Below are 57,671 nucleotides of genomic sequence, written 5' to 3' on the forward strand. Positions count from 1 at the left end.
TCGGGTTGAACGGGTCTTTGGGATCAAACAGTTGCGAGGAGGCAAAGCCCACCACACGCGCCACTTGCGGGTCCGGATAGCTACCGGCCACCAACGCACGGCGGGCGGCGTTGGCGCGGTTGGCCGAGAGTTCCCAGTTGCCGAAATCACCCTGCCCAGCGTAGGGCTTGGCGTCGGTGTGGCCACTGACGCTGATCTTGTTCGGCACCGCCTTGATGGTGTCGGCCATGGCCAAAAGAATGTCTTCAAAGTATGGCTTCAAGCGCGCACTGCCGGAGTCGAACATCGGCCGGTTGGCAGCGTCCGTGATCTGGATGCGCAGCCCCTCCGGGGTGATTTCGAAAGAAATCTGATCCTTGAATTTCAGCAGTTGCGGGTTTTCCTCAACCTTGGTCTGCAACTCCTGCAGCAACAGTTCCAGGCGTTCCTGCTCGACCTGCTCGGCCATGGTTTCAACCGTATCGCGCTCGATCGGGATTTTTTCCTGGGGCGATTCAGTCTGCACTTCCGGGTTGATGGTGCGCTCAGGCGCCAACTGCGGTGAGCCGCCCAGGTCGATGACAAACGGCGTGCCGCTTTCCGAAAAGCCAATCGGGTCTTTGAAGTAACCGGCGATGGCGATCTTCTGTTCTGGCGTGGCGGTGGACATCAGCCACAGCACCAGGAAGAACGCCATCATCGCCGTGGCAAAGTCGGCGAAGGCGATTTTCCAGGCACCACCATGGTGCCCCGCAGCGAAGCGCTTGACGCGCTTGATGATGATCGGCTGGTTGTTTTCCATGGCTTAGCGACCGCGAACCGCTTGTTCCAGCTCGGAGAAACTTGGGCGATGTTTCGGGTACAGCACCTTGCGTCCGAACTCCACGGCCAGCGACGGCGGCATGCCCGACGCGGACGCCACCAGGCACGCCTTGATCGCTTCGTAGAGGTTGACCTCTTCCTTGGCATCGTGGGCCAGGGAGGTGGCGAGAGGGCCGAAGAAACCGTAGGCGGCGAGAATACCGAAGAAGGTACCCACCAACGCCGCACCGACGTGCATGCCAATGGCAGCTTGATCGCCCTCGCCAAGGGAGGCCATGGTCACCACGATACCGAGTACTGCCGCGACAATACCAAAGCCTGGCATACCGTCGGCGATCCCGGTCACGGCGTGCGAAGGATGCTCCAGTTCTTCCTTAAGGCTGAACAACTCCATATCGAACAGGCCTTCCAGCTCATGGGGAGCCATGTTGCCCGAGGACATGATGCGCAGGTAATCACAGATATACGCGGTCATGCGCTCGTCTTTGAGCACAGCCGGGTACTTGGCGAAAATCGGGCTGGCCGCGGCGTCTTCGATATCGCCTTCGATCGCCATCATGCCTTCGCGGCGGCTCTTGTTGAGGATCTCGTAGATCAGCCCCAGCACTTCCAGATAGAAGGTGTGGGAGAAGCGCGAACTGAACATGCCCAGCGACTTCTTGATCACGTGCATGGTCATGTAGCCGGGGTTGGCCTGCAAGAATGCGCCAAACGCGGCACCGCCAATAATCAGCACTTCGAAAGGCTGGATCAACGCGGCGATTTTACCGTGGGACAAGACGTACCCGCCGAGCACACTTGCGATGACGACAATGATGCCGATAATTTTAGCCATAGGAGATGGGTACTTGCGCCGTCGGGTTCATGGACATATTGGGTACTGCGGAAAACTCTTGTTCTACTTATCGGCAAAACTGCGCCAGACTATAGCCCGTTAAGGCGAAAAGCCAATTCGGCCCGTTCCGGGCGTGTAGACCGCAAGTGATGATCGCGCCCCAATCATGGCAATTGAAACGACAGCCCCAACGACCAGACCCACCACCCTCGCCGCTTGGATCAAGTGCCTGGACGACGTGCTGCTGCCCGTGCCACAGGCCAGCCATGAGCGCGTGTGCAAAGCCATCCGCGATAGCCGCAGTTCATTGCGAGACATTGCCGAGCTGATGCAAAACAGCCCGGCCCTGGTGCTGAGCGTGATGCGCGAAGCCAACAGTCAAGCCCACGGCAGCCTGGCGGAACCGGCGGAAAACCTCGAAGTGGCGCTGAACCGCCTTGGCCTCAAGCGTGCCGAGGAACTGCTGGCGCGCCTGCCTTCGGTGCCAGCCCATGAGATCCCGGTGGCGTTGCGCCAGCTGCTGTTGATCAGCCAGCACGCGTCCCAGCAAGCCAACGGTTTGTTCGGCAGTCGCCTGGCGCGGTTGTGGCAGGACATCCACTGGGGCAGCCTGCTGTTTCTGTCGCCACTGTGGCCGATGGCTGCCGCGTTCCCCAAGCTCTTGGAGGAATGGGAGCTGCGGGTAATCCACAAAGGCCAGTCAGCGCGCCAGGTCGAGCAAGAGTTGTTCGGCGTGCGCTTGGTGGACCTATGCCTGGGCCTGACCGACGCCTGGCACCTGCCAATCTGGGTCTCACAGGGCTACAAGCTGCTGCAGGCAGAGCAGCGCTTGCTGGTCAAGGCGCTGCACATTGCTCGCGAAGACGACGCCCTGCGCCACCAGCAATTGCTCGACGCCGAACCCAACCTGCGCCGTTGGCTGAACCAGCCGGCCAACACCGTGCTGCTGGCCAATGGCCTGGCGATGTCGGCCCAGGAGTCCTGGACCTGCCCGCATACCGAGCGCTGGCAGTACCTCACCGCGCTGTACCTGCAGGTGCCGTTGAGCGACGTGCAGCAGCAGGTGCACCAGCAAGCGGTGACAAGCGCCCGCACCACCTTGATGCCCGACCTCTGGCACCCGGCGCTGTCGCTGATCTGGCCTTGGCATGTGCAGAAGGTCCATCGCGGCTTGTTGCCGGCACCTCCTCCCACCGCAGAAGCCCTGGCCGTATGGCGCAAGCACTGCACCGAGTTGCTGGTGGAACCGAGCCGCTTCGCCAATGCCATGCACATGACTACCTGTGCCAAGGAAGCCTTGGTTGCCAGTGGTATGCAGCGGGTGTTGCTGTTCATGGCGGACCGCGCCTTGAGCACCTTGCGCGTGCATCAAGCTGACGGCCTGCCCAAGGACGCCGCGCACTTGAGCCTGGATGTGGTCAACAGCACATTGCTGCAACGCCTGCTGGAAAAGTCCGCACAGGTGCGGCTCGGTCCCGACAACCATGCGCAGTTCTCCGCACTGCTGCCCCCCATCCTGCGTCGCTTGTTTATCGGCGAGCACCTGCTGTTGCGCTCACTGAGCTGCAACGGCCGCGTGGTGATGCTGATCGTCGCGGACCAGGGCGGCGGGCCGTTCTCGGAAACCACCGTGCAGGCGTTCGGCAAAACCGCTCAATGCATCGAAAAGGCCCTGCACAGCTTTACCAACCGCAGCGCCTGATGCTTGCGCTACAATCGCCCTCCTTTATCGCCAACATTTGTGCCCAGGAGACCTCACATGCCTGACTTCTCTGGCTTGCCGCTGGTGATCGAATCCAGCGACCTGATCGGTCGTCTGGATGCCGAACACCTGATTCTGGTTGACCTCACCAGTGCCGCCCGCTACGCCGAAGGGCATATCCCCGGCGCGCATTTCGTTGATCCCAAGCGCACCCAACTGGGGCAGCCCCCGGCACCCGGCTTGCTGCCACACAAAGCCGACCTGGAAAAACTGTTCGGCGAACTGGGCCACACCCCGGACGCGACCTACGTAGTCTATGACGACGAAGGTGGCGGCTGGGCCGGGCGTTTTATCTGGATGCTCGACGTGATCGGCCACCAGAAATATCACTACCTCGACGGCGGCCTGCTGGCATGGCTGGAGGAAAAGCTTGCGCTCTCCACCGAAGTACCCGCCCCCGCCGGCGGCCCGGTCAGCCTCACGCTGCACGACGGCCCAACCGCCACCCGCGAATACCTGCAAAGCCGTCTCGGTGCTGCCGACCTGGGCATCTGGGACGCCCGCGGCCCGCTGGAATATTCCGGTGAGAAAGTGCTTGCAGCCAAGGGTGGCCACATCCCCGGCGCAGTGAATTTCGAATGGACCGCTGGCATGGACAAGGCGCGCAACCTGCGTATCCGCCGTGACATGCCGCAGATCCTCGAAGGCCTCGGGCTGACCCGCGATAAAGAAATCATTACCCACTGCCAGACTCACCACCGTTCTGGCTTCACCTACCTGGTGGCCAAGGCGCTCGGTTATCCGCGAGTCAAAGGTTATGCCGGTTCCTGGGGCGAATGGGGCAACCACCCCGACACCCCCGTTGAGATTTAAGGTTTAAGGACAGTTATGAAAAAGCAGTTGTTTATCCTCAGCCAATACTTGCTGCCGCACCACTTGCTCTCGCGCTTGGCCGGCTGCATTGCCGAGTGCCGCGTGCGCTGGTTCAAAAACGCTTTCACCGCCTGGTTCGCCAAGCGCTACCAAGTGGACATGTCCCAGGCCCTGGTTGAAGACCTGAGCGCCTACGAGCACTTCAATGCCTTCTTTACCCGCGCCCTGAAAGACGGCGCCCGCCCGCTGGATCCAACTCCAGGCGCGGTACTGAGCCCGGCCGATGGCGCGGTCAGCCAGCTTGGCCCGATCGAACATGGCCGTGTGTTCCAGGCCAAGGGTCACAGTTTCAGCGTGCTTGAATTGCTCGGTGGCGACGCAGCACTGGCTGCGCCGTTCATGGGCGGCGACTTCGCGACTATTTACCTGTCGCCGAAGGACTACCACCGCGTACATATGCCGCTGGCCGGTACCTTGCGCGAGATGGTGTATGTGCCAGGGCGGATTTTCTCGGTCAACCAGACCACCGCTGAAAACGTGCCAGAGCTGTTCGCCCGTAACGAGCGCGTTGTCTGCCTGTTCGACACCGAACGCGGCCCGATGGCTGTGGTATTGGTGGGTGCGATGATCGTGGCGTCGATTGAAACCGTTTGGGCAGGCTTGGTGACGCCGCCGAAGCGCGAGCTGAAAACCTTCCGTTACGACGAAGCTGCGCGCGCGCCGATTCATCTGGAAAAAGGTGCTGAACTGGGTCGCTTCAAGCTGGGCTCGACCGCCATCGTGCTGTTTGGGCCGGATCAGGTGAAGTGGGCTGAAGAACTGGTAGCTGGTTCGCCGGTGCAGATGGGCCAGGGTATCGCACTGCCTAAAGCCTGATCTGAAAACTGCAAAGATCAAATGTGGGAGGGGGCTTGCCCCCTCCCACATTTTCAGAGCTGACCGTCGCGGTCACGCAAGCCCAACAGATACAACACACCATCGAGCCCCAACGTCGAAATCGCCTGCTTGGCCGATTGCTTGACCAACGGCTTGGCGCGGAACGCCACCCCCAACCCGGCAATCGCCAGCATCGGCAAGTCATTGGCGCCGTCGCCGACCGCAATGGTCTGCTCCAGGCGCAAGCCTTCCTTGTGGGCCAATTCCTTCAGCAGATCCGCCTTGCGCTGCGCATCGACAATCGGCTCGACCGCCACGCCGGTCACCTTGCCATCTACCACTTCCAGCTCGTTGGCGAACACGTAGTCGATACCCAGCTTGGCCTGCAACTGCTTGGCGAAGTAGGTGAAGCCGCCCGACAGGATCGCGGTCTTGTAACCCAGGCGCTTGAGTTCGGCGAACAGGGTTTCGGCACCTTCAGTCAGGCGCAGCGAAGCGCCGATGGAATCCAGCACGCTTACGTCCAGGCCCTTGAGCAGCGCCAGGCGCTCCTTGAAGCTGGCACGGAAATCCAGCTCACCGGCCATCGCCCGCTCGGTAATCTCGCTGACTTGCTCGCCCACACCGGCCGCCTTGGCCAGCTCGTCGATGACCTCGGCTTCGATCAGGGTGGAGTCCATGTCGAACACCGCCAGGCGACGGTTGCGGCGGAACAGCGAGTCTTCCTGGAAGGCGATATCGACATTCAGCTCCTGGGCCACACTCAGGAAATCGGCGCGTAGCGCTTGCGCGTCAGCCGGTTCACCGCGCACGGAGAATTCGATGCAACCCTTGCCTTTGTCGGCGGGCGTGTCCAATGGCATACGACCCGACAGACGGTCGATATGGTCGATATTCAATCCATATTGCGCAGTGATGGAGCTGACGCGCTGCAACTGCTCGGCCGTTACCTTGCGAGTCAACAGGGTCACGATGTGGCGTTTTTTGCCCTGGCCTTCCACCCAATGCTGGTAATCCGCTTCGGACACCGGGGTGAAACGCACCTGTTGATCGAGCTTATACGCCGTAAACAGGATGTCCTTGAGTACCGACGAAGCCTGCTCGGTGCTGGGGATTTCCACCAGGATGCCGAACGACAGGGTGTCGTGGATCACCGCTTGGCCGATGTCGAGAATGTTCACACCACCCTGGGCGAGGACACCGGTAATGGCTGCGGTGAGACCCGGTCGGTCAAGACCTGTGATGTTGATCAGGACAATTTCGCGCAAAGCGCACCCCCAGGCTGGAAAAAAACCGCATTCTACCCACTTTCAGTGACCATCGGGCACAGCCAGCGCTTTGCCGGTCATGGGCCTGTCGCTATACTGCGCGTCAACTTCACGGACCAAGAGCCGAGCGCAAGTGAACCGGCCCACGCCAGTAAAAACCGATAACTTCTTCCTGCTGATCTTCCGGGCACTGCGCCACCGCCGTGTACCGATCGCATTACGCATCGCCAGCCATAACGTGATCCTGGTCGCTTTGGCCTTGGTGATCTACGCCTGCGTGATGGGATTGCAGTTCAAACAGGCCATGCATGAGCAAGCCGACGCGCTGGGCGAGAGCCTGACGACCCAGACCGCCACTTCGGCGACTGAGTTGCTGGTGTCCAACGACATCCTCAGCCTCAACGTGCTGCTCAACAACCTGACCAAGAACCCGCTGGTGGCCCACGCTGCCATCTATAGCGTGGACAACCGGATCATGGCCGAAGCCGGGCAGCGCCCGAAGAACGGCCTGCTGGGTGAAGCCGAGGGTTTGTACCAGAGCAATATCACTTTCCAGGATGTGAAGGCCGGCCAGTTGCGTATCAGCCTCGATATGCAACAGTTCCAGCAGCCGATGACCATCAGCCTGCAGAGCATGGGCATCCTGAGTGCAATCCTGCTGGCGCTGGCCCTGGCCTTGAGCCTGCGCCTGGGGCGGCATATCTCCACGCCCCTGATGCAACTGCGCATCTGGCTGCGGGATATCGACGAGCATACCCCGGCGACTGATCGCCAGGACGAAATCGGCGACCTGGCGCGCCAGCTCCACGCCAGTTTCGCCCCGGAGCCGAAAGCCCCGGAGGTCGAACCTGAACCCGAGTACGACGACACCGACGACTACAGCGACGAACCTGAGTTTGAAGTGCGCAACCTGCGCGACCCAGGTTTTGACGAAAGCACGCCGGTGGCCGGCCTGAAGCCTGCACCGCGCCATGTGGTCAAGGCCGAGGAAGACGAGCTGGACGACGAAGACCCGTTCGCCGACCTGCGCGATACCTCCGCCGTGGCCCCGGCCACTGCACCGAAACCGGTTCCGGTCGCAAAGAACTCCGAACCGCAACACAGCGCCGTCCTCGCCGTGCAATTGGGTGCCCAGGAGCAACTGCGCCGCCTGCCCCGCGCGCGCCTGACCGAACTGCTCGAACGCTACCGCGACTGCCTCGACCAGGCCGCCTCGCTGTACCAAAGCGAATTGCACACCCTGAACGATGGCAGCACGCTGATGCTGTTCCACAGTGAAGACAGCGGCGAAGATTACCTGACCAACGCTATTTGCTGTGGCGAGTTGCTGCGCGCCCTGGGCCACGCCTTGCAGATCGAAGTAGCCGACAGCGGCATCACCCTGCAACTGCAGCTTGGTTTGACGGTGGGCGATGACCTGTTTGGCATGAGCCAGATCGACCTGTTGCTCACTGAGATCGCCCAGGATGCCTTGGCCTTGTCCCAACACAGCCGTAACCTGCTGCTGGTGGAACGCAAGATCAGTGAAGACACACTGATCCGCCAACGTGCACGTATCCGCCCGATTGCCAGCCCCGAAGGGGCCAGCTGTGTGGAGCGCTTGATGGAGCCGTATCCGTCGATGCTGGAGCGGCAGTTGGCGCGGATGCATGAGACCCGCAACAAGAATTAAAGAACACCGCTAAACCCACTGTGGAGTGAGTTTGTGTGGGAGTGGGCTTGCTCGCGAAGGCGGTGGATCAGCCAATGAATCTGTTGACTGACACACCGTCTTCGCGAGCAAGCCCGCTCCCACAGTTGATCTTCAACATGACTCAAATCCCGAACAAAAAAAGGCCCGCTTTATTCTGCGGGCCTTTTGTTTGTGCGCGATTCAGTTCAGAACCTGAACACTTCCAGATCCGTACGAATCGGCGTCGCCATCGGCATCTTCGGCTTCTCCGGTGCAGCTGGCTTGGGCTGTGCCGGTGCCTGCTTGCGTGGTGCCTCGGCAATCGGCGGCTGGTTGGCCAATGGCTTGAGCGCCACCGACAACTGCTGCGCCAAATGCTGTAACAGCACGCCCTGGGCCTGGACCTGGGAAGCGGTGGTGCCGGTATGCTCTTCCTGCAGGTGCACGATGCGGTTGTCCCGCACTTGCCCGCGACGGTCGATCAAGCGCCACTGCGCATCGAGGATAGCCGGCTGCGAGGTGCCCGAGTCAAGCCGGGTGATCGTCAACAATACCTGCACATCCGGGGTAAACCCGCTCGGCGCTGGCGCCAGGACCACACGCTGGCTGTCCAACTGGCCGGCCACTTGGCGCAGCATCAGTTGGTTGATATCGGACGACAGGCTGCCCGCCCAACGCCCATCAGTGGAACCTTGCAGGCTGCCGTCGTTCTGACGTTGCAACAGGGTTTCGCGTTGCAGGTAATCAGCAACGACTACCGGCCCCAGCAATACTGCCATACCAGCTGTCTGTGCTGGCTGAGCCGGACTTCCGCTGTCCAGCTGGTACAGCGACACCGGTTGGTGCGTGCTGCAACCCGCCAGCCCCAAAAGGCCAGCGAGCATAAAAAATAGAGGAAGGCGTGGAGCAGTCATCATCCCATCCAGGTGGCTGCCACACGGCGAACCACAATGTAATACTAAAAATAACCTAAACACGCTCGGCTACGCCGGCGCTGGAAAGGCCATATCATCCGTGAATATGCGCCATGACTCCAGCGCGAAAGCGTCGATCTACGCGTTAAATCGTAGATCGAGCCCTCTAGTCGGCCTTAAACCGGCGTTTCCACCAGCAAGGCATCTACTCGCTGGAAGCCGCGAGGCAATTTATTACCACGCCGGCCTCGCTCGCCCTTGTAGTGCTCAAGGTCGTCAGGGCGCAATGACAACGTGCGCTTGCCGGCCTGGAGCACCAGGGTGGAGCCTTCCGGGATCACGGCGATGTCGGTCACATACTCTTCGCGACTGGCTACCCGGTCTCCTGGAATCCCGATAATCTTGTTGCCCTTGCCTTTGCCCAACTGCGGTAAATCGCTGATCTTGAACACCAGCAAACGCCCTTCGGTGGTCACCGAAGCCAACCAGTTGCTCTCACGATCACCCACTGGCCTTGGCAAGATCACCTTAGCGTTGTTCGGCAGGCTCAACAGCGCCTTGCCCGCCTTGTTCTTGGCCTGCAGGTCTTCACCCTTGACCACGAAACCGTAACCGGCGTCGGAAGCAATGACGTACAGCGAATCATCGTCCGGCAGCAGCACGCACTCGAAGTTCGCCCCCGGTGGCGGCGTGAGGCGCCCGGTCAATGGCTCGCCCTGCCCCCGTGCAGACGGCAGGGTATGGGCCGGCACCGAATAACTGCGCCCCGTCGAGTCGATAAACACTGCGAACTGGTTGGAACGCCCGGCCGCAGCGGTCTTGAAGCCATCACCGGCTTTGTACGAAAGGCCGGTGGCGTCAATATCATGCCCTTTGGCGGAACGAACCCAACCCTTTTCCGACAGAACGACGGTAATTTTCTCGTTAGGCAACAGCTCGGTTTCTGTCAGAGCCTTCGCCTCTGCACGCTCGACGATCGGCGAACGACGGTCATCGCCGTAGGTTTCGGCGTCTTTGATCAGCTCGCTGCGCACCAGCTTCTTGAGCTTGGCTTCGCTGCCCAGCAGTGCTTGCAGCTTGGCTTGCTCCTTGAGCAGCGCGTCTTGCTCGTCGCGCAGCTTCATTTCTTCCAGGCGTGCCAACTGGCGCAAGCGGGTATCGAGGATGTAGTCAGCCTGGATTTCGCTCAGCTCGAAACGCGCGATCAGTTCGGCTTTCGGGTGCTCGGCGGTACGGATGATATGAATCACTTCATCCAGGTTGAGGTAGGCAATCAACAAGCCGTCCAACAGGTGCAGGCGACGCTCGACCTTGTCGAGGCGGAATTGCAGGCGGCGGCGCACGGTCTGCACGCGGAACTCCAGCCACTCCACCAGCAGATTGCGCAGGTTCTTCAACTGCGGCTTGCCGTCCAGGCCAATGATATTGACGTTGACCCGGTAGCTGGACTCCAGGTCGGTGCTGGCAAACAAATGCTGCATCAGCACTTCATGATCCACCCGGCTATTGGTCGGGATGATCACGATGCGGCAAGGGTTCTCGTGGTCGGACTCGTCACGCAGGTCGGCCACTTGGGGCAGTTTCGATGGCTTGGCCTGCATCAATGCGGCGATCTGCTCCAGTACCTTGGCGCCCGACACCTGGTGCGGCAACGCGGTGACAATAATGTCGCCATCTTCAACGTGGTACACGGCGCGCATGCGCACCGAACCCTTGCCGGTTTCGTACATTTTCAGCAGGTCGGCGCGGGGCGTGATGATTTCCGCTTCGGTCGGATAATCCGGGCCCTGGATATGCTCGCAGAGCTGCTCGACCGTAGCCTTGGGCTCATCCAGCAAACGCACGCAGGCGGTGGCGACTTCGCGCAGGTTGTGCGGCGGCACGTCGGTGGCCATGCCGACCGCGATACCGGTGGTGCCATTGAGCAGGATATTCGGCAAACGTGCCGGCAATACCAGGGGCTCATCGAGGGTACCGTCAAAGTTCGGCCCCCAGTTCGCGGTGCCCTGGCCCAATTCGCTCAGCAGTACTTCCGAGTAACGCGACAACCGCGCCTCGGTGTAACGCATGGCGGCGAAGGACTTGGGATCGTCCGGCGCACCCCAGTTACCCTGGCCGTCCACCAGGGTGTAGCGGTAGCTGAACGGCTGCGCCATCAGCACCATGGCTTCATAGCACGCCGAATCGCCGTGGGGGTGGAACTTACCGAGCACGTCACCGACGGTACGCGCCGACTTCTTGTGCTTGGAGTCGGCGTCCAGGCCCAACTCACTCATGGCGTAGATGATGCGCCGCTGTACAGGCTTCAGGCCGTCGCCGATATGCGGCAAGGCACGGTCCATGATCACGTACATGGAGTAGTTGAGGTAGGCATTTTCGGTGAAGTCAGCCAGCGACCGGCGTTCTACGCCATCTAAGCTGTCTGCGAGGATGTCACTCATGCGGGCCTCATCATTGTTGGGTAACGCGTAGCGGAACTGCCGCTGCGCCGGGTCAATTCAAAAAAAGGATGGCTCATGGCTGGGCGCTCCAGCCACCGGCGGGGGCGGCGAAACGATAGACCATAGGGCGTTTTTCACCATCGGCGCGGGGGCCGAAATTATTGTCGATACCGACCCAAGCACCGTCAGCGTCCACCAACAGGGCTTCGGCCAGGCCATAGGGCTGTGGGTAACGCCGCTGCGGCGTAAGGGTCTCCTCGGCAAACGACCAACACAGCTCGACCTTGGCGGTGGCCGTATCGCGCCGGCAAATCTGGAACGCATTGCGCTCCAGGGTAAACAGCTTGCCGTTGAACAGCGCCAGGTCGGCAAAATCCTTGGACACCGCCTTGGCGTTGGTGAACTGCGCCGGTTGCACTTCCTGGCCGGCCTCGCTCAACAGCACACAGGGGCCATCGCAATCCCACACGCTCTGCCCGCGCTTGATCGAGATCAGGCCGCGTCGCTCACGTTCGGCGGCCAGCCAGATCTGATTGCCTTCGGGGCTCACCGCCAGGCCCTCGAACAACGCATTAAAGTGCAGCAACATGCCACTGGCGCGGGCTTCACGCACCATGCCCGGGGCGATTTTCAACCACTCGGGCGCCCCAGTCGCAGGCACCTGTAACACCGCGGCATGAGCTTCGCTGACAATGTAGCGGTTACCCGCGGCATCACAGGTGATGCCTTCAAAATCCAGGTCACCGCCACGAATGAACGAGGCGGCCTTGGTGCGCGAACGCAACCCCCAAGGCAAACCGGATTCAGGCACCGGCGGCACCTCGATCTTCAGCACCTCGGCGTTCCAGGTCGGCGCACCGGTATCCAGACGGTAGATCTGATCGTCATCACGATCGGACACCGTCCACAGCTCCTGGCCACACAGCGCCAGGCCCGAAAGGTTACCGCCGCGCATGCCGTCCACCGGGTGTTCGGACACCAGCTTGAGCTCTGCCACGGGCGCGGCAAGCACCTGGGTGGCCGCCAGCCCGCTCAACATCAGGATCGCCAGGGCGAAGCCTGTGCGCATCAGCCCAGAACCTCGGCCAGGTTGCCTTTGGATTCCAGCCAGGCTTTGCGATCCGGTGCACGCTTCTTGGCCAGCAGCATGTCCATCATTTCCGACGTGCCGGCGAAGTCTTCCAGGGTCAACTGCACCAGGCGCCGGGTGTTCGGGTCCATGGTGGTTTCACGCAGCTGCGGCGGGTTCATTTCGCCCAGGCCCTTGAATCGCGTGACCTGTGGCTTGCCGCGCTTCTTCTCGGCCACCAGGCGGTCGAGGATGCCATCGCGCTCGGCTTCGTCCAGAGCGTAGAAAATTTCCTTGCCCAGGTCGATGCGGTACAGCGGCGGCATCGCGACATAGACGTGACCGGCATCCACCAACGGGCGGAAGTGCTGCACGAACAACGCGCACAGCAGGGTTGCGATGTGCAGGCCGTCGGAGTCGGCGTCGGCGAGGATGCAGATCTTGCCGTAGCGCAACTGGCTCATGTCCGCAGCGCCCGGGTCAACCCCGATAGCCACGGCGATGTTGTGTACTTCCTGGCTGGCGAGCACTTCGCTGCCGTCGACTTCCCAGGTATTGAGGATCTTGCCGCGCAGCGGCAGGATCGCCTGGAATTCCTTGTCCCGCGCTTGCTTGGCAGAACCGCCGGCGGAGTCACCTTCGACCAGGAACAGCTCGGAACGCATCGGGTCCTGCCCGGCGCAATCGGCCAGCTTGCCGGGCAGCGCCGGGCCTTGGGTGATGCGCTTACGCTCGACCTTTTTACTGGCCTTCAGGCGACGGCCGGCGTTGTTGATCGCCAATTCCGCCAGGGCCAGGCCCAATTCCGGGTGCTCGTTGAGCCACAGGCTGAAGGCATCCTTGACCACACCGGAGACAAATGCCGCCGCTTCACGGGACGACAGGCGCTCCTTGGTCTGGCCGGAGAATTGCGGCTCCTGCATCTTCATCGACAGCACGAACGCGATGCGCTCCCACACGTCTTCCGGCGCCAGCTTGACGCCACGCGGTAACAGACTGCGGTATTCGCAGAATTCGCGCATGGCATCCAGCAAGCCTTGGCGCAAACCGTTGACGTGGGTGCCGCCCTGGGCGGTGGGGATCAGGTTGACGTAGCTTTCCTGCACACTGTCGCCACCTTCGGGCAACCACAGCAGCGCCCAGTCGACGGCTTCTTTATTACCGGCCAGGCTGCCGCAGAACGGCTCGTTGGGCAGGCGTTCGAAGTCGCTGACGGAGTCTTCCAGGTAGGAGCGCAGGCCGTCTTCGTAGTGCCACTCGACCTTCTCGCCGGTGCCTTTGTCTTCAAAGCTGACCAGCAAGCCCGGGCACAGCACGGCCTTGGCCTTGAGCACGTGCTTGAGGCGGCTGATGGAGAATTTCGGTGAATCGAAGTATTTAGGGTCTGGCGCAAAGTACACGCTGGTACCGGTGTTGCGCTTGCCAACGCTGCCGACCACTTCCAGGTCGGTGGCTTTATAGCCATCGGCGAAGGTCATCTGGTACTCGTTGCCGTCGCGCTTGACCTTGACCCTGACCTGCGTCGACAGGGCGTTGACCACGGAAATCCCCACACCGTGCAAGCCACCGGAGAACTGGTAGTTCTTGTTGGAGAACTTGCCGCCGGCGTGCAGCTTGGTCAGGATCAGCTCGACGCCCGACACCCCCTCTTCCGGGTGAATGTCCACCGGCATGCCGCGACCATCGTCGGACACTTCCAGGGAGTGGTCGGCATGTAGGATGACTTGTACCGACTTGGCGTGCCCGGCCAAGGCTTCGTCGACGCTGTTGTCGATGACTTCCTGGGCAAGGTGATTCGGCCGACTGGTGTCGGTGTACATACCGGGACGTTTGCGCACCGGGTCGAGGCCCGAGAGGACTTCGATGGCGTCGGCGTTATAAGAGCTAGCGCTGGGAGTGGCCATGGGGTCTCGTCGTGAGTCGTTCGATTAAAAAGTGACCTGCGATTTTCTACAGTGACGAAAAATCGAAGGATTGATACTGATCTGCGCCAATGCCGGCAAAGCTCAACAATGCCGGCAATTGCTGGGCGAACCCTTGGTAACCATGGTCGCCACCGGCCTGGATGCGCAAGGCACAAGCCCGGTAGTACTGTTGGGCGAGGCGATAATCCAAGGTTTCATCCCCGGTCTGCAACCACACCTGATAACGCGCTGCGTCCTGGGGTGCGGGTACTTCCAGCTCGGCCAGCGCCGCAACGTGGTCGTGGGTCAACTCCCAGGTCTCATCGGTGTAGAGGTTCTTCTGGGTCCCCAGGTAACCGTCGAACATCCGATGGGGGCTGACCGCAGGGTTGACCAGCAGCGCCTTGAGGCCATGGCGTTCGGCAAGATGGGTTGCATAGTAGCCGCCGAGCGAGCTGCCGACCAGCAGGGGCCGCCCCAGTTGGTCAATGGCCTGCTCCAATTGAGGAATAGCCTGACGCGGGTGGTGATGCAGCGCCGGCACACGCAGCTGGTCGGCCAGGCCGAGGGTGCCCATCACGGTGATCAACTGACTCGCCTTGTTGGAGGCCGGTGCACTGTTGAAACCGTGGATATACAGGATCGAAGCGGACATGCCGGGCTCTCCGTGCGTGGGCCAAAGAGCCGCAGTTTACAGGGATCGAGGCCAGGTGTGAGCACCCGATCTTCCAGACACCGCAGAACCCATGTGGGAGGGGGCTTGCCCTCGATGGCGGTGGATCAGTCACAGCTATTGGTGCTGACACACCGCTATCGGGGGCAAGCCCCCTCCCACATTCAGTAGCCGTTGCTGCCGTAGTCCACGGTAAAAGCGAAGCCTTCGACCCGCTCCACTCCGGTCTCCAACCGTCCGTCGGCATGCAAGCGCAGCCAGCGATAACCTGGCGCTTGCTCGCTGACCTGGAAATCCTCGCTGTCCGGCGCGAACTGGATACAGGTGGACGGCGAAGCCAGCAACCGCACTCCGTTACGCTCGCTGTCGATCTCCTGGTGCACGTGCCCCCAGAGCAGCGCCCGAACCTGGGGGAAGCGGTCGAGCACGGCGAACAGCGCCTCGGGGTTGCGCAGGCCGATAGGTTCCATCCACGCACAACCGATGGACACCGGATGATGGTGGAAGCACACCAGATGATGGCGGCTCGGCGCTTCACTCAGGGCCTGGGCGAGCAGCTGCAATTGTTGGTCCTGCAAATAACCAGGCACCGAGCCGGGCACAGCGGAGTCCAGCAGGGTAATGCGCCAGTTGCCGATGTCGACCACCGGCTCAAGCAAATCACTGTTCACGGCGGCCCGGGCCATGACTTGCGGCTCGTCATGATTACCCGGGATCCAGCGCGCCGGCGCGCCAATCCGCCGGGTCATGTCACGAAACTGCTGGTAGGACTCGAGCGTGCCGTCCTGGGACAGGTCACCGGTGGCCAGCACCAGATCGACCTGCGGCTGTTGCTCGCGCACCAACTCGATCACCCGCTGCAGGCTCTCGCGGGTATTCATGCCCAGCAGCGTAGTGTCCGCCTCGGCAAACAGATGGCTGTCGGACAAATGCACCAACAACGCGCTGGCATCGGGTTTCACGTTGGATACGCTCGGCAAGGCGCTCTCCCAAGGCAATCACTGGAATGGATAGGTGGTGCGATTATGCTAGGGCAGGACACAAAGAGGAAAGCAGAGGAAGCAGACGCCGTTCACATCTACCGCACGACTTCGAACTCATGGCCCAAGGCCAGGCAGTGGCTCAGCCATTCACCGAGGAACACATTGAGCTGTGCTTTCTCATCGGGTTGGTGCATGAACACATTCGGGTAAGGATAGATGCTGCGAAAGCGTCGTGCATGTTCGGCGCTGACCACTTCGGCCATACGCGCGTCGTGGTACACCTGCACTTCCAATTGCGGTACCGGCAGCCACGGCAGGCTGTGCTCCTGGCGAACACGCAGTGTGGTCGTATACGGGCAAGTGAGGATGACTTCCAGGGTCAGCACACCGAGCATCTGGTCCCCATGGGTCACGGCGATACGCCGCGCCTCGGGGGTGTGGCGCATGTCGGGGAGCAGGCGCATCAGCCGCGCATAGTTGGCCTCGCAGGCGGCTTGCAGCCCGACAAGATCAACTCGATAACGTTCACGTGCCTTTACTGCCATAACCCCCTCACTTCCGCGCGGTTAAGCGCAAGCCATTGCAGGGCGATGATGCTGGCTGCATTGGAAATTTTGCCGTCACGGACCGCTTGCAAGGCATCTTCGAAGGCCCAGGCGGTGACGCGGATATCTTCTGCCTCTTCTTCCAATCCATGGACGCCACCCGCGCCCGAGCTGTCGCAACGGCCCAGGTACAGGTGGACAAATTCGGTACTGCCGCCGGGCGATGGGAAGTACTTGGTGATCGGCCACAGCGCGGAGAATGTCAGCCCAGCTTCCTCCTCGGCCTCGCGGTGTGCAACCTCCTCCGGTTGCTCGTCCTTGTCAATCAGGCCGGCGACCATTTCCACCAGCCACGGGTTATCGGCGCGGCCCATGGCGCCGACGCGGAACTGTTCGATCAGCACCACCTCATCGCGCTGCGGGTCATAGGGCAACACGCACACGGCGTCATGACGAACGAAGACTTCGCGGTTGATCACCCGGCTCATGCCGCCGTCGAACTTCTCGTGGCGCAGTTGCACGCAGTCCAACTTGTAGAAGCCCTGATAGGCATTATCGCGCTGAACAATCTCGATCTTGTTCGGCGTGGACTTCGCGATGTCCGTCATGTTCTTCCTCGTTATGCTGATGCAATTGGCGCCATCCTAACGCGCCATTGCCCGTTGATGCAGCCCCTTTCCGGTTGCCGGGACATGCGGCGGGCGTCAAACTCACCCTCATCAGTCTAGTGGCGAACTGACTGCCTTGTTGGCAGTCCAAGCGCTACTCTTTTTCGCTTTCCACCGATTTACGAAGGACACACATGTCGCTTTTAAGAATCGCCTCCGTGGCCTGTATTGCCTTGACCCTGGGTGCTTGCCAGAGCCTGTTCCAACCCGGCCACCTCAAGCCGCTGGACACCACCACCGACAAAACGGAACAGATCAAGCCAGGCTGCGATAGCCCTGACTGCCCGCTGGTGAACATCGACACCCTGCACTTCCCTACCGAGCCGCAACTCGACACCCTGGTAGAGCAACGCCTGCTGCAAATGACCCGCACTACGCCGGGCGCTGCCGTGCCGGCCACCCTGAATGCCTATCGGGACAAGTTTTTGCGTGAATCTGCGAACCGCCACAGCATGTACTTGCAGGCCAAGGTACGTGAGCAACATGACGCACTGGTGATCATCGAAGTGTCCAGCTACCTGGACACCGGCGTCGCCCACGGCGAGCCGGGGCGTGGCTTCATCAATTATTCACGCCTGCTTCATAAAGAGCTGAGCCTGGCCGATATGCTGCTGCCTGGCCAGGAACAGGCGTTTTGGAATACCGCGAAGGTCGCCCACAACACCTGGCTGATCAACTCGCAGATGGACCGCGACCCGGAATTCGTGAAGAACTGGCCGTTCCAGAAAACCCCGAACGTCGCCCTGACCAGCAGCGGCGTAGTGCTCAAGTACAACGTCGCCACCATCGCCCCTTACGCCATGGGGCTGATCGAAATGACCATCCCTTATGCGCGCCTCAGCGGTGTGATCAAGCCTGAACTGGTGCCCGCACGCCGCTGAAGGCCCGGCCCAGGATCAGTTGCAACAGCCCTGCCAGCACCAGTGCCGGCAGGGTCGCGCCGACGTCCGGATACAGGTTGGCCAACAGATGATAAGTGGCGATGCCGCCCAGCCAGGCCAGCAATGCCGTCCAGCGCAATAGCGTGACGGCGCCCGGGGCACGGCGACGCAAGATGAAGTGATCCACCAGCACCACGCCGAATAACGGTGCAAACACTGAGCCGATCAGCAACAGGAAGTTCTGGTACTGCGCCAACGGCGCCAGGCAGGCGATCAAGGTGCAGATCACGCCAATCGCCAACGCCAGGTGCTCGACCTTCAAGCGCAACAGCATCCCGCTGGACACCGCCGCCGAGTGAATATCGGCAAAGGCGTTTTCTGATTCATCCAACAGGATCAGTAACAGTGGAATCCCCAGGCCCGCGCCAGCCAGGGCCAACAGCAACGCGTTGACTTCACCGCTCGGCGCAAACGCCAGGGTGTAGGCCACGCCCAGGCTCATCAGCCAGAAATTACCGATAAAGAACCCCAGTGCCGTGCCGCCGAACACGCTTTTCGCACGTTTGCCGAAACGTGAGTAATCGGCAATCAGCGGCAGCCAGGACAACGGCATGGCAATGGCAATATCGAACCCCACCGCAAACGGCATCGAGCCGTCACCGGCTTGAGCCCAGAGGGCGGCGAGGTCGGCTTTGGCAAACAGGTTCCAGGTCAGCCACAGGCAAGCGGCGAGCAGCAGCCAGATGCCCCATTTGCGCAGGATTTGCCGCACAAACGTCAGCGGCCCGCTGACCGCCAGCAAGGTCGCCAGGCCACCGAAAAACAGCGTCCACAGCAAGGGGGACGCCAGCAGGCTACCTTCGCTGAACGCCCGCGTACCGAGCAAGCTGGCGGCGTCGCGCATCACGATGATCTCGAAAGAGCCCCAGCCGATCAATTGCAGCAGGTTCAACAGCGCCGGCAGGCTGGCGCCCCGGGCACCGAGGCTGAGCTTGAGCGCAGCCATGGCTGACAGACCGGTGTCACTGCCGATCACGCCGACCGCAGCCAGCAACAGCACACCGACCGACGTGCCGAGAAAAATCGCCAGCAACGCGCCAGACAAGCCCAGACCCGGCGCGAGCAGGGCACCGGTTTGCAGGACCATCAGGCCAATGCCGAGGGAGAACCACAGGGAGAACAGGTCGCGGGTGCCAAATACTCTTTCGTCGGCAGGCACTGCGATGTCGGGGGAGTAGGTGCTGGGTTGAAGGCTCAAGGGTGGTATCTCTGAGGGGCACTTGTTGTTTGGAAGATCGCTTTCGCGAGCAAGCCCGCTCCCACAATTTGAATGTATTCACAGATCAAAATGTGGGAGCGGGCTTGCTCGCGAAGAGGCCAGTGCAGGCGCCTGCGATCCCGGTTCAGACCTTCTTGTAGAGCTGGCTACCTTCCTGCTTGAACCGCTCCGCCTGTTCCGCCAAACCCTTGGCCACGTCCACATCCACCGCCTCAATGCGCTGGTTGGCCGCGTACTCACGCACTTCCTGGGTGATTTTCATCGAGCAGAACTTCGGCCCGCACATGGAGCAGAAATGCGCGACCTTGGCCGAATCCTTCGGCAAGGTTTCATCGTGGTAGGAACGTGCGGTGTCCGGGTCCAGGCCAAGGTTGAACTGGTCTTCCCAGCGGAACTCGAAGCGCGCCTTGCTCAAGGCGTTATCGCGGATCTGCGCGCCCGGATGGCCTTTGGCGAGATCGGCTGCGTGTGCGGCGATCTTGTAGGTGATGATCCCGGTCTTCACGTCATCCTTGTTCGGCAAGCCCAAGTGTTCCTTGGGCGTGACGTAGCAGAGCATGGCGCAACCGAACCAGCCGATCATCGCCGCACCGATACCCGACGTGATGTGGTCGTAACCTGGTGCAATGTCAGTGGTCAATGGGCCGAGGGTGTAGAACGGTGCCTCGTCACAGCACTCCAGCTGCTTGTCCATGTTCTCTTTGATCAACTGCATCGGCACATGGCCTGGGCCTTCGATCATCGTTTGCACGTCATGCTTCCAGGCGATCTTGGTCAGTTCGCCAAGGGTTTCCAGCTCACCAAATTGCGCGGCGTCGTTGGCATCGGCAATCGAGCCTGGGCGCAGGCCATCGCCGAGGGAGAAGCTGACGTCATAGGCCTTCATGATTTCGCAGATTTCGTCGAAATGCGTGTAGGTGAAGTTCTCTTTGTGATGCGCCAGGCACCACTTGGCCATGATCGAGCCGCCACGCGAGACGATGCCGGTGACGCGTTTGGCGGTCAGTGGCACGTAGCGCAGCAACACGCCGGCGTGGATGGTGAAGTAGTCCACGCCCTGCTCGGCCTGTTCGATCAAGGTGTCGCGGAACAGCTCCCAGGTCAGGTCTTCGGCGGCGCCGCCGACTTTTTCCAGGGCCTGGTAGATCGGCACGGTACCGATCGGCACTGGCGAATTGCGGATGATCCACTCGCGGGTTTCATGGATGTGCTTGCCGGTGGACAGGTCCATGACGGTGTCCGAGCCCCAGCGAATGCCCCAGGTCAGTTTCGCCACTTCTTCTTCAATGGACGAGCCCAACGCACTGTTGCCGATATTGCCGTTGATCTTCACCAGGAAGTTACGGCCGATGATCATCGGTTCCAGTTCGGTGTGGTTGATGTTGGCCGGAATGATCGCTCGGCCACGGGCGATTTCTTCGCGCACGAACTCTGGGGTGATGATTTTCGGCACGCTGGCGCCGAAGCTGTGGCCGGCGTGCTGCTGGTCCAGCAGGCCGCTGGCGCGGGCCTCCTCCAGCTTCATGTTTTCGCGGATGGCGACGTACTCCATCTCGGCGGTAATGATGCCTTTGCGCGCGTAGTGCATCTGCGTGACGTTAGCACCGGCCTTGGCGCGACGCGGGTTCTTCACATGGGCAAAGCGCAAGGCGGTCAATTCGGCATCGCTCAGGCGCTGTTGGCCGAAGTGCGAGCTCAGGCCAGACAGGCGCTCGGTGTCGCCCCGGGATTCGATCCAGGGCGAGCGTACATCGCCTAAACCTTTGCGCACGTCGATGATGACATTGGGGTCGGTATACGGGCCGGAGGTGTCGTAGACGACCACGGGCGCGTTGATTTCACCGCCAAAATCGGTGGGAGTCACATCCAGGCTGATTTCGCGCATCGGCACACGAATGTCCGGGCGAGTACCTGGTACGTAGATTTTCTGCGAGCGGGTAAACGGCTGCACGGAACCAGAGTCGACCTTGGCCGATTCACTCAGGTGCACGGTATTTTTTAGTTTTGTACTTTTCAGTTCAGTGCTCATCACGGGCTCTCCAACTTATCCAGGCGGTGGATTTTTGTCGGAGCGAACCTGTGACGGATGGACGCACTGAAACCAGTGCTGTGCTCGGTACTGGAGGATTGTTCGATGGTCGAACAACATCCCGGACGAAGCACAAGAGGACTCGCCGGGTGACGAGAAATCTTGTTCCCTACGCAGGCGCTAACCTGATCAGGTTCAACGGGATCCGGTATTTACCGATCTCAGCCTTCCAACAAGGCACCCCGACAAGAACGCGGCCAGTCTAGACCATGGCGCAGGCAAATTGCCAATAGCGGTGCATTCAGCGTGATGAATGGCGTGATTACGGGATTGTTGCGCCGGGTCAGCAACACTACACTCGGTTGCCGCCACAATGCTTGACGCCAGGATTGGCCAGCCTTAGCCTTGGGCGCTAAATTATTGCCGTAATATTCACACTAGGGATCGCCTCATGCTGCGCAAACTTTCACTGGCTCTTGCCGTGTCTTGTGCGACCAACGGAATGGTCTGGGCAGCTGAAGCGCCCTTGTCCGCCCGCACCGACCTGGTCAGCGTCTATCAGGAAGCGGCGAACAACAACGCCGACCTGGCCGCCGCCCGCGCCCAATACGGCGCGCAAAAAGAAGTGGTGCCCCAGGCCCGCGCCGGGCTGCTGCCAAACCTGTCGGCCGGTGCCGACAGCAATAACGTGCGCACCCAGATCGACCAGCCGGCCGCCACGGCCAACCGGGACGCCCACTCATGGCGCGCCACCCTGAGCCAGCCGCTGTTTCGCGCCGATCGCTGGTTCCAACTGCAAGCCGCCGAAGCCGTCAACGAGCAAGCCTCGCTGCAACTGTCGGCCACCGAACAGAACCTGATTTTGCAAAGTGCCGAGAGCTACTTCGCCGTGCTGCGCGCCCAGGACAACCTGGCCTCGACCAAGGCCGAAGAAAATGCCTTCAAGCGCCAGCTCGACCAGTCCAACGAACGCTTTGACGTGGGCCTGTCGGACAAGACCGACGTGCTGCAATCCCAGGCCAGCTACGACACGGCCCGGGCCAACCGCATCGTTGCCCAGCGCCAGGTAGACGACGCCTTTGAAGCGCTGATTACCCTGACCAACCGTCAATACAACTCGATCCAGGGCATCGTCCATACCCTGCCGGTACTGCCGCCGGCGCCAAACGACGCCAAGGCCTGGGTCGAAACCGCCGGTCGCCAGAACCTCAACCTGCTGGCCAGCAACTATGCGGTGACCGCCGCCGAAGAAACCCTGCGGCAACGCAAGGCCGGGCACTTACCGACGCTCGACGCCGTCGCGCAATACGAAAAAGGTGACAACGACGCCCTGGGTTTCAGCAACCCCAACCAGTTGCCCATCCCGTACGGCGGTGATGTGTCACAACGCACCATCGGCCTGCGATTGAACATCCCGATCTACAGCGGTGGCCTCACCAGCTCGCAAGTGCGCGAATCCTATTCACGCCTGGACCAGACCGAACAGCAACGTGAGGGTCTGCGCCGCCAGGTGGTAGAAAACACTCGAAACCTGCACCGTGCGGTGAATACCGATGTGGAACAGGTACAGGCACGCCGCCAGTCGATCATCTCCAACCAGAGCGCAGTGGAAGCCACGGAAATCGGCTATCAGGTGGGCACGCGCAACATCGTCGACGTGCTGGACTCACAGCGCCAGCTGTACTCGTCGGTGCGTAACTACAACAACAGCCGCTACGACTACATCCTCGACAACCTGCGCTTGAAACAGGCAGCGGGCACGCTGAACCCAGGGGACCTGCAAGACCTGGCGCGCTACCTCAAGGCGGACTACAACCCGGACAAGGACTTCCTGCCACCGGACCTGGTCAAGGCCGCCGCCGAACAGCTCAAGGCCCGCCCCGGTTATTAAGCTCACCGCATAACCAATGTGGGAGGGGGCTTGCTCCCGATAGCGCTGTGTCAGTCGCCCAATAGGTTGGCTGACCCACTGCCATCGGGAGCAAGCCCCCTCCCACATTTGATGGGCGCTGGGTCAGTGAGCGATCAATCTTTCCAAACCGTCCAAAAGGCGTTTTAACGCACCCTGGTTGGCCTGCATCACTTTCAACCCCGCCTGCGCCATCCTGTGTGCATCCTGCGGCAGCTCGAAAAGCTGCCGCACCGCTTCGGCCAAACCGTCTGCATCATCCACCTCTCGCAACGCCCCGGCGTCGCGCATCATCGCGGTGATTTCGAGAAAGTTGAACAGGTGCGGCCCCATGATCACCGGCTTACCCAGCGCCGCCGGCTCCAGCGGATTGTGCCCACCGGTCGGCACCAGGCTGCCGCCGACAAAAGCGCTGTCGGCCAAGGCGTAGAGAAACAACAACTCGCCCATGGTGTCGCCAAGCAACACTGAGGTTTGCGCGGTAACTGGCTCGCCACTGGAGCGACGTACCGTGGCAAAGCCCTGCTGCACGCAACGCTCAAACGTCGGGCCGAAGCGTTCCTGGTGGCGTGGCACCAAAATCAGCAAGGCGTTGGGGTAGCTGGCGAGCAATTGGCGATGGGCCGCAAGCACCACTTCATCTTCGCCTTCGTGGGTACTGGCCGCGATCCACACTGGCCGCTCGCTGGCGCCCCATTGTTCGCGCAAGGCGGCGGCGCGCTCCGGCAGTTGCGGATCGATGGTCAGGTCGAACTTGATCGAGCCGGTAACCTCCACGGTTTCAGGGCGCGCGCCCAGGCTGCGAAAACGCTCGGCCTCGGTTTCAGTCTGCACAGCGAACAGACTCATTTGCGAGAGCATGGGCGCCGTCAACTTGGCGAAACGTGCATAACCCTTGGCCGAACGCGCCGACAACCGTGCATTGGCCAGCGCCACCGGGATGCCGCGCCGGGCGCAGGCATGGATATGGTTGGGCCACAGCTCGGTTTCCATGATCACTGCCAGCTTGGGCTGCACACGGTCGAGAAAACGCTTGGCGGCGCAGGGCAAATCGTACGGCAGGTAGCAGTGCTGGATGCGCGGTTCGTTGGCGAACAGCGCCTGGATACGCTCCGAACCGGTGGGCGTCATGCAGGTGACGGTGATCGGCAGCTGTGGATAACGTTCCAGCAAACCGCGAATCATCGGCGCGGCAGCAATGCTTTCGCCCACCGACACGGCATGCACCCAAATGCCGCCGGGGCGCATCTGCGGCAGGCCATAGGAAAACCGCTCGCCAACACGCGTTGCATAGGCCGGCGCCTTGCGCGCACGCAACCACAGACGTAAGGCCACCAACGGCAGCGCCAGGTAAAACAGACAGCTGTAGAGAGTTCTATTCATGGCGGCGGAGTTTATCGGCTTTTTCAGTCGATCGCCTGCAAGCACTCGGCAAAACGTTTGGCCAGGAAACGGGCGGCGGGCCCAAGGTGTTCATCGCGGCGCCATACCAACTCCACCACCAGCGCCGGCGGCGTCCATTCGCTGGCCAATTCGACCATCTGTTGTTGGTAGGTCGGGTATTGCACGATATGCCGAGGCAACCAGGCCCAGCCCAGGCCGCTCATCAACCATTCGGCCAATACATAGAAGCTGTCGGCGCGCCACACCAGTGGGCTGGCCGCTTCGCTGCCGGGGTAGACGCTGGTCTGGGTCGACATCAGCAACTGCCGATACTGGGCCAAATGTTGGCACGTCACGTACTGCTCCTTGGCCAGCGGGTGATTCACGCCGCACACCGTGACCATTTCCACACTGCCCACCACCCGCCGCTCCAGAGCCTCGGGGATTTGATCGTGGTAGAACAACAGCCCCAAGTCTGCCTTGCGCTCCACCAGCTTGCGCGCTACATCGCCCTGGGCGGCGCTGGACAGCTGCACTTCCAGCAGCGGGTATTGCACCGCCAGCACCTCGAGGCTATCGAGCACCGGCTGGAACAACATCGCTTCATCCTGGGCCAGGCGCAGGCAGGCTTCCTCGCCGCGGGTCAACGACAGCGCCCGGCCGTTGAGCCGCTCGCACTGGCGCAGCACTTCACGCGCTTCCTCCAGTAACACGCTGCCAGCCTCGGTCAAACTCGGCTGGCGGCCGCTGCTACGCTCAAACAGGCTTACGCCCAAGTCCGCTTCCAGCAAGGCGATTGCATTGCTGATCGCAGATTGTGCCTTGCGCTGACCGCGGGCTACGGCCGAAAACGAACGCTGCTCGGCGACGCTGACAAACAGGCGCATCTGTTCCAGGTTCCACTGCACGCTCATGGCTCAACCTATCTCCATTACAGATAGGTAATGACTTTACCCCATCTGGCAAACGACTAGAATGCCGACCTTATCGAGCACCTAACACACCGAGGATTACCCCATGAATGCCGCCTATATTTACCTGGCCATTGCCATTTGCTCGGAAGTGGTCGCGACCGTCTCCATGAAAGCGGTCAAGGGCTTGAGCACACCGATCCCGCTACTGCTGATGATAGTGGGTTATGGCGTAGCGTTCTGGATGCTTACCCTGGTGGTGCGCACCGTGCCGGTGGGCGTGGCCTACGCGGTCTGGGCAGGGCTGGGGATTGTGATGGTCAGTGTTGCAGCGCTGTTCATCTACGGGCAAAAGCTGGATGTACCGGCGATGCTGGGCATGGCCCTGATTGTGCTGGGCGTGGTGGTGATTCAGCTGTTCTCGAAAACCGTCGGGCACTGACCGCTCCTCAACAGCCTGTATACTGCGCCTCTTGTCTTGAACACTGAGGTCGCCGATGCCATCCGTTATTTCCACCGACGTTCTGATTGTCGGCGCCGGGGTTGCCGGCCTCTGGCTCAATGCGCGCCTGCGCCGCCAGGGGTTTGCCACGGTGCTGGTGGAAAGCGCCACCCTGGGCGGCGGGCAAAGTGTGAAGTCCCAGGGGATCATTCACGGCGGTGCGAAATACGCCCTGCATGGCGCCCTCACCGGCGCCTCCGAAGCCATTGCCGACATGCCGCGCCGCTGGCGTGAAGCCCTCACAGGCAGCGGCGAGTTGGACCTGTCCGGCGTACGCCTGCTGTCCCAAGCCCATTACCTGTGGTCGCCGGGCACTCTCGCCGGCAACCTCACCAGCTTCTTCGCCAGCAAGGCCGTGCGTGGCCGCGTCGATCAGGTCAAGGGCGACGAGCTTCCTCCTGCCCTGCAAGACCGCCGCTTCAAGGGCAAGGTCTATCGCCTGGCGGAATTGGTGGTAGACGTGCCGAGCCTGATCGAACGCCTGGCGCAATTAGCGGGTGACGGCTTGCTCGCTGGCCAGCATATCGAACCGCTACGAGACGGTGACACGCTGGTGGGCTTGAAGGTCGATGGCCGTGAAATTCGGGCCCAGCGCATTGTATTGAGCGCCGGCGCTGGCACCGCTGACTTGCTCACGGCCCTGGGCCTGAGCCAGCCGGCCATGCAAACTCGCCCGCTGCACATGATCATCGCCAAAGGCCCGGGCCTCAAGCCGCTGTACGCCCATTGCCTGGGTGGCGGTACCAAGCCGCGCATCACCGTGACCACCCACCCGGCTGCCGACGGCAATTGGGTGTGGTACATGGGCGGCGATATCGCCGAGGCGGATGGCGTAGCGCGCACACCTGAAGAACAAATTGCCACCGCCCAGAAAGAGCTGGCGCAACTGCTGCCCTGGATCGACATGAGCCAGACCCAGTGGGCTACCCTGCGGGTGGATCGCGCCGAGCCGCTGCAATCGGGGCTGACGCGTCCCGACAACGCCTTCCTCGCCGAAGACGGCCGCCTGTTGGTGGGTTGGCCGACCAAACTGGCCCTGGCGCCGGACTTCGCCGACCGTGTACTCAACGCCCTCGAGCGCGACGGCATCCGCCCCAGCGCCAGCGCCCCACTGCCCGACCTGCCAAAACCAGCTATCGGCCAACCTGCCTGGGAGCATTTGTTGCCATGAGCCTGCCAACCCTGCACGACTTGCATCGCCCACTGGGCAGCACTGGCCTGCTGGTATCACCGCTGGGCCTGGGCACCGTCAAGCTGGGCCGCGACCAGGGGGTGAAATACCCCAACGGCTTTCAGATCCCTGGCGACGACGAGGCGCGGATGCTGTTGCGCCAGGCGCGCGAGCTGGGCATCAACCTGATCGACACCGCGCCGGCCTATGGCATGAGCGAAGAGCGCCTGGGCCCACTGCTGCGTGACCAACGCAAGGACTGGGTGATCGTCAGCAAAGTCGGCGAAGAGTTTGTTAACGGCGTATCTCATCACGATTTCAGCGCAGCCCATACGCGGATGTCGATCGAACGCAGCCTGAAACGCCTTGAAACGGACTTTATCGATCTGGTGCTGGTGCATTCCGACGGCAACGACTTGCATATCCTCAATGATTGCGAGGTTTACCAGACCCTGGCGGAGCTGAAGCAAGAAGGCAAGATTCGCGGTTTCGGCTTCTCCGGCAAAACCGTGGAAGGCGGCGTAAAGGCGTTGGAACAGGGTGACTGCGCGATGGTCACCTACAACCTCAACGAACAGGCTGAGAAAGCCGTGATCGATTATGCGGCAGCCCATGGCAAGGGCATCCTGGTGAAAAAAGCCCTGGCCAGCGGCCACGTGTGCCTGGAGCCAGGAATGGATCCAATTCATGCCAGTTTCATGTTGTTGTTTGCGCAAACGGGCGTCGCCAGTGCTATTGTCGGGACCATTAATCCGCTGCACCTGGCCCATAACGTGGCGACCGCTGCCCGGGTCATCCGTCAACTCTGATGCCGCCGACGCGGCCGACCCCGTCGCAAGAAGGAGCCGACATGTCGCGCACGCTGATTCGAAAAAACCCGAGTAACTTCAAGACACTACCGTTGCACGTCGAAGCCACGCCCGAGGGCCTGAGCTACCAGAGCGTCGGCATGCCGCTCAACTTCGCCCAGACCCTGCAACGGCGCAAGCCGGTAGAAGTGCCAGACGCCGAACGCTTCGCCTTGGAGCTGGCGAACCTCGGCGTCTCGGTGCGCCTGACCCTGCACTGGCAAAACAAGGATTACTGGGTACTGGTGCGCCAACGCCGCCAGGACCGCGGCGATGTGGTGCTCAAGCTGATCTCAGGCTACGTACCGGCCCATGAGCTGAACCTGCCACTGCACACCGCCATCCAGGAAATTGCCGAGGAATGCCTGCTCGAAACCCCGGAAGGCTGGCTCGGCGGGCGCTTCAACGACACTTGGCTGCCTGCCCCCTACTCCTCCGCCCTGCATTACCGCGAAGCCCTGCCATTTCGCCTGAGCCCTTTGTCTGGCGCAGCTCGCCCGGTGCGCTGCGCCACTACCCAACTAATCGAGCGCCCGCGGGCCTATGTGCACCTGCCAACGGCGTCGCTGCAATTGATTTATGACCTGCGCCTGGAAGTGCCGAAGGAAGCCAAGTCCTTGAGCCTGTTCCATGTGGACGAACGCCTGGAGGGTGACCAACTGGTAGCGCGCCTGGATCGCCAGCGGCCGGACCTGTACCTGATGCCGTTGAAAGACGGAGAGCCACTCGCCGAGTTGTATACCGTCAAGAAAGACCAGCTGTACCCGGCCAGCACACGCGGTTTGTACCTGGCGGAAAGCTTTGCCCAGCAAGAAGGCTGGCTGGTGCGCGATGAGCGGATTCGCTGGAAGGACTGGCTCAGGCAACAGGGCCTGGCAGAGCCGGAAAAGGACTCGAAACTCAAGCGTTTGACCGGCAAGGCGCGGCAGATGCTGCGCAAGATCGTGCCGAAAAAGAGTTAGGGGCGAGCAGCCTCGCCCCGGCTGTCGCGCGTATTAGTTGTTGCGGATTTTTTCGACGATAGCCGTGGTAGAACTGTTTTCAACCAGCCCCAGCACTTTGACCGTACCGCCGTAGGCACTGACGATATCCGCACCGACCACCTGGTCGACACTATAGTCACCGCCCTTGACCAGCACGTCTGGCTTGACCTGGGCCAGCAGGTTTTCCGGAGTGCCCTCAGAGAAGCTGATCACCCAGTCCACTGCGCCCAGCCCCGCCAGCACCGCCATGCGCCGGTCGACACTGTTGATCGGACGGCCCGGGCCTTTCAAGCGACTGACCGAAGCATCATCGTTGACCGCGACGATCAAGCGATCGCCTTGGGCACTCGCCTGCTCCAGGTAAGTCACATGACCGGCGTGCAGGATGTCAAAGCAGCCGTTGGTAAACACAATGCTTTCGTTATGGGCACGGGCGTCGTCAATCGCCAGCAGCAATTGCTCCAGGCCCAGCACGCCGCGCTCCGAACCTTCGGAGCGCTGGATCGCACGGCGCAATTCCGGTGCGCTGATCGCCGCGGTACCCAGCTTGCCCACCACAATACCCGCCGCCAGGTTGGCCAAGGCCACGGCGTGGGGCAGTTCCTCGCCGGCCGCGATAGACGCCGCCAGGGTGGAAATCACTGTGTCGCCGGCACCGGTAACGTCAAACACTTCACGGGCACGCGCCGGCAGGTGCATCGCCGGATGGTCCGGGCGCAACAGGGTCATGCCGTGTTCACCACGGGTCACCAGCAAGGCGCCCAGGTCAAGTTCGGTCATCAATGCGGCCCCCTTGCTCACCAGCTCGTGCTCATCGGCGCAACCGCCAACGATGGTTTCGAACTCGCTGAGGTTCGGCGTCAGTAGGCTGGCGCCTCGATACACCGAGAAGTCCTTGCCCTTGGGGTCGGCCAGTACCGGAATGTTGCGAGCCTTGGCGGCCTGGATCAGAACCTGATGATTCTGCAAGGCGCCTTTGCCGTAGTCGGACAACACCAGCACTTTGATACCTTCAAGCAACGCGTCGACCTGGTTGCCGAGGGCCAGGGCGTCGGTGGCGAACGGTTCTTCGAAATCGATACGCAGCAACTGCTGGTGACGGCTCATGACCCGTAGCTTGACGATAGTCGGCTGATGGGCGATGCGCTGGAACAGTGCGCGCACGCCGGCACCCTGCAGGCTGTTGGCCAGGCTGTCGGCAGCTTCGTCGTCGCCGGTCACACCCACCAGGGAGGCCGGGGCGCCGAGGGCGGCAATATTGAGGGCGACGTTGGCAGCGCCACCTGGGCGGTCTTCGATTTGCTCGACCTTGACTACCGGTACCGGCGCCTCAGGGGAAATCCGTGAGGTACCGCCATGCCAGTAACGGTCGAGCATGACATCGCCGACCACCAAGACAGCGGCTTGATTGAATCGCGGCATGGACAACTTCATGGAGCAACCCACATACAAAATGAACAGGGGCGCGATATTAGCACAGGGTTTGCGATGGCTTGCGACTGGCGCGACGCTGAATCCATTGCAGGGCAAATGTGGGAGGGGGCTTGCCCCCGATGGCGGTGGGTCAGCCGCATTTCTGCAAGCTGACCCTTCGCTATCAGGGGCAAGCCCCCTCCCACAATAGCCCGGTGCGCACCTGTCAGATCAGGTGATATCCGCTGGCACCGGTGCGTCCAGGCCCATGGCATGCAGGCGAGCGTAATAGCCGTTCTGCGCCAACAACTCGCCGTGGGTACCGCGCTCGACAATCCGCCCGTCATCCATCACAAGAATCAGGTCAGCCTTCTCGATGGTCGACAAACGGTGCGCGATCACCAGGGTCGTACGGCCTTGCATGACCTTGTCCAGGGCCGCCTGGATATGCCGCTCGGACTCGGTGTCGAGGGCCGAGGTGGCCTCGTCGAGAATCAGCAGCGGCGCATTCTTGAGCAATGCACGGGCAATCGCCAGGCGCTGGCGCTGGCCGCCGGACAACAGCACACCATTCTCGCCGACCTGGGTATCGAAGCCCTTGGGCAACTGGTCGATGAAGTCCTTGGCATTGGCATCTGCCGCCGCCGCTTCAACGTCGGCGCGAGGCGCACCAGCCAGGTCGCCGTAGGCAATGTTGTTGGTCACGGTGTCGCTGAACAGGGTCACGTGCTGGGTGACCTGGGCAATGTGCTTGCGCAGGTTGAGCAGCTTGTAGTCTTCGATCTCTACACCATCGAGCAGGATTTCACCGCTTTCATGGTGGTAGAAACGCGGGATCAGGCTGGCCAGGGTCGACTTGCCGCTGCCTGAACGGCCCACCAGGGCGATCATCTGCCCAGGCTCGGCAGTGAAGCTGATGTCCTTGAGCACATGGCGTTCGGTGCCTGGGTAGGTGAAGTTCAGATTGCGCACTTCCAGGCGGCCATTGACCTTGTCGCGCTCGATGGTGCCGTGGTCGACCTCAACGTCTTCGTCCAACTGCTCAAAGATGCTTTCTGCGCCCGCAACACCTTTCTGGATGGTCGAACTGACCTCCGAGAGCTGACGGATCGGCTTGGGCAACAAGCCGGCCAGGGTGATGTAGGCCACCATGTCACCCGCCGAGGCGTCGCCACGCAGGTACAGGACCAGGAACATCAGCACCGCCATGGCGGAGTAGATCACCAATTGCAGCGCCGGGGTGTAGATCGCCCCGGTGCGGGTCATGCGCAGTTGCTTGTTGGTGTTGCTCTGGCTGGCCTTGAGAAAACGCTTCTCTTCGTAGACTTCGCCACCAAAGCTGCGCACTACGCGGTAGCCCTGGATGGTTTCCGAAGCCACGTGGGTCACGTCGCCCATGGCCACCTGGATCTTCTTGCTCTGCTTGCGGAATTTCTTGCTGGCGGTGCTGACCATTACCGCAATCAACGGCAGGATCGCGATCATCACCAGCGTCAGGCGCCAGTTCATGTACAGCAGGGAGGCAAACAGGAAGATCACCGTCATGCCTTCGCGGATCACTACCTTGATCGCATCGGTTGCCGCCCCCGTGACCATGGTCACGTTGAAGGTGATACGGGAAATCAGGTGCCCGGAGTTGTGATTGTCGAAGTAACGGTTGGGCAGCGTCAGCAAGTTGTTGAACAACTGTACCCGCAGGTCATGGACCAGGCCCAGGGAGACCTTGGCCAACAGGTAGTTGCCCAGGAACGAACCCAAGCCCTGCCAGGCCGCGATCAGGATGATCAGCAGCGGTACGGCCTGCAGCAGTTGCAGGTCGCGCAAAACCGGCACGGTCGGGAACAGCACGGCTTCCGGGTTGGAAAGGCCGTCGACAAAGTACTTGAGGATGTAACCCAGCATCGGCTGGGTCGACGCGAAAATCAGAAATCCGAGAATACTCAATGCGAACAAGCCCATATAGGGCTTAACGTAACTGAGCAGACGGAAGTATATTTTCAAGCTCGAAGGGCTTGCGCTCGGACTGGAGTCGGTCATATCACGCGGCGTTTTGAAAAAGGAGGCTGACTTTAGCACAGCTTCTCTGTTGTACTTGCACCCGGTGTAGCCCGCGGCCCGGTTGGATCCCACGGGCGACATTACATAGCCACTAGCTTAAGATGGTCGGCTTTCTCTTTCTGGAATGGCTCTACTGTATGCACTCCAAGCGCCTTAATTATGGCTCAAATCGCGTTTTCGACTTCCTGGTCCTATGGATTTTGCCTGTTGGCTTGTTGCTGCTCCTGAGTGCTCTGTTCTTCGTCGGCAATCGCAATGTGCTGCACCGGATTGTCTACATCCTGTTCAGCGTGCCGACCTTGTTCCTGTTGTGCATGCGCCCCCGGGAACTCAAGGATCTGTTGCGCGAGCCCCTGGCGCTCGCGTTCCTGGCCTTCTCCGCCTGGGCCCTGATCAGCCTGCTCTGGAGCCCGGAACACAGCACCGACACCGACCTGTTCAAGCGACCGCTGAACACCTTCATGCTCTTTGGTGGCTGCGGGCTGCTGCTGCATTACCGCAACGAGTTGTTCAAGCCGATCTTCTTCAGTGCCGCCGTGATTGCGCTGGTAGTGTGCCTCTGTAACCTGGTGGCATTCGCCAAAGGCTTTGAACCCGGCATGCGCATGATCGGTGGCCTTGGAGCCCTCGATAATCCTCTGCTCAGCTCCCACATCTTCGGCTTTTTCTGCGTCTACTGGCTATATGTGTGCATGACCACCGATCGACTGCGCGTGCTGTGGTTCAGCTTGCCGGCCCTGGCGGTCATGGCAGCGGCGATCCTGGCGACCGGCTCCCGCACACCACTGCTGGCACTGACCCTGACCACCCTGTGGATGGGTTTCGTCAGCCGTAATCGCCGTGCAGCAGTGCTGATCAGTTGCATGTTCCTAGGCGCGGCAGCCCTTTTGATCATCGCCCCCGAACTGGTCACTGAGCGCGGCACCTCGTTTCGCCTCGAAGTGTGGGGCCTCTCGCTGCAGCGTATCGCCGAACACCCCTGGATCGGCCACAGCTACGACTCCGAGCTATACCTGACACTGGCCAATACCACCGAACTGCGCGAGCCGCATAGCTTCGCCCTCGGCGTGCTGTACTACGTCGGCATCATCGGCTTTATCCCGTGGATATTCATGCTCGGTTGGGCCTTGTACAAAAGTTTCAAGGAACGCGCACAGCCGCTGTTCATCCTGGCCTCGTCCCTGCTCGCCTACGGCATCGGCGCCGGCCTCACCGAAGGCGGCGGCATCCTGTCGCGGCCCAAGGAGCACTGGTTCCTGTTGTGGATCCCCTTGGCAATCATTGCTGGCCTGAGCATTGCCCAGCGGCACCGCAGCCTGCTGCGCATGCCGGTGCGATCGATCAAGAACGAAGCCTTTGACCGACTGTGCAGCAATGCCCATGTCATTGAAGCCGACGGCCTGGGGCCGAAAGTCCTGCGCCTGGAAGACGGCAGTTTCCTCAAGCTGTTCCGCCCTCGCCGCTGGTACACCTCCGGCAGCTTCAACCCCTACTCCGAGCGCTTTGCCAGCAACAGCGAACAGTTGCGTACTCTGGGCATTCCCACGCCGCAAATCCTCGGGCTGTATCGCTTGAGCGACGCCAGCAGCGCCGTCAGCTATACACCACTGCCCGGCCTGACCTTGCGTCAGGCGTTGCAAAGCCTGGACAGCAGCTTGCGCGAATCGCTGGTCGAGCGTTTTGGCCGGTTCATGGCGCAGCTGCACGAGCGCGGCGTGTACTTCCGCTCGCTGCACCTGGGCAACGTACTGTTGATGGATGACGGTGAGTTCGGCCTGATCGACGTGGCCGACCTGCGCATCTACCCGTCTTCACTGCGCTACGCCCTGCGCCAGCGTAACCTGCGCCACATGCAGCGCTATCCACAGGACCGTAACTGGCTATTCGAAACGCACTTCGAACAACTGGTCAAAGGTTACGCCTCAGTGGCAAGCCCATCGGCTACCGCGAAAATTCGCGAGCAGGTCCAGAGCCTTTAAACATCTGTAGGAGCGAGCTTGCTCGCTCCTACAGGGTGAGGCGCCGTTTCAGCCCTTGAGCGGTGCCAGATACAACCGCACCAACCCACGCAATGTCTTGCGCCCCCAGAACTTCAGTGGGATCTGCTTGAGAATCTCCCGCGCCAGTGGGCGATCACGGTCAGCGGTCTTCAGGAACATCGAGTTCAAAAAGTTGTAGCGAACCGCGTCGTAGGCCGGGTGGTCGCTGAACTTGGCATAGGTCTTGAGAATATTCTGGATCATGTAGCGGTGGTTCTTGTACGTGTTGTTGGCGTGCTGCCGGTACTTGGCCATCACCACGTCAAGGGCGTCGATGGTGTAGCCCGCCGCTGTGATCTTCAATTGGATCAGCAGGTCCTCCAGGGGAATCTGCGGGTCGAACCCTCCGACTTCCTCCAGCACCTGCCGACGAATCAGCATGGTCGGCGCCGGCGGGAAGGGTTTGCGGTCCAGGAACATGTCGTCGAAGTCGAGACTGCGAAACGGCACGTCGCGACGTTGTTTTTTCTCCGGATGCAGGTTGCCGTCAGCATCGATCAGCTCGATATTGCCGGCGCACATCCCCACCTTCGGCTTGCCCTCCATATACGCTACCTGGGTAGCGATACGGTCCGGCAGCATGATGTCATCCGAGCCGAACGGTGCGATCAGGCTGCCCTTGGCGCGCGCAATAGCGCCGTTCAAGGTGGCGCTGAGCCCCTGGTTCTGCTGCACCTGGAAATCAAAACCGTGCTCGGCCTGCAAACGCCGGATGCGCTCAACGCTGTCATCCTTGGAGCCATCATCCACCACCAACAGTTCGATATTGGGGTAAGTCTGCCCCAGCACGCTCAAGATGCTTTGCTCGATGTACTGGCCATGGTTATAGGAGGCGATGATCACCGACACCAGGGGTTGTTGCTGATTCATGCTCTACCTACTTCACGCAAACCGGTTTCAATCAGGGTCAGGTACTTGTGCTTGAACTCGTCAAGGGTGTGATTGGCCTCCAGATAGCGGAACACCTCCTCACCCTTGGCGCGCAACTGTTCATCGCTCAGTGCCAGATAAGTATCCAGAGCCGCAGCCAATTGCTCGACGTTGCCCGGATCATGGGACAAACCGCCCGCGCCCTGCACCAATGGCAGCATCGCCGGGCCGTTGGAGGCGATCACCGGCAGATGGCCGCTCATGCCTTCCAGCAGGGCCAGGCCCAAGCCCTCGAACAGCGACGGCATGGTCCAGATGTCGAAGCCTCGCACGTACTTCATGCCGTCTTCGCGAAAGCCCAGCAAGTGTGCACGGCCAGTCAGGCCCAGGCGCTCGATGTCCGCACGCAGATCAGCTTCGGCGCGACCGGAACCGATGATGCCCACCTGCGCCTCAGGGTATTTGTCCTTGAGGGTGGCGAAGGCTTGCAGCAGATGAGTGTGGCCCTTGATCGGCACCAGGCGACCCAGCGCGCCGATCATCCGTGCGTCCATTGGCAGGCCCAGAGCCTTGCGCGCGTCCTCACGGGTCAACTGCAAGGCTTCGGCCTGGGGAATGTCGATGGCGTTGGTGACATAGGTGGTGTTTTCGCGGGTAAACCCGCAATTGAGGTCCACCAGGTAGTCTTTCACCGCCTCCGACACCCCGACAAATCGCCACGCCGGGCTGACCCAACGCTGGGTCTGGCGCCGACGATAGCCACGGGCATACTCGCCGAAACCGTGGGAGATGCCGATGCACAGCGGGATTTTCAACCAGCGATTGAGCGACAGCATCATGTTCACCGACTTGAAGCGGTTACAGATGACCACGTCGAATTTCTGCTCGCGGCAATACTTGTAGATCTGCCACATGGCGCCAAAACGAATGCCCTTGAGGGACTTCTCTGGCAGCTCGAAATAGTGAGAGTGTTCAGCCACGCTCAGGGGTTGGCCAGGCAGCGGGCGCCCGCTGAGAAACCCCGAAGTCACCTCGAAACGCTCAGCCGGCAAGGACTTGACGATTTGCTCACCCAGGTCGGCGAAGTCATTGGTCTTGACGTTGTAGTCTGGCTGTAACTGCAAAACCTTGAAACGCGGCTTCATAACTCTCCATGCAGCGATCTGGCTACGGGCACGCAGCCCGGTAAAAAGGGCGACAGGCAAATACCGGCCTGTCTTCAATAGGCTCTCAGTCCTGCTTCAGGACCCACAGCAGCTCGTGACGGCGCACGGCTTTGCGAAAAAATTCGTTCTCGCCATAAGGCGATGGCTTACGGCCTGCCAACAGTTGCTGCAACCACCTGCGCACGCGACGCTTGAACGGCGCTGGCGGCTGCAGGTCATGCATCATGCCCAGGGCCATGGCCTTGTCCTGCTGCTGGCTCAGGCTGAGCGGGAAGCTGCAAGGCACCATCTCGACCGCTGCATCGAAACGCGGCGGCAACGCCACGCCAGCCCCCGAATCGCCCATGGGCCAGCGGTCGTTATCATGCAGGTGATTGGCGTAGCCGAGCAATGTGTCGGGCTGCCACTCCAGGCCCTGCAACGCTTCAAGCACCGCCGCATGCGCGCAGATGTGGTCCGCGTGAGGGTCCAACAACGGCGTGGGCAACACGATCACCTGGGGACGCGCCTTGAGCAGCAGTGCCCGAAGGTCAGCGATCAGGTTATGCCAGGTCGGCGCGCCGTCCACGTCCCCCGGCAATGCAAAACCGTTGAACTGGCGAAACAGCCGCGTATCGCTCAGGTCGGCTTCGCGGGAGGCCTTAGGTTGATCTGGTGCGGCGTGCATCGCCTGCAACTGCATGCAGAAGTAACCCAGTTGCACGCACTGCGTTTCGGGCACGCCAGCCCAACGCGGCACGGCGATGCTGTCCCAGGCACGCAGACGCCCCTTGAGGCGTGCGGCTTCAGCCCTGGGCAGGCCCATTTGCTGATAATGCTCGGCTTCGATTTCACCGGCAGTCAGGGTCACGACCCAGCTTTCGGTGGCCTGGCTGTAAAGGCTGAACGCAGCCAGTTCGGCATCGTCGGCATGGGGCGCAATCACCATCACGCGGTGCAGGCGATAATCCGGTTGACGCAAGCGCCACAGTGTCGGCTGCCCCTTGATCCGGCAAAAACGTGCGCGCAGCCTGACACTGCCCGCCGACAGTGCTTCGGCCGCGCCGGTCAGGTTCAGGTAACGCCGCCCGGCCACGCCGCGTTCGAAGACTTGCCGATCCGGTATCTCCAGGCCCAAAACGTCTACTGCGGGGTCGAGGAACCGTCCCAACCAAGAGCTTTTCAACTCGACACCGACGATCAGGGTTTCGTCCGCAGCCAAAGGCGTGTCACACAGCAACTGTCCCGCCTCCAGACGCAAACCGGGCTGTTCGCTGCCGACTGGAAATGCATACTCGTAGCTGTCTTTGGGCGAGTAAAACAGGTGATCGGCAAACCAGGCTTCATGGGCCGCCCACAGCAGCACCGCCAGCACCGGCGGCAACCACCAAGCCACCAGTACGCCGATTACCACCAGCATCAGCAAGCCGATCAACAGCGCAATGCGCTTGTTGCGCCGATGGCGCTTGAGCAGTTGCTGTTTGCGGCTCATACGCTGAACACCGGCACCGGATTGCACCAGCGCTCCTTGTATTCGCGGTCGGAACGACCGAAGGAGAAACGCAACGACTTGTTCGCCGCCCGCGCCTGTTCCCAAGCGCTTTGGGTATTGAGAAAACTCAGCACGCTGCCGGGGCTGAAGGCGCGGGTTTCAGGGTCGACGCCGCCGTTGACATACTCGGCGCTGAACCATTCGCTGGACTGCACCTGATACACCAACTGCACCGCAATCGCCGCGTCATTGAGAAACAGCACCGAGCCGAACAGAAACTCCTTGAGCAGCTCCAGCACCTCGGCCAGACGCGCCGCGCCTGCTGCCGGGAAGCCCCAACGGCGCTGGAACAGGTCGCAATAAATTGCCGCCAGCTCCACGCTGGAAAACTCACTCACCGCCCGCACCACGCCACCCGCCTCTTCCAGCAGACGCAATTCGCGGCGCTGGTTATAGCGAAACTTCTTCGACAGTTCTTCGGGGGTGCGCGCCATGGCCAACTGCTCGGCCTGGGGCTTGAGGGTGCTCACGCGCCCTTCATTGAGCGCCGACAGATAGCGCGCGCGATGACGCAGCGGTACCTGCGCATCGGCGGCAATCGGCAGGATGATCTCGGCATTGCCCAGGTCAAACAGGCCTTTCTTGCCGGTGCGCTTGAGTACGTCCTTGGACAGGGCCAGGTCGCGTCCCCAGGTGGCTATCGCCCCCTTGAGCTCACCACCTTGCTCCCAGCCCAGGTAACGCACCGGAATCTGCGCCAACCCGGCCAGCCGCTCGATCACCTGCGGATGGGTCGCCACGCTGCCGCCGTAACGCTGCCAGGCCTGGGCGTAAACCTCGGCCTCGACAGGCGCCCAGCCACGTTCACGCCAGCCCTGGAAGCGGTTCAGCATTTAAACCACGGCGTCATAGGGGTCCACGCCGTCCTTGACGACCAGAATGTCTTCCATGATCAGGTACTGCAGGTCCGAGCCGAAGAACATGTTCAGCGCGTCGGTCGGCGAGCAGATCATCGCTTCGCCACGACGGTTGAGCGAGGTGTTCAGCGATACGCCGTTGCCGGTCAGTACTTCCAGCTCTTTCATCATGTCGTAGTAGCGCGGGTTGTATTCGCGCTTGAGCACCTGGGCGCGGGAGGTGCCGTCTTCATGCACCACTTCCGGCACGCGGGTCTTCCACTCTTCCGAGACTTCAAAGGTGAAGGTCATGAATGGCGCCGGGTGATCGACCTTGATCATCTGCGGGGCCACGGTGTCGAGCATCGACGGGCAGAAAGGCCTCCAGCGCTCGCGGAACTTGATCTGGTGGTTGATGCGGTCAGCCACGCCGGTAGCACTTGGGCAACCGATGATCGAACGACCACCCAGGGCACGCGGGCCGAACTCCATGCGACCCTGGAACCAGGCCACCGGGTTGCCATCGACCATGATCTTGGCAATGCGTTTGGGCATGTTTTCGATCTTGCGCCAGACAGGCTTGCTCGCGTGCTTGGCGCAGGCGGCAATCACGTCTTCGTTGCTATAGGACGGGCCGAGGTAGACGTGTTCCATCTTCTCCACCGGTACACCACGGGCGTGGGACACGTACGCGGCCGCACCGACGGCGGTGCCTGCATCGCCGGAAGCGGGCTGCACGAACAGCTCTTTCACGTCGTCACGGGCGATGATCTTCTGGTTCAGCTTGACGTTCAGTGCACAGCCACCGGCGAAGGCCAGCTTGCCGGTGTCCTTGAGGATGTCACCCAGGTAGTGGTCGATCATCTGCAGGGCCAGCTTCTCGAACAGCGCCTGCATGCTGGCCGCGTAGTGGATGTACGGCTCGTCGGCGATATCGCCTTCGCGCTTGGGCCCCAGCCACTCGATCAATTTTGGCGAAAAGTAGAAACCCTTGCCCTTCTCTTTATAACGACGCAAGCCGATGACGTTGGCATAGTCGGTGTTGATCACCAACTCGCCGTTTTCAAACGAGGCCAGGCGCGAGAAATCGTATTTGCTGGCATCGCCATACGGCGCCATGCCCATGACCTTGAACTCACCGTCGAGCATCTCGAAACCGAGGAACTCGGTGATTGCGCCGTACAGGCCGCCCAGGGAATCCGGGTCGTAGAATTCCTTGATCTTGTGGATCTTGCCGTTTTCGCCGTAGCCGAAGAAGGTGGTGGCGTACTCACCCTTGCCGTCGATGCCGAGGATCGCGGTTTTTTCCTGGAAACCGGAGCAATGGTAGGCGCTGGAAGCGTGGGCCAGGTGGTGTTCAACCGGTTCGATCTTGATTTTCTTCGGATCAAAGCCCAGTTGCTCCAGGCACCAGACGATCTTGTTGCGATAGCGCTTGTAGCGACGGTTGCCCATCAGGATCGCATCAAGGGCGCGGTCCGGGGCGTACCAGTAGCGCTTGGCGTAGTGCCAGCGCGCCTCGCCGAACAAGCTGATCGGGGCGAACGGAATCGCCACCACGTCAACGTCGGAAGGCTTGATGCCGGCTTGCTCCAGGCAGAACTTCGCCGACTCGTAGGGCATGCGGTTCTTTGCATGTTTGTCGCGTACGAAGCGCTCTTCTTCGGCGGCCGCGATCAGCTTGCCGTCGATATACAGGGCTGCGGAAGGATCATGGCTAAGGGCGCCGGACAGGCCAAGAATCGTCAATGCCACAGGGGTCTAGCCTCTTTTAGTCTGCATGCAGGCGGGTCGCGCCTGAAAAAAGTGTGCCTCTCGCCTGGGCGAGAAACAGCTAAAGGGCGGGATTATAGCTTAAAAGCAGGGGGAAGCTGTTAGCGGCAAGCGCCGTGAGGGACTAGCGGAAGATCTCGATGCTGCCGTCCTTGTTCTGGCGGTAGATCGTATAGGGCAGCACCAGGGTGTCCATGACGCCAGAGGCGACAAATTCAATCGCGATGATCGGGAAGGCATTGCCCTGGCTATCCAGCAGGCTTTGGTCCTTCAGGCTTTTATCCGGTGCAGGCTCGCCATTGAGGGTACAAAAACCGTAGATCACCCCACTGTAGATACGCGGCACGTTTTCGCAGTGGCTGCGCGACTCCTTGAGGTTCTGGCTGGCCACAGCATCCGGACGAAAGACGGTGTTGATCGTTCCGCAACCGGAAGCCAATAACAAGGTTGAAACCAGCAGGACTTTGAAACCACGACTCACGGACAACTCCTTTCGCCTTGTAGATGGGAGGGCCGGGTACTTTTATCCCCCAGCTCATGAGCGGCCCGGACGCCAATAGATGCTGATGTTGCCGTCGGCCGATTGTCGATAAACCGTATAGGGCAAAACCACCGTGTCGGCAACCGCGGACACCGCAATATCTACGAGCACGAAGGGTATGAGAAACCCGGTGGGGTCCGGGGCCGCGTGCAACGTGCAGAAATCAAAGGCCACTCCACTGTAAACGCGGGGAATGGATTGGCAATAGGTTTTGACGAGCCTGAGCTCACGCGCCGTGTCGCCCTCTTTGCGAATGACGCTATTAACCGTTCCACAGCCGCTTAATAGCAGTGCTGCGAGACTGATACCCAGTGCAGCTTTTATTTTTCTTGTCATGGCCTACGCCTCGTAAAAGGCGTTTCACGCTATCACCGGCAGATTCGCTTATTCACCCGAGAAACACCGCTACATTGCGTGGGAAAAATCCGAAATGGTAAAACCTGACTAAATCTTTAAACTCGCGCATCTTTTGCGCGCCCTTTGTTGCGCGTGCCGAGGACTCTGGCTGCCCCATGAAAAAAACGCACGCTCGCTTTTCCCTCTTGCTGCCTGGATTGCTGGCCTTGAGCAGCACCGTTCAGGGCGATGATTCGCCACTGATCCTCGACCCCAGCGTGATCACCGGCTCGCGCAGCGCCAGCCCGACGTTCGACCTGCCCTATTCGGTGGACGGCATCAGCCGCGAACAGATCAGCGACGGCCAACTGGGCATCAACGCCTCCGAAGCCCTGTCCCGCGTGCCTGGCCTGGTGGTGCAGAACCGCCAGAACTACGCACAGGACTTGCAGATTTCTTCCCGAGGCTTCGGCGCCCGTTCGGCGTTTGGTGTGCGTGGCATCAAGCTGATCGCCGACGGCATCCCTGCCAGCACCCCGGACGGCCAGGGCCAGGCAGCCACCTTCAACCTCGACACCGCCGAACGCATCGAAGTGCTGCGCGGCCCGGCGGCGACTTTGTATGGCAGCAACGCCGGCGGGGTGATCCAGATGTTCTCCCGCGACGGCGAAGGCCCTCTGCGCATCGGCGCCGAAACCCTGGTGGGCAGCGACGGCCTGAACAAGAACCACCTTACTGCCGAGGGCGCGGCCAATGGCGCCGGTTTTGTACTCGACGCCTCGCGCATGGACACCAACGGCTATCGCGACCACAGCAGCGCCCGTCGTGACCAGACCTTCGCCAAGCTCAACTTCCAGCCCGATGACGACAGCAAACTGGCGTTGATCTATAGCAGCCTGGAGCAGAACGGCACGCAGGACCCGCTGGGGCAGACCTGGGCGGCATACAAGGCCGACCCGCGCTCGGTGAGTGCTAATGCGCTGACCTATAACACGCGTAAAAGCATCGATCATCAGCAGTTGGGGATGAATTACGAGCGGTATATCGGCAATGCGACGTTGCAGGTAAATGCCTATACCGGACGGCGCAGTGTGATTCAGTACCTGCCGATCCCCAAAGGCACGCCGGCTAACGAACGTGGCGGCGGCGTGGTGCAATTCGACCGCAAATTCTACGGCGGCAGCGTGCGCTGGATGCAGCCCATCGACAGCGCTCCCGGCGACTTGATGATTATCACCGGCCTGGACTTCGACCAGAGCGAAGACAGCCGCCATGGCTACCAGAACTACAGCGGCACCACCCTCGGAGTGAAAGGCCAGCTCCGTCGTGATGAAATCGACACGGCTCGCAGCCTTGACCCGTATATCCAGGCCAACTGGGCCCTCGACCGCTGGACCCTGCAAGCCGGTATCCGCCACAGCACCCTGCAAATGGACGTCGACGATCAATTCCTGAGCAATGGCGACGCCAGCGGCAACAAGACTTACCAGAAAAATACGCCGTCGATGAGCGTGATGTATGCATTCACACCAGAGCTGCACGGTTACGTCAGCGCTGGCAAAGGCTTCGAGACGCCGACCCAGGCCGAACTGGCTTACGCACCGGGCAACGTCGAAGGTTTCAACTTCGGTTTGAAGCCGTCTGAAAGCACCCAATATGAAATAGGTTTGAAGGCGCAACTGAACGACACGCGGGTTAACGCAGCGGTTTTTCAGATCACCACTGAAGACGAGTTGGTCGTACAGCAATCCATCGGTGGCCGCACCAGCTACCAAAATGCCGGCCGCACCCTGCGCCGTGGCTTCGAGTTGGGCGTGGAAAGTCAGCTCAGCGAGCACTGGAGCACCAACCTCGCCTACACCCGCCTGCAGGCAACCTACGACAGCGACTACACCAGCGGCGCCAATACCATCGACAAAGGCAACTACCTCCCCGGCGTACCGCAAACCACCCTGTTCGCTGAACTGAACTGGAAGCCGCGAGACTGGGTCAGCACTGCCATCGAGGGCCTGTACCGCAGCAAGGTCTATGTCGAAGACACCAACACGCAACATGCCGCACCGGGCTACAGCGTCTTCAACTGGCGCGCGCGGTTTGAGCAGAAGGTGGAGCACTGGACCTTTCACCAGACGTTGCGCCTGGATAACTTGCTGGATCGCCAGTACGTGGGATCGGTGATCGTGGGTGACGGCAACGGGCGCTACTACGAAGCAGCGCCGGGGCGCTCCTGGTATGCAGGCGCTGGGGCTGAATATCAATTCTGATGTGGGAGGGGCGGTGCGCCTACCTCTTTGGGCAACCGCTGATCGATCACCCGATACAGCGCACTGTCTTGCGGCCAATTACGCATGAACCGCGCACGATCCTTGGCATACGCCGGGGCAAAGCTGGCGATTGAACGGTGCTGGCACATGGCATCCAGGTCGATCATCGCCCAGCGGCCGTCGCTCCAGAACAGGTTGTGGCCCTTGAAATCTCCATGGCTGATGCGCTCGCCAATCAACTGCGCAAACAGGTGGTCCAGCGCCAGCAGCTCGCTTTCAGGCACATCGCCACGCTCAACATAGGGCGCGAAGCGCTCGATGATGTCCGGCCCCGGCAGGTATTCAGTGATCAGGTAGGCGCGGCTGCGCAACCAGAAACAGCGCTTTTCCAGCGCGGCCAGCGGCTTGGGCGTGGCGATGCCGAGGAACGCCAGGCGGTTGCCTTCGCGCCAGGAATGCCAGGCTCGGCTCGGGCGCCAGAAGCGCTTGAGCCAGTGGGCAAAGCCCTTGATGTTGTAGCGCTTGATCACCAGCGGCCGACCGGCCACCTCGACCCTGGCCACACTGGCCGCACCGCCGGTCTTGTACAGGTGGCCCTGGTCGAGCAACGCATCCGCCTGCTCCAGCACCGGCAACATGGCCGCTTCTTCTTCGCGACGGATTGCACGCAAGCCAAAGGCGCCACGCACCACGCTGAACAGCGTGCATTCGCGGCCGGTCTTGTCCAGGAAGTCCTTCAAGCGCCAGGCGCTGACTTTGCATACCTGCTTTTCCAGGGCTTCCAGAGGCAAGGCGTGCTCGCCGTTACCGAGCAGGTAGTACACCAGCAATTCTTCAGTAAATGGCTCGAGTTTTTTCGGTAACTGGGCAAAAAACACCCCGAGGTTTTCCAGTACTCGATTGCGCGACAGCGGCTTGCCCGGCTGCTCGACACGAATGCCCGCGCCATCGATCAAATACAGCTTGCCGTCCTGGCGCAGCAGGTTGTCCAGGTGCAGGTCTTCTTGCCACAGGCCTTGGGCATGCATTTGGGCAATCGCGCCCAGCGCTTCGGCGAGTACAGCGGTTTGCTCATCCGCCAACGGTGGCAGGCTTTCGACGGCGAGCCAGGCGTCGCCCAGGCTCTGGGCGCCCTCGATAAACTCAAACAGCAGCCAGCCGCCCTCGCCTTCCTGCAAGCCATCGGCTAGCAATAAAGGCGTAGTCAGGCCCTGCTCGGCCAACAAACGCACGCCCTTGAGCTCGCGCTGAAAATGCCGCGCCGCCTTGCTGCCGACCAACAATTTGGCCAACACCGGACGACCGCGCCAGACCGCCGCGCCCACGTAGCGCTGGCCCGGCAACACTCGCAACAGGCTCAGCAGTTGCAACTGCCCCGGGCCTGCAGCATCTGCCAAGTCGATAGTCAACGGCAGGCTGGGGGAACGGCCGGCATTTTTCAGCTCGGACAGACGCATCAGCGGTTCTCCTTGTGGCTGCGGCGGGCGGTCAAGCGCTGGAGCCAAGTGGACACCAAGGCACTGTCCTCAGCCTGCTCAAGATACGCCGCTAGCAGTTGGCGCACCTGCGCGTCTGACCATTGCGGCGCACGACGCAGCAACGGCTCCAGATCCTTGACCCGGTCACGCCAGCCAAACAACAGCGGACGGGTTTTTTCCAGGTCGATCAACTGCGCAGCGTAACCATCAACGGTGGCCTGCAGGAAGATATGCTTGGGGTAAAAGCAGCCATGTACCTGCCCCACGCTGTGCAGATGGCGCGCCAGTTTGCCGCAGGCCAACAGGATCGCGCGGTGCTGGGCATCGCTCGATTGCGACCACTGCTCCAGCAGCGAATCCAGGTCATTCCAACCATCCAGGGCACGGGTCAGCAACATCGCCCGGCGCTCGCCTTCAACCTTGCGCTCACCAAAAAACGCCGCCTGCAACGCGGGAATGCCCAGCTTTCGATACAGGCTGATGTTACGAAACTCGCGAGCAAAACTCGGTTCGCCAAACGGCCGGTGCAAGGTGCGCGTCAGGTAGTTGCTCTGGCGCTTGAGGTAGTAACCCTGACCTTCAAGTTCCAGGCGATACACACTGCTCCAGCCGCCCTGGCTGGTATTGGGCTCGTCCACCGCGTCCAGTTGCTTGGCCCACAGGGCATCGAACGTCGCGAGACCGTTGCGCTCAAGCAAAGCGCGGTCTTCGGCCGCCAGGAAATCACTCATTCGCGTCCCTCGAAAAACTTCACCACATGGCGAATTCGCTGTTTATCCGACGCCGTCAGGTGCGTGCGTTGGCGATATTGCAGGTAGAAGCGCAGGCGCTGGGTAGCCGACAAGTGATACTTGGCGACTTTGTCCAGGCAAGCCAGATCCTTGGTGATACGGTACTTGAGCCAGAAACCGCGCCAGAAATCACCGTTAGGGCAATCGATCAGGTACAGGGTTCGCTGGTCATCCACCAGAAGGTTGCGCCACTTCAAGTCGTTATGGGTGAAGCGGTGGTCGTGCATGGTCCGCGTGTATTCGGCGAGCTGACGGCTGATGCCATCGACCCACAGGGGGTCTTTCAGGCGCTCATCATTACGCTCGGCCAGCACCGACAAATCTTCGGTCTTGGGCAATTCGCGAGTGATCATGGCGCCACGGTTATAGGCCAGGCCCTTGCGATCAAGGCCCCAGGCGATCACATCAGCCGTAGGAATGCCCCATTTGGCGAAGCGCTTGAGGTTCTGCCATTCGGATTTCACCCGTGGCCTGCCCAGGTAACGGCGCAGGCCTTTGCCGGCACCTACGTAGCGCTTGACGTAATAATTGACCCCGCCGCGCTCTACTCGGATCACTTCTGATAGCGGGTCGCGCGTCAGCCGTTCGCCTTGCAAGGCGAAGACCGCGTCCAGGCTTCCAAAGTCATCCGCCAGGGCGGCGTAGGCAGGTTCCAGGTTCCAACCCGCCATCAGAGCGCATCCCCGTATCGTTGCTTGCGCGCATAGAGCTTCGCGGCCATGCGCTCCAACTCAGACAGTAGCGCGGTTTGCTCCGCCAGGATCTGGCGCAGCGGCTGCTGGAAGTAAGCCTTGAGAAAACGCAGTTTGTCGCGCTGGGTCAGGCCGATCTCCAGTGCAGAGTAATACAGGCCGGCCAGGTCTTTGTTGCGCCAACGCATGGGGATGGTCGAACGCACTTGGGCCCGGTGCAGGTCGATCACCGACAGCTTGAGGTTGTCGACGGTGATGGGCTGGTCGGTGTGCAACAGGAAATGGCAGAGGTAGCAATCGCGATGATTGACGCCGCCGCGGTGCATCGCGCCGACGGTGCGGGCCAACTCGACAGTCAAGGCATGCTTGATGGCGGGCACTGGCGGTTGCTTGACCCAGTCGAGGGTCAAGTCTTCCAGGCTGACAATCGGGGTCAGCTCCTGGGTGACGATAAACGAATGCTGGTCGGCCGGGTTGCTGCCTTTTTCGCCAAACGCCACGGCGGTCATGGTCGGCACGCCGAGCTCCTGCAAACGCTGGATCGCCTGCCACTCCAGGCCCGCGCCCAACACCGGCAACTTGGCCGTGACCAGGTTCTTGAGGATTTCGCCCCACCCGATGCCACGGTGGATCTTCACAAAATAAGGCTGGCCTTCGACCATCGTACGCAACGTACGACGGGCGGCCAGCTCTCGGAACACCTGGCCTTGCAGCTTCTCGACCTCGGCGAACGCATCGCGCCCGGCCCAGAGGGTCTTGAAGGGTTCGGCAAGAATCAACTTCATCGGTTTGGCTCCGCCAGAATCAGGTCCGCAGCGTACTGCGGCATGCTATAGAGGTCGGCCGTCTCGGCGAAGGCCAGACCATTGCGACTCCAGGTCGCACGCGCGTGTGGGTCGTCGAGCATATCGACCAGGTACTGGTTGAGCTGGGTTTGCTCGAACGGCTCGTCCAACACCCGGCCGCTCTGGGCCTTGTCGATGTAGAACGCGTAGCCGCACACCTGGCTCACCAGTACCGGGAGGCCGGCGACCACCGCTTCGACCAGCACCATGCCGGCCGCCTCGTTGTACGCAGGGTGAATCAGCAGGTCTGCGCCCAGCAGGAAGCGCGGGATATCGCTGCGGCCCTTGAAGAACTGCACCTGGTCACCCAGGCCCAAGGCGGCACTCTGCAATTGGAATACTTTGGGGTCGTCCTGGCCGATTACAAACAGCCGGGTGCGTTTCTTCAGCTTCGAGGGCAATGCGGCCACGGCCTTGAGGCTGCGGTCGACGCCCTTGGTCTTGAAGCCCGAACCGATCTGAACCAGCAGCAGGTCGTCGTCGGCCAGGCCGAACTCACCGCGAAACTCGGCGCGAATGTCAGCCGCGTTGGGCGGCGCGCGTCGGTCACGGGCAATGCCGGGCGGCAGCAAGTGGAAGCGCTCGGCCTGGGTCCCGTAATACTGGGTGAACAGCTGTTGCTGATGCTCGGACAACACCATGATCTGGGTCTTGGCGTCTTTATCGAACACCGCGCGCTCATATTCGGCGAAGTGCCTGTAGCGCCCGAACCAGCGGTACATGGGGTTGCGCAGGTTTTGGGCCTTGTCCTCGAACACACCGTCGGCGGCGAAGTACACATCCAGCCCCGGCATCTTGTTGAACCCCACCACACGGTCCACCGGGCGCTTGGCCAGGTCGGCCTGGATCCAGGCATAGAGTTTTTCGTTGCGGCGATGGTTGACCAACGCCTTGACCGGCGCCACCAGCACCTCAAAACCTGGCGGGATATCACCCTCCCAGATCAGGGTGTACACACGAATCTGGTGGCCGCGCTGCTGGCACTCCAGGGCGATGCGCATGAAGTCGCGCTGCAAGCCACCGAAGGGGAAATACTTGTACAGAACAAAAGCCAGTTGCATCAGTGCTGCTCCTCGGCCAGTAACAACGTGCTCAGCCGGCTTGCTACACGCTCGGGGTTCAGGCGTGTGAAGCACAGGGGCGACTCACGCAGGATGTCGAACCGACGCAAGTCGTCGGCCGTCGGTTGATAGGTACAGTTTTTCTGCAGGCACGGCGCGCAGGACCAATCGCTGGCCAGGTGAATCTGGCCCTTGCCATAGGCACCCGTCAGGCCGGGGTTGGTGGGGCCGAACAGGGAGATGGTCGGCACATCCAGCGCGGCCGCCAAGTGGCCGAGGCCAGTGTCCACTGCCACGCAGGCACGGGCGCCGGCCAATACACGGGCCACACCGGCCAGGTTGAGCTTGGGCAACACTTCGGCGTTGGGCAGGTCCTGGGCCAGGCGTTCGGCCCGGGCCTTTTCGGCGGCATTGCCCCACGGCAGCTTCACATCTACGCCCAGGCGGCCCATACGTTCGGCCAGCTCGCGCCAGTAAGCTTCGGGCCAGTGCTTGGTGTCCCAGGTGGTGCCGTGCAACAGCAACACAAAAGGTTTTTTCGGCGGCAGGCCGAGCAGCTTCTCGACACTCAGGCCATAGTCGCCCAAGCCTTTGGGCAGGTCGTAGCCCAAGGCCACGGCGAACAGTTGGCGCAAGCGCTCCACCGCATGTTGCCCACGGGCCACGGCCAGGCGCCGCGAATAAAAGCGCGCAGCGATCGGCTCGCGGGCCGAGTGTTTGTCGAACCCGGCCACTGGCGCCCGCACGTAACGGGTCAGCCAGGCGCTTTTCAGCAGGCCCTGGGCGTCGATCACCAAATCATATTTGGTCGACTGCACACGCTGCTTGAAGCGTCGCCACTCGCCACTCTTGAAGGTTTGCCAGAGGTTCTTGCGCCAGCGGCGGATTGCCACCGGGATCACTTGGTCCACGGCCGGGTGCCAGGTCGGGATTTCGGCGAAGCCTTCTTCTACCACCCAATCAAAGCGGATGCCGGGGATTGCCCGCGCTGCATCGGTCAACGCCGGCAAGGCGTGGATCACATCGCCCAGGGATGAGGTCTTGACTACCAGTACCCGCAACTCAGTGAACCTCGACCACGTCGCCCTGCAACCGCTGCAAAGCATCGGTTACCGGCTGCGGCAATAATTGACGCAGGCAGTTGTAGTGGCCGAAACGGCAGGTACGGTCAAAGCATGGGCTGCAATCCAGGCCCAGGCGCACCACTTCGACCTTGTCGGCCAAGGGCGGCGTGAAACCCGGGGAAGTTGAGCCGTATACCGCCACCAGCGGGCGGTTCAGCGCCGCCGCCACATGCATCAGGCCAGAGTCGTTGGACACCACCGAGTCGGCGCAGGACAGCAGGTCGATGGCCTCGGCCAGGGACGTGTCGCCACTGAGGTTCACCGCTTCTTCGCGCAGGCCGGGGATCAGGCGCTGGCGAATGTCTTCACCCACCGAATGATCGTTCTTGGAGCCGAACAACCATACCTGCCAGCCTTCGCGGATCTTGGTCTCGGCGACTTTGGCGTAGTGCTCCGAGGGCCAGCGCTTGGACTCGCCAAACTCCGCGCCTGGGCACAAGGCCAACACCGGGCGATCCAGGGTCAGGCCGAACTTGGCCAGCGCTGCATCGCGGGTGACCGGATCGATCTGCAAACTGGGGCGTGGATACGGCTTGGGCAACTCTGCGCCCGGCTCATACGCCAGGGCCATGAAGCGTTCGATCATCAACGGGTAACGGGCTTTATCCAGCGTGCGTACGTCATTGAGCAGCACGTAGCGAAACTCGCCGCGCCAGCCGGTGCGCTTGGGGATGCCGGCAAAATACGGCACCAGCGCCGACTTGAGCGAGTTGGGCAACAGGATCGCCTGGTCGTACTGGCCGGCCATGGATTTGCCAATGCGCCGACGAGTGGCCAGCTCCAGGGCGCCGTGGCCGAGCGGGAAGCTCAAGGCCTTGCGCACCTCGGGCATGCGCTCGAGGATCGGCCGGCTCCACTCAGGGGCGAGCACGTCGATCTGGCAGTCTGGATAGCGCTGCCGCAGGCACTGGAACAGTGTCTGTGCCATCACCATGTCACCGACCCAACTGGGCCCAACGATCAGAATATTCATGTAGTTTCCACAAACGATGCGGGGAGGCTTATGCCTCCCCGCCCTAATAGTGTTTCAGCTCAAACCCAGCGACTGCCAGATTCGCATCACCTGACGCCGCTCGTCTGCAAATTGATCCCCGGCTACCGTGCCGGCCTCGTTCTGCAAGGCCTGGCGGTGCGCGGCGGAACGGTAGGCCTTGTACACCTCGCGCAACAAATGGGCATCGGCGGCGGGCATCAGCCCGACCTGCTCCAGGCCCTCCAGGATGCGGATATTGTCGGTGTAGCGCAGCAACGATGGATGTTGCGCAGACCACGCCAAAGCCGCGTATTGCACCATAAATTCAATATCGACGATACCTCCGGCGTCCTGCTTGAGGTCGAACACCGCCGTGGCCTCGAAGGCATTGGCGCCCCTGCCGGCCGTCGTCGCCTTGGTGCCCAGGTTATCGCGCATCTTGGCGCGCATCTCGCTGACCTCCTGGCGCAACTTGGCCAGGTCCCGTTCACGCCTCAGGACGTTAGCGCGTACTTGCTCGAACGCATGGCCTACATCCTGACTGCCCACCAGCACCCGCGCGCGTATCAGGGCCTGATGTTCCCAGGTCCAGGCTTCATTTTGTTGATAGCGGTCGAATGCGCCCAGGGAACTCACCAGCAAGCCGGATGCGCCGGAAGGTCGCAGGCGCATGTCCACTTCATACAGCTGGCCGGAGTTGGTCTGGGTGGTCAGCAAGTGAATGATCCGCTGGCCCAGGCGCGTGAAGAACTGCGCGCCGTCAATCGGCTTGGCGCCATCGGTCTCGGCCTGCGGGTCGCCGTCATGGATAAATACCAGGTCCAGGTCCGAACCATGCCCCAGTTCGATACCGCCGACTTTCCCGTAACCGACAATGATGAACCCAGGATCGCACAGGGTGCCGTCCAGTCGTTGCGGTGAACCGTGGCGCGCCACGGTCTGGCGCCAGGCCAGGGCCAGCACTTGTTCGAGAATCGCTTCGGCGAGCCAGGTGAGGTAGTCGCTGACCTTCATCAACGGCAGGCTGCCGGCGATTTCCGAGGCGGCCACTCGCAGGCGGTGCGCCAGCTTGAAATGCCGCAGGGCTTCCATTTGTTGCTCAAGGTCATCTTCGGGAATGCGCGTAAGGCGTTCGCGCAGCTCGGCGGCCAGTTCCGGCGCCAGCGGCGGCTTGAACAGGCGGCCTTCGTTGAGCAATTCATCCAGCAACAACGGGAAACGGGTGATCTGCTCGGCGATCCATGGGCTGGCGGCGCACAGGGTCAGCAGGCGGCGCAGGGCGTCCGGGTTCTCGGTGAGCAACACCAGGTAGGCCGAACGCCGGGCGACGGCTTCCACCAAGGGCAACACGCGCTCCAGCACCAGGTCTGGATTCGCGTGCTCGACGGCCTGGGCCAGCAAGCGCGGGATAAACGCGTCCAAGCGTTCCCGGCCCAGGCGCTGCATGGCGCGCAGTTGCGGGCTGCCGCGCAGGCCGGCCAGGGCTTTGAGGGCCTTGGGCGCATCGGTGAAACCGCCTTCGGTCAGTTGTCGGCAAGCGGCGTCTTCATCCTGGGACTCTTCCCACAACGGCAGCCACTCGCCACCGACGACCAGTTCGCTTTCTTCGCCTTCTTCTTCATCCGGGTCGGCAATCACCTGGCGGAAGTGCCAGTCCACGCGACCACGCCAGTACATCAAACGTTCGTGGAACGCGGCCCAGTCACTAAAGCCCAGCATGAAGGCGATACGCGCCTGGTCTTCGGGGCTGTCTGGCAGCATTTGCGTCTGGCGGTCGGCAATCGCCTGGATGGCATGTTCGGTGTAGCGCAGGAATTCGTAGCCATTGCGCAGCTCGGTAATCACCGCCGCCGGCAGGTAGCCCTGGCCCTCCAGGGTGCCGAGCACGTTCAACAGCGGACGCTGTTGCAGGCTGAGGTCGCGGCCACCGTGGATCAATTGAAACGCCTGGGCGATAAATTCCACCTCACGAATGCCGCCCGAGCCCAGCTTGATATTGTCGGCCATGCCCTTGCGTCGTACTTCCTGCTGGATCAACTGCTTCATGGTGCGCAGCGCTTCGATCGCCGAGAAGTCGAGGTAGCGGCGATACACAAACGGTCGCAGCAGATCCAGCAATTGCGCGCCGGCTACTTGATCGCCGGCCACCACGCGCGCCTTGATCATGGCGTAGCGTTCCCAATCCCGGCCCTGGTCTTGGTAATACTGCTCCAGCGCGTTGAAGCTGAGCACCAGAGCGCCGGCCGAGCCGTAGGGACGCAAGCGCATATCCACGCGAAAGACAAAGCCGTCGACGGTCATCGGGTCGAGAGCCTTGATCAATTTTTGACCAAGGCGGATAAAAAACTCCTGGTTATCCAGTGAGCGCTTCACGCCTATCGTTTCGCCGCCTTCGGGGTAGGCGAAGATCAGGTCGATATCCGACGACAGGTTCAATTCCACGGCACCGAGCTTGCCCATGCCCAGGATAACCATGTGCTGGGCTTCACCGCTGCGTCGCCCGGTGGGTGTGCCGAACTGGGCGCAGTGGCGCTGGTACAACCATTGATAGGCCTGATCGATGCAGGCGTCGGCCATATCAGAAAGGTCGCGACAGGTTTGCACCAGATCGGCCTGGCGAGTCAGGTCGCGCCAGATGATGCGCACCTGCTGGCGCGTACGCTGGCGACGCAGTACGCGGCCCAACTCATCTTCTGTTTCGGCCTGTTGCACGGCACCGGCAATCTGGCTGCACAGCTCGCCGGGCGCAAAGCCTCGGTCCAGCTCGCCCCAGGCCACCAGCTCGAGCAACATCAAAGGGTCACGAACACTCTGTTCAATGACGAAATCACTGGCGGCGCACACGCGGGCGAAGTCGGCCCACCGTTGCGGCGTCCACGCAGAAAGGCCATGATCGTCGCCCAGCGCGGCCACTGCGTCACGAAATGACTGCTCGGCCCGGCTGGCGTAAGGCAAGAGAATGGCCGGCAGTTCGGCCAGCGTTGGAAGGCTCATGGTCTATCCTTGTGCGGCGCGTAATTGGCCTGTGGCTGTGAACGCAAGAACCGCGCCCGGTGATGGACTGTCGAACAAAGGTTATAAATAGCTGAAATTAAATTAATCTTGGCAGACAGCATCAAACTTTCACCTTTTCTTGTTCGCAAAAGATCAACAATAACGATTATGCTCACCAGCCAGACCGAGCCATACGCTCAGTCTTGTGTAGTTTTACTACTCGTATATACATTCGAAAGGCTGAAATGGCCGACGATTTGTAGTAAAACTACAGGACGCCGAAGCAACCTTCGGCCATCCAAGAATTTATGTCGTCTGCCCACAAGGCCAGTCGCAAACTTCAGGCAACCGATTCTGGTAGCCTTTCCGCCCTGGAGCAAGCCATGCAAGACCTCGATCCCGTCGAAACCCAGGAATGGCTGGACGCCCTGGAATCGGTTCTCGACAAAGAAGGCGAAGACCGTGCTCACTACCTGATGACCCGTATGGGCGAACTCGCGACCCGCAGCGGCTCGCAACTGCCCTACGCCATCACCACGCCGTACCGCAACACCATCCCCGTTACCCACGAAGCACGCATGCCTGGCGACCTGTTCATGGAACGCCGCATTCGCTCGCTGGTACGTTGGAACGCCATGGCGATGGTAATGCGCACGAACTTGAAAGATTCTGACCTGGGCGGTCACATCTCCAGCTTCGCTTCCAGCGCAACCCTGTATGACATCGGCTTCAACTACTTCTTCCAGGCCCCGACCGACGAACACGGCGGCGACCTGATCTACTTCCAGGGCCACACCTCGCCAGGCGTCTACGCCCGTGCGTTCATGGAAGGTCGCATCAGCGAAGAGCAAATGAACAACTTCCGCCAGGAAGTCGACGGTCAGGGCCTGTCGTCCTACCCGCACCCTTGGCTGATGCCTGATTTCTGGCAGTTCCCGACCGTTTCCATGGGCCTTGGCCCGATCCAGGCGATCTACCAGGCGCGCTTCATGAAGTACCTGGAAGCCCGTGGCTTCATCCCGGAAGGCAAGCAGAAAGTCTGGTGCTTCCTGGGCGACGGCGAGTGCGACGAGCCGGAATCCCTGGGTGCCATCTCCCTGGCCGGCCGCGAGAAGCTGGACAACCTGATCTTCGTCATCAACTGCAACCTGCAGCGCCTCGACGGCCCGGTTCGCGGCAACGGCAAGATCATCCAGGAACTCGAAGGCGTGTTCCGTGGCGCCCAGTGGAACGTGACCAAGGTCATCTGGGGCCGTTTCTGGGACCCACTGCTGGCCAAGGACGTCGACGGCATCCTGCAACGTCGCATGGACGAAGTCATCGACGGCGAGTACCAGAACTACAAGGCCAAGGACGGTGCGTTCGTTCGCGAGCACTTCTTCAACACGCCTGAACTCAAGGCGATGGTTGCCGACCTGTCCGACGACGAGATCTGGAAACTCAACCGTGGCGGCCACGACCCGTACAAGGTCTACGCGGCGTACCACGAAGCGGTCAACCACAAAGAACAACCTACCGTCATCCTGGCCAAGACCATCAAGGGTTATGGCACCGGTGCCGGCGAAGCGAAGAACACCGCGCACAACACCAAGAAAGTCGATGTCGACAGCCTGAAGTTGTTCCGCGACCGCTTCGATATCCCGGTCAAGGACGAAGAGCTGGAGAACCTGCCGTTCTTCAAGCCAGAACCAAACAGCGCCGAAGCCCGCTACCTGAGCGAGCGTCGCACTGCACTGGGCGGTTTCGTGCCACAGCGCCGTGCCAACAGCTTCAGCGTACCGACGCCGGACCTGAGCACCCTCAAGGCAATCCTTGACGGCTCGGGCGACCGTGAGATCTCCACCACCATGGCCTTCGTGCGGATCCTCGCGCAACTGGTCAAGGACAAGGACATCGGCCCGCGCATCGTCCCGATCATCCCGGACGAAGCCCGTACCTTCGGTATGGAAGGCATGTTCCGTCAGTTGGGCATCTACTCTTCAGTCGGCCAGCTCTACGAGCCAGTCGATAAAGACCAGGTGATGTTCTACAAGGAAGACAAGAAGGGCCAGATCCTCGAAGAAGGCATCAACGAAGCGGGCGCCATGAGCTCCTTCATCGCTGCCGGTACTTCGTACTCCAGCCACAACCAGCCGATGCTGCCGTTCTACATCTTCTACTCGATGTTCGGCTTCCAGCGTATCGGCGACCTGGCTTGGGCAGCAGGCGACAGCCGTACCCGTGGCTTCCTGATCGGCGGTACCGCCGGCCGTACCACGTTGAACGGCGAAGGCCTGCAACACGAAGACGGTCACAGCCACATCCTGGCTGCCACCATCCCGAACTGCCGCACCTTTGATCCAACCTACGGCTATGAGCTGGCGGTGATCATCCAGGACGGCATGAAGAAGATGACCGAAGAGCAGCAGGACGTTTTCTACTACATCACCGTGATGAACGAGTCCTACCAGCAGCCTGCCATGCCGGCCGGCGTGGAAGAAGGCATCATCAAGGGCATGTACCTGCTCGAAGAAGACACCAAGGAAGCGGCACACCACGTACAACTGATGGGCTCCGGCACCATCCTGCGTGAAGTGCGTGAAGCGGCGAAGATCCTGCGTGACGAGTTCAACGTCGGCGCCGACGTGTGGAGCGTTACCAGCTTCAACGAACTACGTCGCGACGGCCTGGCCGTAGAGCGCAGCAACCGCCTGCACCCAGGCCAGAAGCCTGCGCTGAGCTACGTCGAAGAGTGCCTGGCAGGCCGTAAGGGTCCAGTCATCGCCTCTACCGACTACATGAAACTGTTTGCTGAACAAATTCGCCAGTGGGTCCCGTCCAAAGAATTCAAAGTCCTGGGCACCGATGGTTTCGGCCGCAGTGACAGCCGCAAGAAGCTGCGTCACTTCTTCGAAGTCGACCGTCACTTCGTGGTGTTGGCAGCCCTGGAAGCCTTGGCTGACCGTGGTGAGATCGAACCTAAGGTAGTGGCTGACGCTATCGTCAAGTTCGGGATCAACCCGGAAAAACGCAACCCACTGGACTGCTGAGGAGATTTTTTGTGAGCGAACTCATTCGCGTACCTGACATCGGCAGCGGTGAAGGTGAAGTAATCGAGCTGTTTGTGAAGGTCGGCGACACCGTCGAAGCCGACCAGAGCATCCTGACCCTTGAGTCGGACAAGGCGAGCATGGAAATCCCTGCTCCCAAGGCCGGTGTGGTCAAGAGCCTGAAAGTGAAGCTGGGCGACCGCCTGAAAGAAGGCGACGAACTGCTGGAGCTGGAAATCGAAGGCGCCGCTGATGCGGCCCCTGCGGCGGAGGCTCCTGCTGCCGCGGCTGCACCCGCGCCTGCTGAAAAGCCAGCCGAAGCGCCTGCCGCTCCGGCTGCTGCACCGGCCGCCGCGACTGTCCAGGACATTCATGTCCCGGACATCGGTTCGTCGGGCAAGGCCAAGATCATCGAGCTGCTGGTCAAGGTCGGCGACACCGTCGAAGCCGACCAGTCGCTGATCACCCTGGAGTCCGACAAGGCTTCCATGGAGATCCCATCGCCGGCTGCCGGCGTGGTGGAAAGCATCGCGGTCAAGCTGGAAGACGAAGTCGGCACCGGTGACTTCATCCTCAAGCTGAAAGTACAAGGCGCTGCGCCTGCCGCCGCTCCAGCAGCGGCTGCTGCTCCGGCTGCCAAGGCTGAAGCTGCTCCGGCCGCTGCCGCGCCTGCACCCGCTGCAAAAGCCGAGGCCACTGCGGCCCCTGCTGCTGCCGCACCTGCGCCAAGCGGTGCC

General features: G+C 61.2%; 46 protein-coding genes and 1 riboswitch (2 of these 47 cut by a window edge). Of the genes, 14 read left to right on the plus strand and 32 right to left on the minus strand.

The features are described from left to right. Both motB and motA read right to left on the minus strand, forming a co-directional pair. A protein-coding gene (gene motB, locus FRT59_RS14650) for a flagellar motor protein MotB (RefSeq protein WP_153871535.1) crosses the window boundary here: on the minus strand, positions 1–781 show its 5' portion. 239 nt of this gene lie to the left of the window's left edge; only the first 781 of its 1,020 coding nucleotides appear in the window; the start codon lies at positions 779–781; its stop codon lies beyond the left edge, outside the window. Positions 782–784: 3 nt separating this feature from the next. After that, a complete protein-coding gene (gene motA, locus FRT59_RS14655; protein ID WP_005784209.1) occupies positions 785–1,636 on the minus strand; it encodes a flagellar motor stator protein MotA in 852 nt (283 codons plus the stop codon). Between the two features lie 166 nt (positions 1,637–1,802). On the opposite strand from motA, the gene FRT59_RS14660 reads away from it, so the two are divergent. The 3 genes from FRT59_RS14660 to asd are packed head-to-tail and all read left to right on the plus strand — an operon-like array spanning position 1,803 to position 5,087. Next, positions 1,803–3,338 carry an HDOD domain-containing protein gene (locus tag FRT59_RS14660; protein ID WP_153871536.1) on the plus strand — a complete coding sequence of 512 codons (1,536 nt, stop codon included), beginning with the start codon at positions 1,803–1,805 and terminating at the stop codon, positions 3,336–3,338. Positions 3,339–3,395: 57 nt separating this feature from the next. Continuing rightward, positions 3,396–4,211, plus strand: coding sequence for a thiosulfate sulfurtransferase (gene rhdA / locus FRT59_RS14665; RefSeq protein ID WP_153871537.1), 816 nt, complete (start codon positions 3,396–3,398; stop codon positions 4,209–4,211). Between the two features lie 15 nt (positions 4,212–4,226). Further along, positions 4,227–5,087: an archaetidylserine decarboxylase gene (gene asd, locus FRT59_RS14670; RefSeq protein WP_153838732.1), complete on the plus strand. Its 861-nt coding sequence runs from the start codon at positions 4,227–4,229 to the stop codon at positions 5,085–5,087. A 53-nt stretch (positions 5,088–5,140) separates the two neighbouring features. Here the strand turns inward: asd and serB are convergent, their stop codons facing one another. Then, positions 5,141–6,355 carry a phosphoserine phosphatase SerB gene (gene serB, locus FRT59_RS14675; protein ID WP_034117429.1) on the minus strand — a complete coding sequence of 405 codons (1,215 nt, stop codon included), beginning with the start codon at positions 6,353–6,355 and terminating at the stop codon, positions 5,141–5,143. A gap of 133 nt (positions 6,356–6,488) precedes the next feature. Here serB and FRT59_RS14680 point away from each other — a divergent pair, with 133 nt between their 5' ends. Continuing rightward, entirely contained in the window at positions 6,489–8,027 is a 1,539-nt protein-coding gene (locus tag FRT59_RS14680; RefSeq protein WP_198809693.1) for an AhpA/YtjB family protein, read from the plus strand. A 206-nt stretch (positions 8,028–8,233) separates the two neighbouring features. On the opposite strand, the gene FRT59_RS14685 is transcribed toward FRT59_RS14680, so the two are convergent. The 8 genes from FRT59_RS14685 to FRT59_RS14720 form a co-directional block, all read right to left on the minus strand. After that, complete coding sequence (locus tag FRT59_RS14685) at positions 8,234–8,944, minus strand: PqiC family protein (protein ID WP_034117427.1); 711 nt, start codon at positions 8,942–8,944, stop codon at positions 8,234–8,236. Positions 8,945–9,117: 173 nt separating this feature from the next. Continuing rightward, positions 9,118–11,382 carry a DNA topoisomerase IV subunit A gene (parC, locus tag FRT59_RS14690; protein WP_034117426.1) on the minus strand — a complete coding sequence of 755 codons (2,265 nt, stop codon included), beginning with the start codon at positions 11,380–11,382 and terminating at the stop codon, positions 9,118–9,120. Between the two features lie 73 nt (positions 11,383–11,455). After that, entirely contained in the window at positions 11,456–12,451 is a 996-nt protein-coding gene (locus FRT59_RS14695; RefSeq protein WP_034117425.1) for an esterase-like activity of phytase family protein, read from the minus strand. Then, a complete protein-coding gene (gene parE, locus FRT59_RS14700; RefSeq protein WP_034117424.1) occupies positions 12,451–14,355 on the minus strand; it encodes a DNA topoisomerase IV subunit B in 1,905 nt (634 codons plus the stop codon). The genes FRT59_RS14695 and parE overlap by 1 nt, the downstream gene beginning before the upstream one ends. A 46-nt stretch (positions 14,356–14,401) precedes the next feature. Beyond that, the gene (locus FRT59_RS14705) at positions 14,402–15,010 is read right to left on the minus strand and encodes a YqiA/YcfP family alpha/beta fold hydrolase (protein WP_153838730.1); all 609 of its coding nucleotides are present in this window, start codon (positions 15,008–15,010) and stop codon (positions 14,402–14,404) included. 182 nt (positions 15,011–15,192) lie between these two features. After that, positions 15,193–16,008: a 3',5'-cyclic-AMP phosphodiesterase gene (gene cpdA, locus FRT59_RS14710; protein WP_153871539.1), complete on the minus strand. Its 816-nt coding sequence runs from the start codon at positions 16,006–16,008 to the stop codon at positions 15,193–15,195. A gap of 98 nt (positions 16,009–16,106) precedes the next feature. Then, positions 16,107–16,556, minus strand: a complete 450-nt coding sequence (locus FRT59_RS14715) for a DUF1249 domain-containing protein (protein ID WP_153871540.1) — start codon at positions 16,554–16,556, stop codon at positions 16,107–16,109. Beyond that, on the minus strand, positions 16,547–17,164 hold the full coding sequence (locus FRT59_RS14720; RefSeq protein WP_034117420.1) for an NUDIX domain-containing protein: 618 nt from the start codon (positions 17,162–17,164) through the stop codon (positions 16,547–16,549). Before FRT59_RS14720 ends, FRT59_RS14715 begins: the two co-directional genes overlap by 10 nt. A 194-nt stretch (positions 17,165–17,358) precedes the next feature. On the opposite strand from FRT59_RS14720, the gene FRT59_RS14725 reads away from it, so the two are divergent. Further along, positions 17,359–18,105: an RsiV family protein gene (locus FRT59_RS14725; RefSeq protein ID WP_153838728.1), complete on the plus strand. Its 747-nt coding sequence runs from the start codon at positions 17,359–17,361 to the stop codon at positions 18,103–18,105. On the opposite strand, the gene cytX is transcribed toward FRT59_RS14725, so the two are convergent. After that, positions 18,074–19,363, minus strand: a complete 1,290-nt coding sequence (gene cytX / locus FRT59_RS14730) for a putative hydroxymethylpyrimidine transporter CytX (protein ID WP_153871541.1) — start codon at positions 19,361–19,363, stop codon at positions 18,074–18,076. The two genes, FRT59_RS14725 and cytX, sit on opposite strands and share 32 nt — an antisense overlap. 145 nt (positions 19,364–19,508) lie before the next feature. Further along, positions 19,509–21,413, minus strand: coding sequence for a phosphomethylpyrimidine synthase ThiC (gene thiC / locus FRT59_RS14735; protein WP_153838726.1), 1,905 nt, complete (start codon positions 21,411–21,413; stop codon positions 19,509–19,511). Between the two features lie 149 nt (positions 21,414–21,562). Then, a riboswitch (TPP riboswitch) is annotated at positions 21,563–21,668 on the minus strand. A 196-nt stretch (positions 21,669–21,864) separates the two neighbouring features. On the opposite strand from thiC, the gene FRT59_RS14740 reads away from it, so the two are divergent. After that, positions 21,865–23,304 (plus strand): TolC family outer membrane protein, encoded by a 1,440-nt coding sequence (locus tag FRT59_RS14740; RefSeq protein WP_153871542.1) that lies wholly within the window; start codon positions 21,865–21,867, stop codon positions 23,302–23,304. A gap of 123 nt (positions 23,305–23,427) precedes the next feature. Here the strand turns inward: FRT59_RS14740 and waaA are convergent, their stop codons facing one another. Beyond that, the gene (gene waaA / locus FRT59_RS14745; RefSeq protein ID WP_034117415.1) at positions 23,428–24,705 is read right to left on the minus strand and encodes a lipid IV(A) 3-deoxy-D-manno-octulosonic acid transferase; all 1,278 of its coding nucleotides are present in this window, start codon (positions 24,703–24,705) and stop codon (positions 23,428–23,430) included. Between the two features lie 23 nt (positions 24,706–24,728). Then, on the minus strand, positions 24,729–25,619 hold the full coding sequence (locus FRT59_RS14750; protein WP_153871543.1) for a LysR family transcriptional regulator: 891 nt from the start codon (positions 25,617–25,619) through the stop codon (positions 24,729–24,731). Between the two features lie 103 nt (positions 25,620–25,722). On the opposite strand from FRT59_RS14750, the gene FRT59_RS14755 reads away from it, so the two are divergent. From FRT59_RS14755 to FRT59_RS14770, 4 genes are read left to right on the plus strand one after another with little or no spacing between them, the layout of a single operon-like run. Further along, complete coding sequence (locus tag FRT59_RS14755; protein ID WP_034117413.1) at positions 25,723–26,058, plus strand: DMT family transporter; 336 nt, start codon at positions 25,723–25,725, stop codon at positions 26,056–26,058. Between the two features lie 55 nt (positions 26,059–26,113). Next, positions 26,114–27,289, plus strand: a complete 1,176-nt coding sequence (locus FRT59_RS14760) for an NAD(P)/FAD-dependent oxidoreductase (protein WP_153871544.1) — start codon at positions 26,114–26,116, stop codon at positions 27,287–27,289. After that, on the plus strand, positions 27,286–28,098 hold the full coding sequence (locus FRT59_RS14765) for an aldo/keto reductase (RefSeq protein WP_034117411.1): 813 nt from the start codon (positions 27,286–27,288) through the stop codon (positions 28,096–28,098). The genes FRT59_RS14760 and FRT59_RS14765 overlap by 4 nt, the downstream gene beginning before the upstream one ends. Before the next feature lie 41 nt (positions 28,099–28,139). Further along, positions 28,140–29,099, plus strand: coding sequence for a metal ABC transporter ATPase (locus FRT59_RS14770; RefSeq protein ID WP_153871545.1), 960 nt, complete (start codon positions 28,140–28,142; stop codon positions 29,097–29,099). 33 nt (positions 29,100–29,132) lie between these two features. On the opposite strand, the gene hldE is transcribed toward FRT59_RS14770, so the two are convergent. Both hldE and msbA read right to left on the minus strand, forming a co-directional pair. Beyond that, positions 29,133–30,554 carry a bifunctional D-glycero-beta-D-manno-heptose-7-phosphate kinase/D-glycero-beta-D-manno-heptose 1-phosphate adenylyltransferase HldE gene (gene hldE, locus FRT59_RS14775; protein WP_153871546.1) on the minus strand — a complete coding sequence of 474 codons (1,422 nt, stop codon included), beginning with the start codon at positions 30,552–30,554 and terminating at the stop codon, positions 29,133–29,135. Positions 30,555–30,764: 210 nt separating this feature from the next. Continuing rightward, a complete protein-coding gene (gene msbA / locus FRT59_RS14780; protein ID WP_034117910.1) occupies positions 30,765–32,570 on the minus strand; it encodes a lipid A export permease/ATP-binding protein MsbA in 1,806 nt (601 codons plus the stop codon). 158 nt (positions 32,571–32,728) lie between these two features. On the opposite strand from msbA, the gene FRT59_RS14785 reads away from it, so the two are divergent. Continuing rightward, complete coding sequence (locus FRT59_RS14785) at positions 32,729–34,570, plus strand: O-antigen ligase family protein (protein WP_153871547.1); 1,842 nt, start codon at positions 32,729–32,731, stop codon at positions 34,568–34,570. A gap of 48 nt (positions 34,571–34,618) precedes the next feature. On the opposite strand, the gene FRT59_RS14790 is transcribed toward FRT59_RS14785, so the two are convergent. From FRT59_RS14790 to FRT59_RS14820, 7 genes are all read right to left on the minus strand, one after another. After that, entirely contained in the window at positions 34,619–35,500 is an 882-nt protein-coding gene (locus FRT59_RS14790; protein ID WP_034117407.1) for a glycosyltransferase, read from the minus strand. Beyond that, positions 35,497–36,645 (minus strand): glycosyltransferase family 4 protein, encoded by a 1,149-nt coding sequence (locus FRT59_RS14795; RefSeq protein WP_034117406.1) that lies wholly within the window; start codon positions 36,643–36,645, stop codon positions 35,497–35,499. The genes FRT59_RS14790 and FRT59_RS14795 overlap by 4 nt, the downstream gene beginning before the upstream one ends. Before the next feature lie 85 nt (positions 36,646–36,730). Continuing rightward, a complete protein-coding gene (locus FRT59_RS14800; protein WP_153871548.1) occupies positions 36,731–38,137 on the minus strand; it encodes a PIG-L deacetylase family protein in 1,407 nt (468 codons plus the stop codon). Next, entirely contained in the window at positions 38,134–39,030 is an 897-nt protein-coding gene (locus tag FRT59_RS14805; protein WP_153838723.1) for a GNAT family N-acetyltransferase, read from the minus strand. Before FRT59_RS14805 ends, FRT59_RS14800 begins: the two co-directional genes overlap by 4 nt. Continuing rightward, positions 39,031–40,788: a carbamoyltransferase family protein gene (locus FRT59_RS14810; RefSeq protein WP_034117403.1), complete on the minus strand. Its 1,758-nt coding sequence runs from the start codon at positions 40,786–40,788 to the stop codon at positions 39,031–39,033. It lies immediately after the preceding gene. A gap of 142 nt (positions 40,789–40,930) precedes the next feature. After that, positions 40,931–41,287 carry a YceK/YidQ family lipoprotein gene (locus FRT59_RS14815; RefSeq protein ID WP_034117402.1) on the minus strand — a complete coding sequence of 119 codons (357 nt, stop codon included), beginning with the start codon at positions 41,285–41,287 and terminating at the stop codon, positions 40,931–40,933. A gap of 54 nt (positions 41,288–41,341) precedes the next feature. After that, a complete protein-coding gene (locus FRT59_RS14820) occupies positions 41,342–41,683 on the minus strand; it encodes a YceK/YidQ family lipoprotein (RefSeq protein WP_034117401.1) in 342 nt (113 codons plus the stop codon). Positions 41,684–41,859: 176 nt separating this feature from the next. Here FRT59_RS14820 and FRT59_RS14825 point away from each other — a divergent pair, with 176 nt between their 5' ends. Continuing rightward, a complete protein-coding gene (locus FRT59_RS14825; RefSeq protein ID WP_153871550.1) occupies positions 41,860–43,947 on the plus strand; it encodes a TonB-dependent receptor family protein in 2,088 nt (695 codons plus the stop codon). On the opposite strand, the gene FRT59_RS14830 is transcribed toward FRT59_RS14825, so the two are convergent. Genes FRT59_RS14830 through glnE form a run of 8 tightly spaced genes read right to left on the minus strand, consistent with a single transcriptional unit; the run spans position 43,938 to position 53,905 of the window. Then, on the minus strand, positions 43,938–45,404 hold the full coding sequence (locus FRT59_RS14830) for a lipopolysaccharide kinase InaA family protein (RefSeq protein ID WP_153871551.1): 1,467 nt from the start codon (positions 45,402–45,404) through the stop codon (positions 43,938–43,940). The genes FRT59_RS14825 and FRT59_RS14830 overlap by 10 nt on opposite strands. Next, complete coding sequence (locus tag FRT59_RS14835) at positions 45,404–46,156, minus strand: lipopolysaccharide kinase InaA family protein (protein WP_153871552.1); 753 nt, start codon at positions 46,154–46,156, stop codon at positions 45,404–45,406. The genes FRT59_RS14830 and FRT59_RS14835 overlap by 1 nt, the downstream gene beginning before the upstream one ends. Then, the gene (locus FRT59_RS14840) at positions 46,153–46,887 is read right to left on the minus strand and encodes a lipopolysaccharide kinase InaA family protein (RefSeq protein ID WP_153871553.1); all 735 of its coding nucleotides are present in this window, start codon (positions 46,885–46,887) and stop codon (positions 46,153–46,155) included. Before FRT59_RS14840 ends, FRT59_RS14835 begins: the two co-directional genes overlap by 4 nt. Next, the gene (gene rfaP, locus FRT59_RS14845; protein ID WP_034117396.1) at positions 46,887–47,693 is read right to left on the minus strand and encodes a lipopolysaccharide core heptose(I) kinase RfaP; all 807 of its coding nucleotides are present in this window, start codon (positions 47,691–47,693) and stop codon (positions 46,887–46,889) included. The genes FRT59_RS14840 and rfaP overlap by 1 nt, the downstream gene beginning before the upstream one ends. Further along, positions 47,690–48,814 carry a glycosyltransferase family 4 protein gene (locus tag FRT59_RS14850; RefSeq protein WP_153871554.1) on the minus strand — a complete coding sequence of 375 codons (1,125 nt, stop codon included), beginning with the start codon at positions 48,812–48,814 and terminating at the stop codon, positions 47,690–47,692. Before FRT59_RS14850 ends, rfaP begins: the two co-directional genes overlap by 4 nt. Further along, positions 48,814–49,875 carry a lipopolysaccharide heptosyltransferase I gene (gene waaC / locus FRT59_RS14855; RefSeq protein WP_153838715.1) on the minus strand — a complete coding sequence of 354 codons (1,062 nt, stop codon included), beginning with the start codon at positions 49,873–49,875 and terminating at the stop codon, positions 48,814–48,816. The genes FRT59_RS14850 and waaC overlap by 1 nt, the downstream gene beginning before the upstream one ends. A gap of 1 nt (position 49,876) precedes the next feature. After that, a complete protein-coding gene (gene waaF / locus FRT59_RS14860; protein WP_153838714.1) occupies positions 49,877–50,911 on the minus strand; it encodes a lipopolysaccharide heptosyltransferase II in 1,035 nt (344 codons plus the stop codon). A gap of 54 nt (positions 50,912–50,965) precedes the next feature. Then, positions 50,966–53,905, minus strand: a complete 2,940-nt coding sequence (gene glnE / locus FRT59_RS14865; RefSeq protein ID WP_153871555.1) for a bifunctional [glutamate--ammonia ligase]-adenylyl-L-tyrosine phosphorylase/[glutamate--ammonia-ligase] adenylyltransferase — start codon at positions 53,903–53,905, stop codon at positions 50,966–50,968. 383 nt (positions 53,906–54,288) lie between these two features. Here glnE and aceE point away from each other — a divergent pair, with 383 nt between their 5' ends. Next, positions 54,289–56,934 carry a pyruvate dehydrogenase (acetyl-transferring), homodimeric type gene (aceE, locus tag FRT59_RS14870; RefSeq protein WP_034117391.1) on the plus strand — a complete coding sequence of 882 codons (2,646 nt, stop codon included), beginning with the start codon at positions 54,289–54,291 and terminating at the stop codon, positions 56,932–56,934. An 11-nt stretch (positions 56,935–56,945) separates the two neighbouring features. Next, on the plus strand, positions 56,946–57,671 hold the 5' end (the start) of the coding sequence (gene aceF / locus FRT59_RS14875; RefSeq protein WP_198809694.1) for a dihydrolipoyllysine-residue acetyltransferase. Its footprint extends 915 nt past the window's final position; the window shows 726 of its 1,641 coding nt (coding positions 1–726); it begins with the start codon at positions 56,946–56,948; the stop codon falls past the right edge of the window.

It is taken from the genome of Pseudomonas haemolytica, assembly GCF_009659625.1.
GTDB lineage: Bacteria > Pseudomonadota > Gammaproteobacteria > Pseudomonadales > Pseudomonadaceae > Aquipseudomonas > Aquipseudomonas haemolytica.

Excerpts from the sequence above, each read along its gene's own strand:
- motA (WP_005784209.1), bottom strand. The coding sequence starts at position 1,636 with ATGGCTAAAATTATCGGCATCATTGTCGTCATCGCAAGTGTGCTCGGC.
- FRT59_RS14660 (WP_153871536.1), top strand. The coding sequence starts at position 1,803 with ATGGCAATTGAAACGACAGCCCCAACGACCAGACCCACCACCCTCGCC.
- rhdA (WP_153871537.1), top strand. The coding sequence starts at position 3,396 with ATGCCTGACTTCTCTGGCTTGCCGCTGGTGATCGAATCCAGCGACCTG.
- asd (WP_153838732.1), top strand. The coding sequence starts at position 4,227 with ATGAAAAAGCAGTTGTTTATCCTCAGCCAATACTTGCTGCCGCACCAC.
- FRT59_RS14685 (WP_034117427.1), bottom strand. The coding sequence starts at position 8,944 with ATGATGACTGCTCCACGCCTTCCTCTATTTTTTATGCTCGCTGGCCTT.
- parC (WP_034117426.1), bottom strand. The coding sequence starts at position 11,382 with ATGAGTGACATCCTCGCAGACAGCTTAGATGGCGTAGAACGCCGGTCG.
- FRT59_RS14695 (WP_034117425.1), bottom strand. The coding sequence starts at position 12,451 with ATGCGCACAGGCTTCGCCCTGGCGATCCTGATGTTGAGCGGGCTGGCG.
- parE (WP_034117424.1), bottom strand. The coding sequence starts at position 14,355 with ATGGCCACTCCCAGCGCTAGCTCTTATAACGCCGACGCCATCGAAGTC.
- FRT59_RS14705 (WP_153838730.1), bottom strand. The coding sequence starts at position 15,010 with ATGTCCGCTTCGATCCTGTATATCCACGGTTTCAACAGTGCACCGGCC.
- FRT59_RS14715 (WP_153871540.1), bottom strand. The coding sequence starts at position 16,556 with ATGGCAGTAAAGGCACGTGAACGTTATCGAGTTGATCTTGTCGGGCTG.
- FRT59_RS14720 (WP_034117420.1), bottom strand. The coding sequence starts at position 17,164 with ATGACGGACATCGCGAAGTCCACGCCGAACAAGATCGAGATTGTTCAG.
- FRT59_RS14725 (WP_153838728.1), top strand. The coding sequence starts at position 17,359 with ATGTCGCTTTTAAGAATCGCCTCCGTGGCCTGTATTGCCTTGACCCTG.
- thiC (WP_153838726.1), bottom strand. The coding sequence starts at position 21,413 with ATGAGCACTGAACTGAAAAGTACAAAACTAAAAAATACCGTGCACCTG.
- FRT59_RS14740 (WP_153871542.1), top strand. The coding sequence starts at position 21,865 with ATGCTGCGCAAACTTTCACTGGCTCTTGCCGTGTCTTGTGCGACCAAC.
- waaA (WP_034117415.1), bottom strand. The coding sequence starts at position 24,705 with ATGAATAGAACTCTCTACAGCTGTCTGTTTTACCTGGCGCTGCCGTTG.
- FRT59_RS14750 (WP_153871543.1), bottom strand. The coding sequence starts at position 25,619 with ATGAGCGTGCAGTGGAACCTGGAACAGATGCGCCTGTTTGTCAGCGTC.
- FRT59_RS14755 (WP_034117413.1), top strand. The coding sequence starts at position 25,723 with ATGAATGCCGCCTATATTTACCTGGCCATTGCCATTTGCTCGGAAGTG.
- FRT59_RS14760 (WP_153871544.1), top strand. The coding sequence starts at position 26,114 with ATGCCATCCGTTATTTCCACCGACGTTCTGATTGTCGGCGCCGGGGTT.
- FRT59_RS14765 (WP_034117411.1), top strand. The coding sequence starts at position 27,286 with ATGAGCCTGCCAACCCTGCACGACTTGCATCGCCCACTGGGCAGCACT.
- FRT59_RS14770 (WP_153871545.1), top strand. The coding sequence starts at position 28,140 with ATGTCGCGCACGCTGATTCGAAAAAACCCGAGTAACTTCAAGACACTA.
- hldE (WP_153871546.1), bottom strand. The coding sequence starts at position 30,554 with ATGAAGTTGTCCATGCCGCGATTCAATCAAGCCGCTGTCTTGGTGGTC.
- msbA (WP_034117910.1), bottom strand. The coding sequence starts at position 32,570 with ATGACCGACTCCAGTCCGAGCGCAAGCCCTTCGAGCTTGAAAATATAC.
- FRT59_RS14785 (WP_153871547.1), top strand. The coding sequence starts at position 32,729 with ATGCACTCCAAGCGCCTTAATTATGGCTCAAATCGCGTTTTCGACTTC.
- FRT59_RS14790 (WP_034117407.1), bottom strand. The coding sequence starts at position 35,500 with ATGAATCAGCAACAACCCCTGGTGTCGGTGATCATCGCCTCCTATAAC.
- FRT59_RS14795 (WP_034117406.1), bottom strand. The coding sequence starts at position 36,645 with ATGAAGCCGCGTTTCAAGGTTTTGCAGTTACAGCCAGACTACAACGTC.
- FRT59_RS14800 (WP_153871548.1), bottom strand. The coding sequence starts at position 38,137 with ATGAGCCGCAAACAGCAACTGCTCAAGCGCCATCGGCGCAACAAGCGC.
- FRT59_RS14805 (WP_153838723.1), bottom strand. The coding sequence starts at position 39,030 with ATGCTGAACCGCTTCCAGGGCTGGCGTGAACGTGGCTGGGCGCCTGTC.
- FRT59_RS14820 (WP_034117401.1), bottom strand. The coding sequence starts at position 41,683 with ATGACAAGAAAAATAAAAGCTGCACTGGGTATCAGTCTCGCAGCACTG.
- FRT59_RS14825 (WP_153871550.1), top strand. The coding sequence starts at position 41,860 with ATGAAAAAAACGCACGCTCGCTTTTCCCTCTTGCTGCCTGGATTGCTG.
- FRT59_RS14830 (WP_153871551.1), bottom strand. The coding sequence starts at position 45,404 with ATGCGTCTGTCCGAGCTGAAAAATGCCGGCCGTTCCCCCAGCCTGCCG.
- FRT59_RS14835 (WP_153871552.1), bottom strand. The coding sequence starts at position 46,156 with ATGAGTGATTTCCTGGCGGCCGAAGACCGCGCTTTGCTTGAGCGCAAC.
- FRT59_RS14840 (WP_153871553.1), bottom strand. The coding sequence starts at position 46,887 with ATGGCGGGTTGGAACCTGGAACCTGCCTACGCCGCCCTGGCGGATGAC.
- rfaP (WP_034117396.1), bottom strand. The coding sequence starts at position 47,693 with ATGAAGTTGATTCTTGCCGAACCCTTCAAGACCCTCTGGGCCGGGCGC.
- FRT59_RS14850 (WP_153871554.1), bottom strand. The coding sequence starts at position 48,814 with ATGCAACTGGCTTTTGTTCTGTACAAGTATTTCCCCTTCGGTGGCTTG.
- waaF (WP_153838714.1), bottom strand. The coding sequence starts at position 50,911 with ATGAATATTCTGATCGTTGGGCCCAGTTGGGTCGGTGACATGGTGATG.
- glnE (WP_153871555.1), bottom strand. The coding sequence starts at position 53,905 with ATGAGCCTTCCAACGCTGGCCGAACTGCCGGCCATTCTCTTGCCTTAC.
- aceE (WP_034117391.1), top strand. The coding sequence starts at position 54,289 with ATGCAAGACCTCGATCCCGTCGAAACCCAGGAATGGCTGGACGCCCTG.